This window comes from Staphylococcus caprae, assembly GCF_003966625.1.
In the GTDB taxonomy this organism is placed as follows: domain Bacteria; phylum Bacillota; class Bacilli; order Staphylococcales; family Staphylococcaceae; genus Staphylococcus; species Staphylococcus caprae.
Map to the genome: position 1 here is coordinate 2,363,461 of NZ_AP018587.1, position 57,671 is coordinate 2,421,131.

General features: G+C 35.4%; 51 protein-coding genes, 1 riboswitch and 1 other annotated feature (2 of these 53 only partly in view). Of the genes, 11 read left to right on the top strand and 40 right to left on the bottom strand.

Going from position 1 to position 57,671, the window contains the following annotated elements; genetic code table 11:
• Positions 1-1,479 carry the 3' portion of a glycosyltransferase family 4 protein gene (locus tag JMUB898_RS11430; protein WP_002441144.1) on the top strand. 12 nt of this gene lie to the left of the window's left edge, so 1,479 of the gene's 1,491 nt are visible here — the last part of the coding sequence; the start codon falls outside the window, past its left edge; its stop codon occupies positions 1,477-1,479.
• A 234-nt stretch (positions 1,480-1,713) separates the two neighbouring features.
• Here the strand turns inward: JMUB898_RS11430 and JMUB898_RS11435 are convergent, their stop codons facing one another.
• From JMUB898_RS11435 to tadA, 3 genes are all read right to left on the bottom strand, one after another.
• On the bottom strand, positions 1,714-2,280 hold the full coding sequence (locus JMUB898_RS11435) for an NADPH-dependent FMN reductase (RefSeq protein ID WP_002441143.1): 567 nt from the start codon (positions 2,278-2,280) through the stop codon (positions 1,714-1,716).
• Positions 2,281-2,296: 16 nt separating this feature from the next.
• Positions 2,297-3,172 (bottom strand): Cof-type HAD-IIB family hydrolase, encoded by an 876-nt coding sequence (locus JMUB898_RS11440; RefSeq protein ID WP_126514801.1) that lies wholly within the window; start codon positions 3,170-3,172, stop codon positions 2,297-2,299.
• 344 nt (positions 3,173-3,516) lie between these two features.
• Positions 3,517-4,023 carry a tRNA adenosine(34) deaminase TadA gene (gene tadA, locus JMUB898_RS11445; RefSeq protein WP_002441139.1) on the bottom strand — a complete coding sequence of 169 codons (507 nt, stop codon included), beginning with the start codon at positions 4,021-4,023 and terminating at the stop codon, positions 3,517-3,519.
• Between the two features lie 66 nt (positions 4,024-4,089).
• Between tadA and JMUB898_RS11450 the strand changes: the two genes are divergently transcribed.
• The 4 genes from JMUB898_RS11450 (at position 4,090) to JMUB898_RS11465 (ending at position 7,759) form a co-directional block, all read left to right on the top strand.
• Positions 4,090-4,707 (top strand): deoxynucleoside kinase, encoded by a 618-nt coding sequence (locus tag JMUB898_RS11450; protein WP_044466950.1) that lies wholly within the window; start codon positions 4,090-4,092, stop codon positions 4,705-4,707.
• Positions 4,700-5,365, top strand: a complete 666-nt coding sequence (locus JMUB898_RS11455) for a deoxynucleoside kinase (RefSeq protein ID WP_002441135.1) — start codon at positions 4,700-4,702, stop codon at positions 5,363-5,365. Before JMUB898_RS11450 ends, JMUB898_RS11455 begins: the two co-directional genes overlap by 8 nt.
• 76 nt (positions 5,366-5,441) lie before the next feature.
• A riboswitch (TPP riboswitch) is annotated at positions 5,442-5,541 on the top strand.
• A 106-nt stretch (positions 5,542-5,647) separates the two neighbouring features.
• Positions 5,648-6,400: a 3-oxoacyl-ACP reductase gene (locus JMUB898_RS11460; RefSeq protein WP_002441133.1), complete on the top strand. Its 753-nt coding sequence runs from the start codon at positions 5,648-5,650 to the stop codon at positions 6,398-6,400.
• Between the two features lie 57 nt (positions 6,401-6,457).
• Entirely contained in the window at positions 6,458-7,759 is a 1,302-nt protein-coding gene (locus JMUB898_RS11465) for an LLM class flavin-dependent oxidoreductase (protein ID WP_002441131.1), read from the top strand.
• A 123-nt stretch (positions 7,760-7,882) separates the two neighbouring features.
• Here JMUB898_RS11465 and JMUB898_RS11470 read toward each other — a convergent pair whose 3' ends face one another.
• From JMUB898_RS11470 to JMUB898_RS11480, 3 genes are all read right to left on the bottom strand, one after another.
• On the bottom strand, positions 7,883-8,587 hold the full coding sequence (locus tag JMUB898_RS11470; RefSeq protein ID WP_002441130.1) for an HAD family hydrolase: 705 nt from the start codon (positions 8,585-8,587) through the stop codon (positions 7,883-7,885).
• 159 nt (positions 8,588-8,746) lie between these two features.
• Entirely contained in the window at positions 8,747-9,823 is a 1,077-nt protein-coding gene (locus JMUB898_RS11475; RefSeq protein ID WP_002441129.1) for a branched-chain amino acid aminotransferase, read from the bottom strand.
• A gap of 419 nt (positions 9,824-10,242) precedes the next feature.
• Positions 10,243-11,202, bottom strand: coding sequence for an NAD-dependent epimerase/dehydratase family protein (locus JMUB898_RS11480; protein ID WP_126502007.1), 960 nt, complete (start codon positions 11,200-11,202; stop codon positions 10,243-10,245).
• Between the two features lie 313 nt (positions 11,203-11,515).
• Between JMUB898_RS11480 and JMUB898_RS11485 the strand changes: the two genes are divergently transcribed.
• Positions 11,516-13,243 (top strand): 5'-nucleotidase C-terminal domain-containing protein, encoded by a 1,728-nt coding sequence (locus JMUB898_RS11485; RefSeq protein ID WP_037541127.1) that lies wholly within the window; start codon positions 11,516-11,518, stop codon positions 13,241-13,243.
• Positions 13,244-13,306: 63 nt separating this feature from the next.
• Here JMUB898_RS11485 and JMUB898_RS11490 read toward each other — a convergent pair whose 3' ends face one another.
• A complete protein-coding gene (locus JMUB898_RS11490) occupies positions 13,307-14,941 on the bottom strand; it encodes a ribulokinase (RefSeq protein WP_002441126.1) in 1,635 nt (544 codons plus the stop codon).
• A 228-nt stretch (positions 14,942-15,169) separates the two neighbouring features.
• Here JMUB898_RS11490 and JMUB898_RS11495 point away from each other — a divergent pair, with 228 nt between their 5' ends.
• The 3 genes from JMUB898_RS11495 to JMUB898_RS11505 all read left to right on the top strand — a co-directional run bounded on the left by JMUB898_RS11495 (position 15,170) and on the right by JMUB898_RS11505 (position 18,447).
• Positions 15,170-16,237 carry an alcohol dehydrogenase catalytic domain-containing protein gene (locus JMUB898_RS11495; RefSeq protein WP_002441125.1) on the top strand — a complete coding sequence of 356 codons (1,068 nt, stop codon included), beginning with the start codon at positions 15,170-15,172 and terminating at the stop codon, positions 16,235-16,237.
• Positions 16,238-16,264: 27 nt separating this feature from the next.
• Positions 16,265-17,500 (top strand): MFS transporter, encoded by a 1,236-nt coding sequence (locus JMUB898_RS11500; RefSeq protein ID WP_044466953.1) that lies wholly within the window; start codon positions 16,265-16,267, stop codon positions 17,498-17,500.
• 176 nt (positions 17,501-17,676) lie between these two features.
• Entirely contained in the window at positions 17,677-18,447 is a 771-nt protein-coding gene (locus JMUB898_RS11505) for a DeoR/GlpR family DNA-binding transcription regulator (protein WP_037541126.1), read from the top strand.
• Between the two features lie 528 nt (positions 18,448-18,975).
• Here JMUB898_RS11505 and JMUB898_RS11515 read toward each other — a convergent pair.
• From JMUB898_RS11515 to JMUB898_RS11530, 3 genes are all read right to left on the bottom strand, one after another.
• Positions 18,976-19,935 carry an ornithine cyclodeaminase family protein gene (locus JMUB898_RS11515; protein ID WP_002441122.1) on the bottom strand — a complete coding sequence of 320 codons (960 nt, stop codon included), beginning with the start codon at positions 19,933-19,935 and terminating at the stop codon, positions 18,976-18,978.
• 636 nt (positions 19,936-20,571) lie between these two features.
• Positions 20,572-21,078 carry a GNAT family N-acetyltransferase gene (locus JMUB898_RS11525; RefSeq protein ID WP_044466954.1) on the bottom strand — a complete coding sequence of 169 codons (507 nt, stop codon included), beginning with the start codon at positions 21,076-21,078 and terminating at the stop codon, positions 20,572-20,574.
• A gap of 157 nt (positions 21,079-21,235) precedes the next feature.
• Positions 21,236-22,423 (bottom strand): glycine C-acetyltransferase, encoded by a 1,188-nt coding sequence (locus JMUB898_RS11530; protein ID WP_002441118.1) that lies wholly within the window; start codon positions 22,421-22,423, stop codon positions 21,236-21,238.
• A 185-nt stretch (positions 22,424-22,608) separates the two neighbouring features.
• Here JMUB898_RS11530 and JMUB898_RS11535 point away from each other — a divergent pair, with 185 nt between their 5' ends.
• On the top strand, positions 22,609-23,775 hold the full coding sequence (locus tag JMUB898_RS11535) for a M20 family metallopeptidase (protein WP_037541122.1): 1,167 nt from the start codon (positions 22,609-22,611) through the stop codon (positions 23,773-23,775).
• A 217-nt stretch (positions 23,776-23,992) separates the two neighbouring features.
• Here JMUB898_RS11535 and tuf read toward each other — a convergent pair whose 3' ends face one another.
• The 28 genes from tuf to JMUB898_RS11680 all read right to left on the bottom strand — a co-directional run bounded on the left by tuf (position 23,993) and on the right by JMUB898_RS11680 (position 55,291).
• On the bottom strand, positions 23,993-25,177 hold the full coding sequence (gene tuf / locus JMUB898_RS11540) for an elongation factor Tu (protein WP_002432994.1): 1,185 nt from the start codon (positions 25,175-25,177) through the stop codon (positions 23,993-23,995).
• 218 nt (positions 25,178-25,395) lie between these two features.
• On the bottom strand, positions 25,396-27,477 hold the full coding sequence (gene fusA, locus JMUB898_RS11545; RefSeq protein ID WP_002441110.1) for an elongation factor G: 2,082 nt from the start codon (positions 27,475-27,477) through the stop codon (positions 25,396-25,398).
• A gap of 117 nt (positions 27,478-27,594) precedes the next feature.
• Positions 27,595-28,065, bottom strand: a complete 471-nt coding sequence (rpsG, locus tag JMUB898_RS11550) for a 30S ribosomal protein S7 (RefSeq protein WP_001137495.1) — start codon at positions 28,063-28,065, stop codon at positions 27,595-27,597.
• 70 nt (positions 28,066-28,135) lie between these two features.
• Entirely contained in the window at positions 28,136-28,549 is a 414-nt protein-coding gene (rpsL, locus tag JMUB898_RS11555; protein ID WP_037541120.1) for a 30S ribosomal protein S12, read from the bottom strand.
• Between the two features lie 90 nt (positions 28,550-28,639).
• Positions 28,640-28,900: a ribosomal L7Ae/L30e/S12e/Gadd45 family protein gene (locus JMUB898_RS11560; protein ID WP_002441106.1), complete on the bottom strand. Its 261-nt coding sequence runs from the start codon at positions 28,898-28,900 to the stop codon at positions 28,640-28,642.
• Positions 28,901-29,041: 141 nt separating this feature from the next.
• Positions 29,042-32,638 (bottom strand): DNA-directed RNA polymerase subunit beta', encoded by a 3,597-nt coding sequence (gene rpoC, locus JMUB898_RS11565; RefSeq protein ID WP_002441104.1) that lies wholly within the window; start codon positions 32,636-32,638, stop codon positions 29,042-29,044.
• A 161-nt stretch (positions 32,639-32,799) separates the two neighbouring features.
• Positions 32,800-36,351, bottom strand: coding sequence for a DNA-directed RNA polymerase subunit beta (gene rpoB / locus JMUB898_RS11570; RefSeq protein ID WP_002441102.1), 3,552 nt, complete (start codon positions 36,349-36,351; stop codon positions 32,800-32,802).
• A 216-nt stretch (positions 36,352-36,567) separates the two neighbouring features.
• Positions 36,568-37,176: a class I SAM-dependent methyltransferase gene (locus JMUB898_RS11575; protein WP_037541117.1), complete on the bottom strand. Its 609-nt coding sequence runs from the start codon at positions 37,174-37,176 to the stop codon at positions 36,568-36,570.
• 205 nt (positions 37,177-37,381) lie between these two features.
• The gene (rplL, locus tag JMUB898_RS11580) at positions 37,382-37,750 is read right to left on the bottom strand and encodes a 50S ribosomal protein L7/L12 (RefSeq protein WP_002433406.1); all 369 of its coding nucleotides are present in this window, start codon (positions 37,748-37,750) and stop codon (positions 37,382-37,384) included.
• Between the two features lie 40 nt (positions 37,751-37,790).
• Entirely contained in the window at positions 37,791-38,291 is a 501-nt protein-coding gene (gene rplJ / locus JMUB898_RS11585; protein ID WP_002441098.1) for a 50S ribosomal protein L10, read from the bottom strand.
• Between the two features lie 38 nt (positions 38,292-38,329).
• Positions 38,330-38,476: a sequence feature (ribosomal protein L10 leader region), on the bottom strand.
• Between the two features lie 93 nt (positions 38,477-38,569).
• On the bottom strand, positions 38,570-39,265 hold the full coding sequence (gene rplA / locus JMUB898_RS11595) for a 50S ribosomal protein L1 (RefSeq protein ID WP_002441096.1): 696 nt from the start codon (positions 39,263-39,265) through the stop codon (positions 38,570-38,572).
• A 238-nt stretch (positions 39,266-39,503) separates the two neighbouring features.
• The gene (gene rplK, locus JMUB898_RS11600) at positions 39,504-39,926 is read right to left on the bottom strand and encodes a 50S ribosomal protein L11 (RefSeq protein ID WP_002433084.1); all 423 of its coding nucleotides are present in this window, start codon (positions 39,924-39,926) and stop codon (positions 39,504-39,506) included.
• A 203-nt stretch (positions 39,927-40,129) separates the two neighbouring features.
• Positions 40,130-40,678: a transcription termination/antitermination protein NusG gene (nusG, locus tag JMUB898_RS11605; RefSeq protein WP_002441094.1), complete on the bottom strand. Its 549-nt coding sequence runs from the start codon at positions 40,676-40,678 to the stop codon at positions 40,130-40,132.
• A 10-nt stretch (positions 40,679-40,688) separates the two neighbouring features.
• Positions 40,689-40,871, bottom strand: coding sequence for a preprotein translocase subunit SecE (gene secE / locus JMUB898_RS11610; RefSeq protein WP_037541116.1), 183 nt, complete (start codon positions 40,869-40,871; stop codon positions 40,689-40,691).
• A 58-nt stretch (positions 40,872-40,929) separates the two neighbouring features.
• Positions 40,930-41,073: a 50S ribosomal protein L33 gene (rpmG, locus tag JMUB898_RS11615; protein WP_002441090.1), complete on the bottom strand. Its 144-nt coding sequence runs from the start codon at positions 41,071-41,073 to the stop codon at positions 40,930-40,932.
• A 116-nt stretch (positions 41,074-41,189) separates the two neighbouring features.
• A complete protein-coding gene (locus tag JMUB898_RS11620) occupies positions 41,190-41,768 on the bottom strand; it encodes an RNA polymerase sigma factor (RefSeq protein WP_172594647.1) in 579 nt (192 codons plus the stop codon).
• 69 nt (positions 41,769-41,837) lie between these two features.
• Entirely contained in the window at positions 41,838-42,365 is a 528-nt protein-coding gene (locus JMUB898_RS11625; RefSeq protein WP_002441085.1) for an NYN domain-containing protein, read from the bottom strand.
• Entirely contained in the window at positions 42,362-43,111 is a 750-nt protein-coding gene (rlmB, locus tag JMUB898_RS11630) for a 23S rRNA (guanosine(2251)-2'-O)-methyltransferase RlmB (protein ID WP_037541526.1), read from the bottom strand. The genes JMUB898_RS11625 and rlmB overlap by 4 nt, the downstream gene beginning before the upstream one ends.
• A 7-nt stretch (positions 43,112-43,118) precedes the next feature.
• Positions 43,119-43,505 carry a Mini-ribonuclease 3 gene (locus JMUB898_RS11635; protein ID WP_037541525.1) on the bottom strand — a complete coding sequence of 129 codons (387 nt, stop codon included), beginning with the start codon at positions 43,503-43,505 and terminating at the stop codon, positions 43,119-43,121.
• 3 nt (positions 43,506-43,508) lie between these two features.
• Positions 43,509-44,909, bottom strand: a complete 1,401-nt coding sequence (cysS, locus tag JMUB898_RS11640; protein WP_002441079.1) for a cysteine--tRNA ligase — start codon at positions 44,907-44,909, stop codon at positions 43,509-43,511.
• A complete protein-coding gene (cysE, locus tag JMUB898_RS11645; protein ID WP_002441077.1) occupies positions 44,893-45,522 on the bottom strand; it encodes a serine O-acetyltransferase in 630 nt (209 codons plus the stop codon). The genes cysS and cysE overlap by 17 nt, the downstream gene beginning before the upstream one ends.
• A 417-nt stretch (positions 45,523-45,939) precedes the next feature.
• A complete protein-coding gene (gene gltX, locus JMUB898_RS11650) occupies positions 45,940-47,394 on the bottom strand; it encodes a glutamate--tRNA ligase (RefSeq protein ID WP_002441075.1) in 1,455 nt (484 codons plus the stop codon).
• A gap of 407 nt (positions 47,395-47,801) precedes the next feature.
• Positions 47,802-48,866, bottom strand: a complete 1,065-nt coding sequence (locus JMUB898_RS11655; protein WP_002441071.1) for a PIN/TRAM domain-containing protein — start codon at positions 48,864-48,866, stop codon at positions 47,802-47,804.
• Between the two features lie 202 nt (positions 48,867-49,068).
• Complete coding sequence (radA, locus tag JMUB898_RS11660; protein WP_002441068.1) at positions 49,069-50,436, bottom strand: DNA repair protein RadA; 1,368 nt, start codon at positions 50,434-50,436, stop codon at positions 49,069-49,071.
• Between the two features lie 341 nt (positions 50,437-50,777).
• Positions 50,778-53,234: an ATP-dependent Clp protease ATP-binding subunit gene (locus tag JMUB898_RS11665; RefSeq protein WP_002441066.1), complete on the bottom strand. Its 2,457-nt coding sequence runs from the start codon at positions 53,232-53,234 to the stop codon at positions 50,778-50,780.
• Positions 53,235-53,248: 14 nt separating this feature from the next.
• A complete protein-coding gene (locus JMUB898_RS11670; protein WP_002441063.1) occupies positions 53,249-54,253 on the bottom strand; it encodes a protein arginine kinase in 1,005 nt (334 codons plus the stop codon).
• Entirely contained in the window at positions 54,246-54,809 is a 564-nt protein-coding gene (locus tag JMUB898_RS11675) for a UvrB/UvrC motif-containing protein (protein WP_002441061.1), read from the bottom strand. The genes JMUB898_RS11670 and JMUB898_RS11675 overlap by 8 nt, the downstream gene beginning before the upstream one ends.
• A 20-nt stretch (positions 54,810-54,829) precedes the next feature.
• Entirely contained in the window at positions 54,830-55,291 is a 462-nt protein-coding gene (locus JMUB898_RS11680) for a CtsR family transcriptional regulator (protein WP_037541112.1), read from the bottom strand.
• Positions 55,292-55,445: 154 nt separating this feature from the next.
• On the opposite strand from JMUB898_RS11680, the gene JMUB898_RS11685 reads away from it, so the two are divergent.
• Positions 55,446-56,660, top strand: coding sequence for a NupC/NupG family nucleoside CNT transporter (locus JMUB898_RS11685; RefSeq protein ID WP_002441057.1), 1,215 nt, complete (start codon positions 55,446-55,448; stop codon positions 56,658-56,660).
• A 144-nt stretch (positions 56,661-56,804) separates the two neighbouring features.
• Here the strand turns inward: JMUB898_RS11685 and pdxT are convergent, their stop codons facing one another.
• Both pdxT and pdxS read right to left on the bottom strand, forming a co-directional pair.
• The gene (pdxT, locus tag JMUB898_RS11690) at positions 56,805-57,365 is read right to left on the bottom strand and encodes a pyridoxal 5'-phosphate synthase glutaminase subunit PdxT (protein ID WP_002441056.1); all 561 of its coding nucleotides are present in this window, start codon (positions 57,363-57,365) and stop codon (positions 56,805-56,807) included.
• 3 nt (positions 57,366-57,368) lie between these two features.
• Positions 57,369-57,671: the final stretch of a pyridoxal 5'-phosphate synthase lyase subunit PdxS gene (gene pdxS, locus JMUB898_RS11695; protein WP_002441054.1), read on the bottom strand. Its footprint extends 585 nt past the window's final position; only the last 303 of its 888 coding nucleotides appear in the window; its start codon lies off the right edge, out of view; its stop codon occupies positions 57,369-57,371.

Here is a 57,671-nt window from a genome sequence, read left to right on the forward strand (position 1 = left end):
GTAGGAAATAATATAGGTCAAAAAATAACTGGTATAGAAAAAGCTATTATTAATCGTTTAAATCTTTTTAAAGAATATCATTATTCAGCAAGAATTGTGCTACTAGCATGGAATCGTTATTTAACAGATACGGCTTCAAATTATATAACTAATGAAGATTATATTAATATGTATGATTATTTCCAAGAATCAACAAATGTGATGTCTATATTTAGTAAAAATTGGTTACATTATTGGGAAGAAGAATGTGGCTATACTGTTAGAGATGTGCACCAAGCGAACGATGTGCGGGTGTATGATGGTGAAAACTTTATTATGTACGCTCATTTTAGTGATGACACACTACGAAAAATTGATTATATCAACTATTTTGATACATCTCGTAGAAAAATTAAACGAGAACTCTATGATACGCGCGGATTTTTAAGTTGTACAAGAATTTTATCAACAGATCAAAAAATACAATCAGAGTTTTATTATTCTCCAAGTGGCGAAGTAAAAATTGAAAAGTACTTTGATATTGATTCAAATGAACCTAATGTAGCAAAGAAAATACTATTGAATTACTGTGAAAGAGTCTTATTTTTCAACAATGACAAAGAATTAGGTGCATTTTTCATAGAAAAATTATATCAAAATGGCGATGTATTCTTTAGTGATAGAAATTTAATTACATCACATGTTTTCAATTCAGTATCAAACACTATTCCTGTAGTCGCTGTTTTACATAGTACGCATGTCAAAGATATCAGCGATTTAGAACACTCTCGTATTAAAAATGTGTATAAAGGTGTGTTCGATCATTTAGAGCGTTATCGTGCAATCGTTGTTTCGACACAACAACAAAAAGAAGATGTGAGCCATAGAATTCGTGATGTGATTCCTGTTTATGCGATTCCTGTAGGCTTTTCAGAGGAGGCAACTGAGTCTAACTTCGGTTATCAGAATCAAAAATTAATATCAGTGGCGAGATATTCTCCTGAAAAACAATTAGAACAACAGGTTCGACTTGTAAATAAATTAAAAGAAGAATTCCCTCATATTGAATTACATTTATATGGATTTGGTGCTGAAGAAAGAAAACTAAAAGATTTAATTCAAGAATATCATTTAAATAATCATGTATTCCTAAGAGGTTTTATTAATGATTTGACTGACGAGTTCAAGACAGCATATGTAAGTTTAGTAACAAGTAATATGGAAGGTTTTTCATTAGCGTTATTAGAATCGCAATCACATGGTGTACCTACGATTAGCTATGATATTAAATATGGACCAAGCGAATTAATTATCAATGATTATAACGGATTACTCGTTAATTTTAATGATGAGAATCAGCTATATGAAAAGGTTAGAAATTTACTTTTAAATCCTGAATTACAAAAAATGTATTCCAAAAACAGTATTGAAACGTCACAAAATTATAGTAAAAACGCCATTATAAAAAGATGGGAACAGCTATTAAGTTTATTTAACTAGTTGTATTGGACAGGCGGCTAAGGCATTATTTATTGTCTTAGCCTTTTTTAACATATGGGCAGTAGAGGGCTAAATTATATTTCTATTCCATCCTTTTTTTAGAGGGATAATATCGGGTGATTTATGTTACAAAAAACACTGCCAACAAAAGCCAAAGCTTTGTCGACAGTGTATGAGGGATCTCTAGGAAATGACGATTGTAATAAATAGAGGATCCGTTCGCTATGATACTCTTTATTTCAAATGTTCATATGGACTATTATTTACAAATGAGACGATTTGGTCTACGAATAATTTTGCACGTAATTGGAATTCATTATCCTCTAAATATAATGTACCATCGTCCAATTTAGCATAATCTGAATCATGTGTAGCGATTTGCGTTGGAACGGCAATACCTAATAAACTACGTACAATCACTCTTAAATGAGATAAAGGCTCTGAGCTTACTATGCCTCCACTATTTCCAATTAGACCCACGGGTTTCATTTTAAAGTAATCCATATTGAGATGGTCGAGTGCATTTTTAAGAATTCCAGAATACGAACCATGATAATTAGGCGTTCCTAGAATGAAGAAATCAGCATTCATGGCCTTTTCTTGAAGATCTTTCACATTCTTTTTAATCTCATCAACCGCTTGAGTTGTACCTGAAAAGTCTAATTGATGAATAGGCGTTTCAGCTAAATCGAATATTTCAACATCCACCCCGTGTTCGTCTAATTGACCTGTAAGGTATTTAGCTAACGCGTTCGTATGTGAACCTACTCTAGCACTACCTACTATAATTAATCCTTTCATTATTTACACCTCTTGTTTATGATAATTGATTTTCATCTTTTAAAAATTTCATAATTGCTTTACCGACGCCACTATTTTCATTTGAATCAGTGATATACTTAGCCACAGCTTTCACTTCTGGTGCAGCATTATCCATGGCTACAGGATAACCCACTCTTTCTAGCATCGAAATATCATTTAAGTTATCTCCGAGTGCCATGACATTCTCTAAGTCAATACCAAGTTGTTTAGCAATGGTCGCTAAGGCAATCCCTTTTTGCGCATCTGAATGCGTAATTTCTAAATTACCTCTTGAAGAAGAAGAAACGGCAAGATTAGGTGATTTGGCTAGTTCTTGACCTACAAGGTCAATTTTTCCTAAATCAGAATCGAACGCTAAAATTTTCATAATCAATTCGCCAGGGATCTCTTCAATTTTGTCATAGTTATCTACAATTTTTAAAGTTCCATTATCGATACGTTTTTGAATACTATTTTTAATTTTTTCAACATCTGCTTTTTGACCGGCACGTTCAGCGATATCAATATATATTTCTAAATCTCTTTGAGGAGCTTCTGTATAAATTCCTCTATTTGTATAGACTTGATAATAAATGTCTTCCTTCTTCAACGTAGTTGTAATCTTATTCACTAAGGAATGATTGAGATGAGATGTGCTCATGATATTGAACGTTTCGTCGCGAACTTCCGCTCCGTTCAGGCAGATATATGGTACTTTCAAATCTGTTTCAGCAACGGGCGTATTCGCTTCGTAAAAGGCACGTCCTGTTGCGATAACGACTGTAATACCGTGTTCTTGCGCAAATTTAATAGCTGCTTGATTTTCTGGAGTAATTTCATGTGCTGCATTAAGTAGCGTTCCATCCATATCTGTTGCAATTAACTTTATCATTCATTGACCTCGTTTCTTCCTGTTTGAAGGTAATATTTATGTTTTATTTTTTGAAAAGGCGAACGTGAATAGTCACCTCAAACTGCAGAAAAACTTTTAAAGATTAGGCTGGGGTATTAATACTTCGTATTGCTTTAGCTCCCTTGCCGCGGGCATGGCTTGAGCCTGTAGTCTCAAGACTCATGCTATTCCTGCAGGCGTGTCGCTATCAATACTTCGTTTATTTAGATTATAAATTTGAATCCCAGCCTTATCTTACTACTGTTCGAGTATTCACTCTTCTTCATGCATAACTAATTGATTTACTAGTTTATCTAAAAGCTTGTCACCTTTAATTTACACAGTTATTCTAACAAATTTGTGTCATTTTGTATCTTGGCTTGTTTGAGGGATCTCTTTTGTTGGCGTATGTTTTTGAAAAATTCACGTAGCAGTGTGCTGCATTCATTTTCCAAAATACCAGACTCAACTATCGCTCTGTGATTAAATTGCGGCTGTGCTAATAAGTTCATTAAACTCCCTGTACAGCCACCTTTAGGATCAATAGCACCGTAAACGACGCGTGGAATACGACTCATCACAATTGCACCTGCACACATCACACACGGTTCCAAAGTGACGTACAACGTGCAATCTTCTAAACGCCAACTCCCAATCACTTCTGACGCTCTTTCGATAGCAATGTGTTCAGCGTGAGCCGTGGGTTGTTGTAATGTTTCCCTCAAATTATGAGCGCGAGCAATAACGTGATTATCTTTCACGATGACAGCGCCAATTGGAACTTCCCCTAGTTCTTGAGCCTTTCTTGCTTCTTTAATTGCTAAACGCATGTAATCATTATCAGTTCTCATATGTGTTGCAATACCTCACTTATGGTACAATACTCAATGTCTATTTTAACATTTGGAGAAGTGAATATGAATAAACCATTTATTGCAATTGAAGGACCTATAGGTGTAGGTAAATCCTCACTTGCACACAAGCTCAGTCAGACGCTTAACTATTATGAAGAACGAGAAATTGTTGACGAAAATCCATTTCTCTCAGATTTTTATGACGATATTGAAAAATGGAGTTTCCAAACTGAAATGTTCTTTCTGTGTAATAGATATAAACAAATTAGAGATCTTGAAGCGTTAGATCAAGGTGTTGTAAGTGATTACCACATACATAAGAATAAAATTTTTGCGAGCAATACGTTAGATGAGAAAGAATTTGATAAATTCAGCCGTATTTATGATATTTTAACTGAGGATCTTGAAATGCCTAATATGATTATCTTTTTAGATGCAGATTTAGATATTTTGAAATCTAGAATAGCCAAACGTAATCGTGACTTCGAACATACGATTGAAGATGATTATTTATTAACATTGAAAAAAGATTATAAAGCATATTATGAATCTTTAAAAAAGGAAGGCGCAAACGTGATCCTTATTGATACAACCGAGAAAGATTTTGTGGAAAATGATAACGATTATAAAGAAATTTTAGAATTAATAAAACCCATGATTGGAGATAGCAAAGATGAATAATTTTGGCATTCCTCAAAATGCAGTGATTACGATTGCAGGTACTGTAGGTGTAGGTAAATCTACATTAACGCAAGCACTTGCTGACAAATTAAATTTTAAAACTTCTTTTGAAAATGTTGATCATAATCCTTACTTAGATAAGTTTTATCACGACTTCGAACGTTGGAGTTTTCACCTACAAATATACTTTTTAGCGGAACGTTTCAAGGAACAAAAACGTATGTTTGAATATGGTGGCGGGTTTGTGCAAGACCGCTCTATCTATGAAGATGTTGATATCTTTGCGAAAATGCACGAAGAACAAGGTACAATGAGTCAGGAAGATTACCATACATACGCAGAATTATTTAATGCTATGGTAATGACACCTTATTTTCCAAAACCAGATGTACTGATTTATTTAGAATGTGATTATGACGAGGTCATTGACCGTATTAAGCAACGTGGTCGTGACATGGAAATCAATACAGATCCAGAATATTGGAAGAAGTTATTTAAACGTTATGAAGATTGGATTAACAATTTCAATGCGTGTCCTGTCGTGCGCGTCAATATCAATGAGTATGATATTCATGAAGATTTCGATTCATTAGACCCAATTATTGAGAAAATTGCACACATCATACAGACACATCGAAATGTAGATACAAGATCGTAAAACGACTTGAAACATAGCTCACATCCTATGTTTGACAACCATATAAATTAAATATACGTTAATATTACAAGTTAATTATTTGCACTAGGGGTGTTTTTTAACTGAGATGGAGACAATCCAAACCCTTTGAACCTGAACTAGTTCGAACTAGCGTAGGAAAGTGTGGACATCAATCTTACCATTAAACTGTTTAAATATTTAATCACTAAGATGCACAACTTTTCTTACGGAAGGGTTGTGCATTTTTTTACCTAATTACAATTATTTTATTGGAGGATTATTATGTCAAAAACAGCAATCGTTACAGGAAGCAGTCGTGGTCTAGGCGCTAAAATCGCTCAAACATTAATTGAGAAAGGTTATAATGTCGTCGTCAATTACAAGCAGAGTAAAGAAAAAGCCGAAGCGTTAATTGAACATATAAGTGATGAAAAAGCCATCGCAATTCAAGCAGATGTGACGTGTCGTGATGAAGTTAACCAAATGATTGAAACAGCTACAGCACACTTTGGAAAGATCGATATTGTGATTAATAATGCGTTAGTTAACTTTAAATTTGATCCTAATCAACAAAAAAGTTTCAAAGATTTAACATGGGATGATTACCAACAACAACTGGACGGCACTTTAAAAGCTGCATTCAATGTCACTCAAAGTGTCATCCCGCAATTTATCAACCAGCAAGGTGGCAGAATTATAAATATCGGCACAAATTTATATCAAAACCCTGTAGTTCCTTATCATGAATATACTACTGCAAAGGCTGGCTTGATAGGATTCACACGTAACATTGCAGCAGAGTTAGGACAATATGGGATTACTGCAAATGTCGTTTCTGGAGGATTATTAAAAACAACAAACGCAAGTGCAGTCACGACACCTGAAGTGTTCGATTTAATTGCTCAAACTACACCTTTAAAAAAGGTAACTACACCACAAGATGTAGCAAATATGGTGGTCTATTTGGCATCAGATGAAGCTCGTGGCATCACTGGTCAAAATATTACAGTTGATGGCGGATTAACAATGAATTAATGTCTCAATTTTTCAAGTCATTCTTTATTAAAATAGAGAGACAAAGAGGTGTCATAATTGGAAGAATCACGTGAACTTAACATAGGTGTTTTACTTTATGGATGTGGACATCATCAAGCAGCATGGCAAATGGATGATTCGTTTATAGAACAAATCGGAGACATATCGTACTATCAGCATCTGGCTCAAATTGCTGAAAGAGGAAATTTTGATGTTGTATTTTTTGCAGATAATCAAGCTTTTAATGCAAGTGACGATACAACGTTGCCTGCGTTTTGGTTTGATCCTATCATTAATTTAACCGCAATTGCTCAAGTGACCTCTCATGTTGGTTTGGTACCCACAATCTCTAGCACCTTTTCAAATCCATTTACAGCAGCACGACAATTACTCAGTCTAGATCATATAACTCAAGGTCGAGTGGGATGGAACTTAGTCACATCTATGACCGATGCAGAAGCTCAAAATCACAGTCTTAAAAAGTTACCAGAAAGATCTGAACGTTATAAAAAAGCGGATGAATTTGCGTCAGTCATGAACCAATTATTTACATCATGGTCAACTTCATCTTTCGTTCCTAACAGACAGGACGATAAAATACTAGAATCTAGCGATATTCAACCTTTCAATCATAAAGGTGACAACTTTCAAGTGCGTGGGCCATTAACAACGCCACAAAGTCCTCAAGGAAAACCAGTATCTATGCAGGCCGGTGCCTCTAAAGAAGGTGTCGCACTAGCCGCAAAATATGCTGATGTTGTTTATTCTGTCTCTTGGAATATTGAACAAGCACGTGCTTACCGTGACAAATTGACTGATGCCATTACTAAAAGTGAAACCCCAAATAGAGCCATCAAAATTTTTCCTGGTTTAGTTACGTATGTGGCAGAGACACACGAGCAAGCAATGGCTAAAAAAGCAGAATTAGATCGTTACCTACCTATTGAAGATGCCTTAAAGCAATTGAGCTTTTTCGTTCAACAAGATTGTTCAAATTGGGAACTGGATCAACCTGTGCCAGACTTACCACCTGTTGAAGCGTTTAAAGGTCCCGTTGGCCGTTATGAAACCGTGCTCGCCATTATTGAAGACAAGCAACCTACTGTACGCGAATTACTAGGATATTTGAGTGCGGGAGGTGGCCATCTTACTCTAATAGGTACACCCGAAGAAATTGTAGATACCATGGAGAAATGGATAGATGAAGGTGTCGCTGATGGTTTTAATCTTATGCCACCTTCTTTACCTTATAGTTTAGAAGATTTTGTGGAATTGATTGTACCTGAATTACAAAAACGTGGACGATTCAGAAGTGCTTATCAAGATGAAACTTTCCGTATGCGTTTAGGATTAGAATAAAGCAAAACGTTAAAGCGCAACTAAGATATTTTAAAAAGCGTGGTCTTTTTCTTGAGTCTGTACTGTACCCAAAAGTTGTACTTTGGTTTAGTATAGTGATTCAAGTTCCCACGCTTTTCTATATCAATTTGATTCATTTTTGTACTGGTCTAAAATTTGTTTCACATCTTTAGCACTATCAATAATGACATCCGCTTCATGCAATTCTTCTCTTTTAGCAATCCCAGTGAGTACACCAATGCCTAGACCTAGTTTAGCATTAATTGCCGTTTTCATATCGTTGGCTGTATCACCTATAATCGCCACTTGATTTGGTGAAACATCATATGCATCAAATAAGGGTGCCAACACCTTTGGATTAGGTTTCTCTTCAGCATGTGTTTCTGTAGAGATGATGAGATCGAATAATGATTTCGACTGTGTTTCCTCTAAAAATTGATTCACGCCTTTTTTCGTATCGCTTGTGACAATACCAATTTTATAGCCTTCATTTCTAAGTTCTTGAATCACATCTTGTACGCCTTCAATCCAGTTATTTTCAGGAACTCTCGTATCAACAAGTTCTTGACTTGTATCTCTTGTCCAGTCCGTTGTATCTTGACCCGTCACATCATTAAAAGATTTAATCATATCTCCTAGAGATCCTGAGCCCATCACTGAATCAGGAACAATTTTGTCATCGATAATTCCAAGTTGACGATGCGCAACCTCTTTGTCATGAACCGGAAATGTTTCTAATAGTTTATCAACGAGACGGACACCAATTTTCTCCCAACTTTTATCAAATTCGATGAGCGTGCCATCTTTATCAAATAATATCCATTCCATCTTTACTTCTCTCCTGAAAATGATTTTATTAGTTTATACGTTTATTTATTATTGTAATATAGAGACATCGATAATTATAGAAAAGAGGATTGTTATTGAAAAGATGGTATTTAAAAAAGAGCCCTCTCATATGAGAAAGCTCTTTCTGAAAAAGACAAATTAATATTTAGGGACTTCTACTCTCCAGCCGTATTTATCTTCTAATTTGCCACTTTGGATTCCTGTATAAGTATCGTAAAGTTTTTGTGTAATTTCACCAGGTTCGTTGTTATTGATAACAATTTCTCTGTCTTCATAGCGAAGTGTACCAACAGGTGAAATAACTGCTGCTGTACCTGAACCAAATACTTCTGTAAGTTCACCTTTATCGTAAGCATTGAATAATTCTTCGATAGAAACTTTACGTTCTTCAACTTCATATCCTAAATCTTCAGCTAATTGGATAATTGATTTTCTAGTGATACCTGGTAAAATACTACCATTTAATGCTGGCGTAACTACTTTTCCATTTTCAACGAAGAAGATGTTCATGCTACCCACTTCTTCAACATATTTCTGCTCAACACCATCTAGCCATAAAACTTGGTCATATCCGAGCTTGTTAGCATTGGTTTGTGCAAGTAAGCTAGCAGCATAGTTACCAGCAACTTTAGCGAATCCTACACCACCACGAACGGCACGTACATATTCATCTTCCACATAGATTTTTGTTGCTTTCAATGTGTCTCCACCGTAATAAGCACCGGATGGTGATAAGATAATTAATAATTTATATTGTTGAGACGCACGTACACCAAGTATACCTTCTGTTGCGAAGACGAACGGACGAATGTATAAAGATTGTCCTTCTCCTTCTGGTACCCAATCACGTTCAACATCAATAAGTTGTTTCAATCCTTCTAGTAAAGCCTCTTCATCTACTTCAGGCATTTCTAAACGTGCTAATGAATTATTAATACGTTTGAAATTTTGGTCTGGACGGAATAAAACGACTTCATCATTATGTTTATATGCTTTAAGACCTTCGAAAACTGCTTGACCATAATGTAAACCTTGCGCAGCTGGTGAAACTTCTAATGGTGCGTAAGGCACAATCTTCATATCATGCCAACCTTTATCTGCGTCATAATCCAGACTTAACATGTAGTCTGTGAAATATTGACCGAAGCCTAAATTGGATGGATCTGGCTTCTCTTTTAAGTTATCTCGTTGTTCAAATTTTACTTTTTCTGACATGATTATTGCCTCCTAATAATTTCTCCCAATCGAATAGTTATACTAGATTATATCAATCGTATATTTACTATTCAATAAGTTTTCTAAATATTCAAAATAAATACCCAAATGTACTTATGTATTCTTAATTAGTTAAACATTACCATACTAAAGTTACAAGTTTCGTTATTTATATTATACAAAATACTTGAATAATAAATTAACTTCGCAACAAATTAAAAGAGGTTGGGACATAATCAATTGTCTCAACCTTCTTTAATATATTGGCAGTAGATGTCTGAATTGAAAGTGCGCTTATATCAAGCTTCTTTCAATCCTAGCCATCCTTGCCGGGGTGAGACAACGAAAGTAATTTTGATAAATTATATTTCTGTCTCACTCCCAAAAAATAAGTGAACTTCGTTGTAAATAGTGAGTGGTTATTTAGCAACCTTTTCTTTCTCTTCGATAGCCTCAAGCATTACCTTTGTCATTGAAGCTGAATCATACTTAGGATCAAATCCCCATTCGCCACGAGAACAACTTGTATCAATACTATCTGGCCAAGTTGATGCAATTTGTTGACGGTCTGGATCAACATCATAATCTAATTCAAAGTCTGGATAAAATTCTTGAATCGCATTCTTAACCATTTCAGGTTCAATACTCATTGCACTTAAGTTATATCCATTGCGTGTTTCTAATTTAGCACCATCAGCTTCCATTAATTTAATAATGGCATCGATCGCATCATCCATGTACATCATATCCATGTATGTGTCTTTATCGATATAACTAGTATAACGACCTTCTCTCACTGCTTTAAAGTATATTTCTACTGCATAGTCTGTTGTACCTCCGCCAGGCTCTTTCACATGTGAAATAAGTCCAGGGAATCTTACACTACGAGTGTCTACACCAAACTTAACGAAATAATACTGGCATAATAATTCACCTGCGACTTTATTTACACCATACATCGTTGTAGGCTGTTGAATTGTTACCTGTGGCGTATTGACTTTAGGCGTTGACGCACCAAACGCCCCAATAGAACTTGGTGTAAAGAATTGCAAGTGATATGTACGTGCCGCTTCTAAGGCATTCATTAACCCACCCATATTTAAATCCCATGCAAATAATGGGTTCTTTTCAGCAGTCGCAGATAATAATGCTGCCATATGCATCAATGTATCTGCTTCAAAGTCTTTTACTAATTCAAACATATGATCTTTATCTGTAACATCTAAAATTTCGAACGGTCCATTTTGAACCGGAGAATCGACTTCAGGTTCCCTTATATCAGTAGCCAATACATTTTCAGTACCGTAAATTTCCCTACATTTCACAACTAACTCGGTTCCAATTTGGCCTAATGCGCCTGTAATCATTATCTTTTTCATCACGAAATCTCCCCTTGTTCATTTATAAAAATGCGATGTCCTTCTGATATGTACATATTCTTAATTTACATCTATATTATATTATAAAAGCGCTTTCTTGTATATGTAGTGAGCACATAATTGTATGAAAATAATATTTGGAGTTTTAAAATTTGGAGTTATAACCATATTAGTGACTGTGCTTTATACTCAGTGATTTTACTTTTTGTTAAATAGGTCTAAATTTAAAGTTAAAAATTTTAATAAAATAATTATCTATTCTTTTTATATGGTAATATTACATTGTAAATCCATTTTTATAAAGGAGGAAAATATGAAGAGAATACTTTTTAGTATCATCATTATACTACTCGTTGGCCTAGGTATTGTACCTAACGTAAATGACGCCTTTGCAACCGAACATACTAGTACGAGTCACTCAAATCAAGACCAGTCTCTAAGTAAACATAAGATATTACATACAAATGATATTCACGGTCGCTTTGTAGAAGAAAAAGGTCGTGTGATAGGCATGCCAAAATTAAAAGGATTAAAAAATAAAGAAAATCCTGATTTAGTTCTAGATTCAGGAGATGCCTTTCAAGGATTACCTGTTTCAAACCATTCAAAAGGTGAAGAAATGGCTGAAGCGATGAATACAGTTGGTTATAATGCCATGGCTATCGGTAACCATGAATTCGACTTTGGCTATAACCAATTATTAAAGTTACAAAGTAAAGTGAAATTTCCGATGCTTTCTTCTAATATTTATAAAAACGGCAAAAGAGTTTTCAAACCTTCCACAGTGATTAAAAGAAACGGCGTACGTTATGGAATTATTGGCGTCACAACTCCAGAAACCAAAATTAAAACTTCTCCAGACGCTGTTAAGAATGTAGAGTTTAAAGATCCTTTAAATAGCGTTAGAAATGCTATGAAACACATTGACGGCAAAGTTGATGTTTATATTGTTTTATCTCACCTTGGTATCGATAAAAATACGAAAGAACAGTGGCGAGGTGATTATTTAACAGATCAATTATCGAAGGACAAATCATTTAAACAACCTATTATTGTATTAGACGGTCATTCTCATACAGCTATTAAACATGGTATGAAATTTCATAATGACATTTTAGCTCAGACTGGGACTGCTTTAGAAAATGTTGGTAAAATTGATTTCACTTTTAACCATGGTAAAGTTTCAGATTTAACAGCGAGTCTGATTAATGTTAAAGACACAAACAATGTGAAAGCTGACCCAGCTCTTGAGAAACAAGTCAATAAAGCAAATGATGAATTCAAAAAACAAACTTCCACTGTTGTTATTCCTAATAATAAAGTCGAATTAAACGGCGAAAGAAATATAGCTCGTAAACAAGAAACAAATCTAGGCAATTTAATTACGGATGCAATGGAAGATTATGCAACTAAGAACTTTAAACATAAACCTGATTTCGCTATCACAAATGGTGGCGGTATTCGTGCATCAATTTCCAAAGGGAAGGTTACAAAATATGATATTATATCTGTTCTTCCTTTCGGTAATTTAATATCTCAAATTAAAGTTAAAGGTTCAGATGTGAAGAAAGCTTTTGAACATAGCTTAAGTGCACCAACTGAAACTAAGAATGGCAAGAAACAACTCTCATCAAACGGCGGTTTCTTACAGGTTTCTAAATCCATACGCGTTTATTATGATATCAATCAAAAATCTGGTTCAAGAGTGAAAGACATTCAAGTGGTTAATCACGATACTGGAAAGTTTGAAAAATTAGACCCTAATAAGACATATTATGTAGCTACGAATGACTTCACTGCTAGTAAAGGTGATGGCTATGATATGTTTGGAGGAAAACGTGAAGAAGGTATTTCGTTAGACGAAGTTGTAGGCAGTTATATCCAAAAACATGATCTAAGTAAATATAATACTACTCATCCTGTAAGAGTGATTAATGGTAAACCAAGCTCAGCTAAGAAATCCACAAGTGATTCTAACCAACATACTCACTCTAAAAATTCAACATCAAAAACAGCACAACCTCATAAGAAGTCAGCATAAAAATAAAGTGACTCTGAGTTGAACCTCTATTCTCAGAGTCACTTTCAAAATTTAATGATCGTTCTATACTTCCATTAGTTTACCCACATTGCGCATAATTCTCGCTTTTTTATAACCATGTATGTCATGAAGTTCTTTATACGCACTAAATAACTTTTTGTAACGTTTCACTTTCTCTGGTGTTGGCTCAATTTCATATAGTACAGGTTCTTTCATTGCACCAATTGCCTGATTTAAATTACTATGTGCCCCACCACATAACGCACCTAGTATTGCTGCTCCTATAGCAGGTGCATACTCACTATCAATGATTGTAATTTTTTTATTTAACACGTTAGCGTAAATATCCATCATTAGAGGATTCTTTTTAGGAATACCACCACAAGCGAAGACTTCTTCTACATCCATATTCCAACTTTGATACTGTTGCATAATCATTTTAGTACCGAACGCAGTAGCTTCTAAATAAGCACGATATATTTCTTCATGAGTTGTTTGTAAAGACATTCCAAATATACAACCTTTAAGATTGCTATCACTAAGTACACTTCTATTACCATTGTGCCAATCTAACACAACCAACCCACTCTCACCTGGTAATTGATGTTCAACTTTTTCATTTAATAATTCAAATATTGAAATGTCTCTTTGTTGTGCTTCATCTACATATTCTTTCGGTGCTTGTTTCGCAACGTATTCAAACAAATCTCCAACTGCTGATTGACCAGCTTCGTATGCATACAATTCCGGAATAATTGCGCCTTTTACCGAACCAGAGATACCTGGGACTTTATGTTGTTCCTCATTAAGCATCAAATGACATGTGCTCGTACCGATAACCATCGTCATTTGTTTATCTTTTTGTGAACCAATACCTAATAAACTAGAATGGGCGTCGATAATAAATGGGCTGACCTTTGTTTCTTTACTCAAACCTAATTTCTGAGCCATTTCTTTAGATATTGTACCAACTGTTTCTCCAATTTTTACGATTGGCGCATCGACTTTGTCACGCACGATTGCAGATAATTCATCGTCGACTTTATCAAATAAATCATAATGGAATCCTTCATTTTCTTCCCAAAATGATTTGAAACCAAGCCCACAATTCGATCTCACATTTTGACCAGTAAGTTGGTTAACAATCCAATCACCGGCTTCCATAATATTCTGAGTCACATTCATAACTTCAGGCGCTTTATTTTTCACTTCCATAATTTTTGGAATCATCCATTCACTGCTCACATTAAATCCATAATATCCTAGCCAACGATTTTGGTTATCTAGTGCTGTTTGAAATAGTAAATCTGCTTCAGCTTGAGCTCCATGATGTTTCCATAATTTGACGTATGCGTGCGGATTATTTTCGAACCCCGGCAGGTTATGAATCGGTGTTAAATGTTCATCTGTAAACATGACCGTAGAAGATGTGAAATCTATTCCAATTCCTACGATTTCACTTGCATCGACACCAGATTCTTCAATAATTGCTGGTATCCCTTCTTCTAAAACTTCCATATAGTCATTACTATTTTGTAAAGAAAAACTTTGAGGTAACTTTGTACCATTTAATGATCGTTCTATTGTGCCATGTGTATACGGCTTTACATACTTAGCAACAATGCTCCCATTATCTGTATTCACTAAAAAAGCTCTACCTGAGCCTGTACCATAATCTACACCTATACTATATGTCATTCGTAATACCCCCGATAGTATCTATCTTTAACATCTCTTTATCAATAGCTTAAGAAAGCGTTTTCTTAAATAATAAGCATAAATAAACAATAAATCAATGATAAAGTTTCCAACGAAACATAAATGTGCAGATTTTGAACAAAAGTGATTGGCAATTACAATTGTAAGCGTTTACTATTATTCACATAAACAAAAAAGAGCAATCGAATTAAGGGGAGTTGAACATAAATGAGCATTAATGCAGATGCATATCGTTTAGTAAAACCGGGAGAATTTGAATTCACTACTATCACACATGAATTTAACGATGGAGATGTCATCGTAAATCCTAAAAAAGCAAGTGTGTGTCACGCAGATTTACGTTATTACACAGGTAATCGTCGTAAAGAAGCGTTAGAGAAAAAATTACCTATGGCATTATTCCATGAAGGTATTGGCACAATCGAAGAATCGAAACATCCTAATTTTAATAAAGGCGACAAAGTAGTGATTGTACCAAATATTCCATCTCGTCTTAGAACAGGTGATTTCGCAGAGACAGATTTATTAGATAATTACGATGAAAATGCCGTGTTTATGGGTAGCGGTTATGACGGTATTTGCCAAAATAGAATGGTCGTACCTGGCGAGAATATCGTAAAAATTCCTGATCATTTGGATGAAGACGTCGCATTATTAGCAGAACTTTGTTCTGTATCACTATTTCCAATTAATCAACTAAAAGAAGTCACAACTCAGTCTTCTCCTCAAGTAGCAGTCTTTGGTGACGGACCTGTAGGCTATCTTGCTGCTACTGCACTTCACTACATTTATGGTATCGATAAAGAAAATTTAATTGTCTTCGGTGCGATTGAAGAGAAATTAAAATCATTCGAAAGTTTTGCTACAACGCATCTTGTTTTTGATTATGACTTTAACAGTCATAGAGGTGTACATACTGTGTTTGAATGTTGTGGTGGTAAATTCTCAGAGTCAGCAATTAACCAAGCGATTGATTTAATCGATCGTCAAGGCCAACTCGTATTGATGGGTGTCACTGAAGAACTTGTTGGCATAAATACGAGAGATGTCTTAGAAAAAGGATTAACTCTATCTGGTAGTTCTCGAAGTACAAAAAGAGAATTCGAACAATTAATTCAAGCATTCGAAAACGAGGAATACCAAGAAGCATTAAAAAAATTAATTCCAGAAGATTACTATGATATTTATAGCACTGAGGATCTTAAAAAAGCAATGGATGACACTGCAGCTCATAAAGGTTGGAAGAAAACATATCTTCAATATCACTGGGCTTAGGTTGATTACATCTAAGGAGAGAGTCATATGATAAATCAAAACACTATTTTAGGTATGCCACGCAAAATTGTTTGGGGATATATAGGTATACTTGTCTTTATGATGGGTGATGGCTTAGAAATTGGATGGCTAAGTCCATACTTACAACATAATGGTTTTAATAGTCACGAAGTAAGTTGGTTATTCAGTTGTTACGGTATAACAGTAGCCATTGCAAGTTGGTTCAGTGGTGTACTTGCAGAAGCACTTGGTGGAAAACGTACGATGTTTATTGGGCTCATTTTATATGTGATTGGAACTGTCTGCTTCGTAGGTATTGCCCTACCATCAGAAAGTTTAGCAATTATGTATCCAGCTTATGCATTAAGAGGACTAGGTTATCCGCTATTCGCCTATTCTTTCTTAGTTTGGATTTCTTATCGTTCTGAACAACGTACTTTAGGCGCAGCAGTTGGTTGGTTCTGGCTCGTCTTTACTGGCGGTTTAAATGTGCTAGGTGCGTTATACTCAATTTTCGCGATTAAATATTTCGGACATATTGGAACATTATGGAGCTCACTCTTCTGGGTTATTCTCGGTGCTATTTTAGCGTTAGCGTTGAATCGAGATAAATTACCTACGGATAAAAGTAATGCTAAATCTAAATTATTAGAGATGGGCAAAGGTTTTACAATTGTAGTGGAACAACCTAAAGTTCTTTTAGGCGGTATTGTCCGTGTAATTAACACAACTGCACAATTTGCATTTCCTGTATTCCTACCTCTCTATTTAGAACATTATGGTATTCCTACCTCTAAATGGCTTGCTGTATGGTCAGCTATTTTCTTCGGAAATATCGTCTTTAATCTAATTTGGGGAATAATCGGTGATAAAATTGGTTGGCGTAATACTGTTATGATTTTTGGTGGTATTGGTAGTGGTATTTCATGTCTATTAATGGGCTATGTGCCTATTTGGACTCATGGTAATATTATATTACTTACAGTAGTCGGTGTTGCTTGGGGTATCTTCATCGCAGCTTATGTTCCTTTAACTGCTTTAATCCCTTCACTCGTTAAGAAAGACAAAGGTGCAACACTTTCTATATTAAACTTAGGTGCAGGCTTACCTGTATTCGTAGGTCCTATGATTGTACGATTCTTCTTAGATCCTTTAGGTGATTTAGGAGTCATTTGGATTCTTGGCATATTGTATTTCATTAGTACTATTTTAACGTTCTTTATAAAGATGCCTAAAAGTCAACAATACGGTGAAATAGAATAGGTAATAGGCTGTGGAGAGAATTAGTTCCTTTTCTTTCTACAGCCTTTTCTCTTCGTTTGTTATAATAACGTTGAAGATAACTCTTATTTATTGAAAATTAATATAAAATCTCGAGATACAAATACATATCATACATTATACACAAATCAATGATATCGAAAATGGAGACGACGCCTATGTTACCAGCAGAAAGAGAACAAAATATAATTTCATACTTGAAAAAGCATAAAACTGCAACTGTTCATACCTTAGCTGCAGAGTTCAACGTACATGACGCAACCATACGTCGTGATTTAATTAAACTTGAACAATATAATCAAATTAGACGTACACATGGTGGTGTCGTCTTAAACAGCACTGACGTATCAAGTGAACTTAATTTTGATGATCGAGAAACTACAAACTACTATGAAAAATTAGGAATCGGTCAAAAGGCAGCGGAATTTGTCAATGACGGAGATACACTCATCATTGATTCTGGCTCAACGACATTACAATTTGCAAGAGCGATAGTACATAAACAGAATCTCACTGTCATCACTAACGATATTCATATTGCCTCAGTTTTACGTTCCACGAATCATCGTGTCATCGTAACAGGTGGCGTATTATATCATAATAACTATGTACTCAATGGCTTTATAACAACCCAAACATTACAATCCTTTAATTCTATGAAGGCATTTATAGCGACGCCTGCATTAGACGCTGTCAAAGGTATGACGCATTATAGTGAAGAATTTATTGCTGCAAAAAGACAAATGGTCGAACAAGCGCATGAAGTCTATTTACTTACTGATAGTACGAAGTTAGATAAAGTTGCGTTCTATCAAGTGAGTCCAATTGAAAAGATTGATACACTTATTACAGATAACCAACATGATTTAAGTGCATATCGTGAAGTATGTTCGAACGTTGTAGCAATTGATCCCAAAGATTATGAATAGTTTATCATGTTATTTGAAAGTAGTATTTCTCGGGAAATAACTTAAAGCATTAATCTCTTCTATTCAGTCTGAGGTTTGTCTGAAGTCAGAGTGAACACCCTCTTTTTTGAAAACATTTGAAAATGATAATTGAGAACGGTATCATTTATTATATAATCGTAAAGTACAAGGATGATTGACATGAAAGAGGCACCAAAAACATATAAACAAGAACAATTGGGTTTAATCATTTCTTTAATCGTGTTTATATGTTTTATCTATCAAGATATACATATCCTTTGCACGAAACAAGAATTAACTCGTATTCTTCTTTGTAGCTTTAGTTTAATTGGATTTCTGTTTCTTTGTGTGCTCAACGTTATGCGCATTATTTCAAATTATCGTCGCCGACCATAAGTGATTTTAAATAGGAGATCGGGACATAATTCCATTAAAAAAGTAGTAGCAAGATGACTTCAATGGAAAATCATCTTACTGCTACTTTTTGTTTATCTTTTAAGGATAATGCTTTTGTTTACCCTCATCTGATTATGATTTTTTATTTTCTAGTGACTTTTTATAAAAATACTGTGCAACAACGATATCTACAATTGCTAATCCTACTGATTTAAATAATGTGACCTCTTTTTCGTCTTCACGACCTTCTTTCTTTCCTGATACGATATCACCTAACTCACTGTATAACATATCTTCAGTCAATACACCCTCATCTTGAGGCACTTTTAAGTCACCTGTTTCCTCCATAGCTGCTTCAGTTGATTCTACAACGATCTTATTAGCAACCATCATAGACTCTGAAGGTAACTCTTGCATATCAGGCTTGAATGATCCTACTGCATTAAGATGTACGCCCGGATGTAACGTATGTGAATATACTGGCTTTGAAGCATTTGTAGCTGTTACAACAACATCTGCTCCTTCCATTGCCTCATCAGCTTCATCATAAACTTTTACTTTAACTCCGAATTGTTGTTGAGTTGCTTTAGCAAGTTTTTCAGCCTTTTCCTTTGTCCTACTTGAAAAGTGAATTTCCTCAATATTTCTCACAGCCATTACAGCTTCTATGAGACCTTCAGCTTGTACACCAGCACCAATGACGGTTAATACTTTAGCATCTTCACGAGACAAGTATTTGGTAGCAACACCAGAGATCGCGCCTGTTCTAATTTTAGTTAAATAACCACCATCTAATACTGCTAGCGTTTCCCCTGTTTCATAATCGCTTAATATGACTGAACCAGTAATCGTTGATTTTCCTTTTTTAGGATTGTCAGGAACAAATGAAACTGTTTTTAACCCAACAATTTTTAATTCATCTGATAATGCTGGCATGACTAAATAACGATTCTCTTCATTAAATGGTATGACATGTCGTAGCGGTGTTTCTGTCTTACCTTCTGAAAATGCCTGAAGCGCTTGTCCTACCTCTTCGATAACTTCATTCATATTTAATAACTCTGCTTGAGTTTGTTCGTCTAAATATCGCATTTAACCCCTCCTTATTAATGAAAAAGCCTCTTTTTTAATAACATTCCCTATGAAAAAAGGATGTAACACTTTAATTAATTTTAAAACAAAATCGGTAGTAATATTGGAAGAAGTACAATGACATTAAAGAGATTAATGAAAATACTGACATTAAGAACATTTTTAATCAAATTTTGACGTTGAAGTAGAAATCTCAAGCATAATGAAATGATAAGTAAAGTGATACTAAACAAACCAAAAATTGATATAATATCTAGCCCAAATTTACTTATATTGTTGAAATTGATACAAATCCAAATGATTAAAATAAGATAATTCAATAGGTTCATTCCATAAATTAAATACTTCATTGTTTGCTCCTATTTATGTGACTTTATTTTCATGTGCTATGATACATAAGCATTTAACTTTTCAAGATGATATATTGACTAAATCCGATATTTGAAACAAAAGTGTTGGATTTATTAAATTTATGTTGTGGCAATGTAAATTCCGTGCTATTCTTTTATTTATAAATAAAAGGCAATGTGCACTAACACATTACCTTGCGATTTTGCTTTTATATAAGCAAAACTATTTAACTAACTTTTGACACATATCATTCTTCGTTTTCGAAGGATGATTTTTTTATTTTTATTATTTATTCAAAATTTGATATCGATTAACGACTTTCCCATTCTTTTTAATATAGGGTTCGATTTCATAGCCACCGTACTTTTTTATTACATTTTGTGAAGCATAATTGAATGGATTTGTAGTCATGAGCACTGTTTCAACATTGAGAGATTTTAAATAATTAAGAGCTTGTCCTAATAAGATTGAGGCATACCCTTTACCTCTATATGATGACGCGACACCGTATCCAATATGACCACCAATATTACTTAACCTATGATTAAGTTCATGTCTAATATCTACTGCGCCCACGATATTTCCATCAACAAAATAGAATAGTGTCGTTGAAGGAACACCACCCTCACTCGGCTTTTCTTGATTAAGCTCATCAACCATAGCTTTAAATGATTGATATTCTTTCAAATTTGTATTTCCTGGGACTACTTTCTCATCATTGTCATACCATTCTTGAATATAAACTTTGAATGCTTCTTCGTCTTTATACGTAAGTTGCCTTAATTCTTCCACACCGTCATACCTCTTCTCATCCATTCTTGTCACTTTTTATTGTAAAATGAATGCCCCATCATATTAAAGCATTTTAAATAGAAAAAATTAAGGAAGTGGGTTAGAAATATAATTTAGTAACATTACTTTCATTTCCCACTCCCTATATAATAGCAATTTATATAATATTTAATTCTTTTCCGACCTTTTCATAAGCAGCGAGCGCTTTGTCTAACATGTCTTTCGTGTGCGCAGCTGTAGGCATGTTTCTTACACGGCCAGTGCCTCTAGGAACTGTTGGGAAGACGATTGATTTAACGTAGATGCCTTCTTCTTTAAGACGTTTACTGAACGCTTGTGTATCTTTCTCATCACCAATTATTACAGGAGTAATTGGTGATTCTGATTTTCCAGTATCGAACCCTAATTTAGAAAGTCCATCCTTTAAGTATTGTGCATTCTCCCATAACTGATCGTGTAGTTCTGTAGAAGCCATTAACTTTTTAACAGCTTCAGTAATAGCCTTCGTATCTCCAGGTGCAAGTGATGTTGAGAATAAGAATGGTCTTGATTGTGCTTTCAGCCAGTCGATTAATTGTTGAGATCCGGCAACGTAACCACCTACTACACCGATTGCTTTAGACAATGTGCCAATTTGGAAATCGATTTTATCTTGTAATCCAAAATGTTTAACTGTACCTGCACCTTTGCCCATCACGCCTGAACCGTGCGCATCGTCAACGTATGTTAATAAACCAAATTCTTCAGCAATTTCAACGATTTCTGGTAGTTTGGCAACGTCTCCATCCATACTGAATACGCCATCAGTGATGTACATCACTTTATTATATTGACCTGACTCTACCGCTTCTTTAGCTTTTGCACGTAAATCATCCATATCTGAATGATTTACACGGATAATTTTAGCTTTAGATAAACGACAGCCATCAATAATAGAAGCATGGTTGAGTTCGTCAGATAAAATCGCGTCGTTCTTATTCATGACAGCTGAAATAGCAGCCATATTACAGTTAAATCCTGATTGATATGCGATAGCTGCTTCAGTTCCTTTAAACTTTGCAAGTGTTTCTTCTAATTCATCATGTAAATCTAACGTACCATTAATAGATCGTACAGCACCTGCACCCACACCATGTGTATCGATAGCTTGTTTGGCTGCTGCTTTTAAATCATCGTTTGTTGCTAGTCCTAAGTAGTTGTTTGATGATAAATTAACATATGTTTTTCCATCAATTTTAATTTCAGGTCCGTTGGCACCTTCAATTGAATCAATTTCATTGTATAAGCCATTGTCTTTTAAGTATTGAATATTTTCATCTAAAAACTCATGTAGTGATTGAACCACAATGGAATCCCCCTTGCATTGTCTATTTTCTTTAATGATACCTTAATTTTTGAAATCATGAAAGCCTTATCATTTGAGCGTTATAACTGTTTAACACTCTTGAAAATAATTCATATGAAGGTCTACTGTAGCTATGGCAATAATGATATACTTATAACGATAATATGACGGAAGAAGTGATAAACGTGTTTGATTGGTTCCAATTGGCAAGCAAAAAAGAGAAGAGAATGGTTCAGCTCCGACGATATTTACATCAATATCCTGAACTCTCTTTTGAAGAAAAACGTACACATGACTTTATTGTGAATCAATTAAGCCAGTTATCATGCAATATTGAAACACCAGTTGGACGTAATGGTATTAAGGCGACATTCAAAGGTGCTGAAGACGGTCCTACAATTGCGTTTCGTGCAGATTTTGATGCCTTACCTGTTCAAGAATTAAATGATGTTCCATATCGCTCTAAACATGAAGGCTGTATGCATGCATGTGGTCATGATGGTCACACTGCCATCTTACTTGGCGTTGCTGAGATTGTGAATGAACATCGTCATTTGTTGAAGGGTAATGTGGTGTTCATTTTTCAATATGGTGAGGAAATTATGCCAGGTGGTTCTCAAGAAATGATTGATGCTGGATGTCTTCAAGATGTTGATAAGATTTATGGAACACATTTATGGAGTGGTTATCCATCAGGTACAATTTATTCAAGACCTGGTGCGATTATGGCATCGCCTGATGAATTTAGTATTACGATCCAAGGAAAAGGCGGTCATGGTGCAAAGCCTCATGAAACGATTGACCCTATCGTTATCATGGCTGAATTTATATTGAGTGCACAGAAGATTGTTTCTCGTACGATTGATCCAGTTAAAGAAGCCGTATTAACGTTTGGCATGGTTCAAGCTGGTTCTACAGATAGTGTGATTCCTGATACCGCGTTCTGTAAAGGAACCGTTCGCACCTTTGATACTGCACTACAAAATCATATCCAAGAAAAAATGGATAAACTTTTACAAGGGTTAGCAGTTGCTAACGACATCACATATAAGATGGAGTATATTAAAGGATATCTTCCAGTGCATAATCATCCTCAAGCATATGAAGTCGTTAAACAAGCAGCAAATGATTTACATTTGAGATTTAATGAGTCTGATTTGATGATGATTGGTGAAGACTTCTCACATTATCTTAAAGTACGTCCTGGTGCTTTCTTCTTAACAGGCTGTGGTAATGAGGATAAAGGAATTACAGCACCTCATCATAATCCATATTTCGATATTGATGAGACAGCTTTTAAATATGCAGCAAGTGAATTCTTGAAGATTTTAGAAATTGAACAGATATTTTAGTTTTTAGATACAAAGGTAGTGTATGATTCTTACTTTTAAACAAGTGAGCACTCATATGCTACCTTTTTTATTTTTGAAAAAATATATCAAACGGTTAAATATCGAGTATCGCTTTTTAGAAAAAATAACTCTAGAAGACGATGTGGAACATGATAGGATAAATTGCGCACAAAAAAAGAACCCCCAAAAGGGAGTCCTTTGTATCAAATAATTAATATTATTCGAAGATTTCAGTTACAACGCCTGATCCTACAGTACGTCCACCTTCACGGATTGAGAAACGAGTACCGTCTTCAATTGCGATAGGAGCGATTAATTCAACTGTCATTTCAACGTTGTCGCCAGGCATAACCATTTCAGTACCTTCTGGTAAGTTTACAACACCAGTTACGTCAGTAGTACGGAAATAGAATTGTGGGCGGTAGTTACTGAAGAATGGAGTGTGACGTCCACCTTCGTCTTTAGATAAAACGTATACTTCAGCTTTGAATTTAGTGTGTGGTGTGATTGAACCAGGAGCAGCTAATACTTGACCACGTTGTACGTCTTCACGAGCAACACCACGTAATAATGCACCGATGTTGTCACCAGCTTCAGCGTAGTCTAATAATTTACGGAACATTTCTACACCAGTAACAGTTGTTTTAGAAGTTTCGTGGATACCGATGATTTCAACTTCTTCACCAACTTTGATTTGACCACGTTCAACACGGCCTGTAGCAACAGTACCACGACCAGTGATTGAGAATACGTCCTCAACTGGCATCATGAATGGTTTGTCAGAATCACGTTCTGGAGTTGGAATGTAGTCATCAACTGCTTGCATTAATTCTAAGATTTTTTCTTCGTATTGAGCATCGCCTTCTAAAGCTTTTAATGCTGAACCAGCGATTACAGGTACATCGTCACCTGGGAAGTCATATTCGCTTAATAAGTCACGAACTTCCATTTCAACTAATTCTAATAATTCTTCGTCGTCAACCATGTCAACTTTGTTTAAGAATACAACTAATGCTGGTACACCAACGTTACGTGATAAAAGAATGTGTTCACGAGTTTGTGGCATTGGACCGTCAGCAGCAGATACTACTAAGATACCGCCGTCCATTTGAGCAGCACCAGTGATCATGTTTTTAACATAGTCAGCGTGTCCTGGGCAGTCAACGTGAGCATAGTGACGTTTGTCAGTTTGATACTCGATGTGTGCAGTATTGATTGTAATACCACGTTCTTTTTCTTCTGGAGCGTTGTCAATCATGTCGTATGATTGTGCAACAGTGTCACCATTTTTAGCTAATACAGTTGCGATAGCAGCTGTTAAAGTTGTTTTACCATGGTCAACGTGACCGATAGTACCAATATTGGCATGTTCTTTTGAGCGATCAAATTTTTCTTTTGCCATTATTAAATCTCTCCTATTCTTAGTAAAAGTTATTTCAAATTTATCTCTCATGATAGTTTCTCACCATCATGAGAAGATAATTGATTGAGTTTAGCCTAAAAGAATTTATAATTCTTTTATAATGCATTTACCCCTAAAAATCAAATCATAAAAGTTATAGCTTAACAATAAGCTCAACCTGTATTTTAACCTAGCATGGCTAGTCTTAACAAGTTATATTATTCACCTTTATTTTTCTTGATGATTTCATCAGCGATTGATTTAGGAACTTCTGCATAGTGGTCAAAGTACATAGTGTAAGTACCGCGACCTTGAGTGTTAGAACGTAATGAAGTTGCATAACCGAACATTTCTGAAAGTGGTACAAAGGCATTTACAACTTGTGCATTACCACGAGGTTCCATACCATCTACACGTCCACGACGAGCAGTTACGTCACCCATGATATCGCCCATGTATTCTTCAGGCATTTCGATAGTTACTTTCATCATTGGTTCTAAGATAACTGGATCACATTTTTTAGCAGCTTCTTTAAGTGCTAATGATGCAGCAATTTTGAAGGCCATTTCTGATGAATCGACATCATGGTATGAACCATCAAATAATTTAGCTTTAACATCGATTAATGGATAACCAGCTAAGACACCATTTTCCATAGCATCTTTAAGACCTTGTTCAACTGATGGAATGTATTCACGTGGAACTACACCACCGACGATAGCGTTTTCGAATTCGAAACCGCCACCTGTTTCGTTAGGTGTGAATTCAATGTGAACATCACCGTATTGACCACGACCACCAGATTGACGAGAGAATTTACCTTGAACTTGTGCAGCTTGCTTGAATGTTTCACGGTATGAAACCATTGGCGCACCTACATTACATTCAACGTTAAATTCTTTCTTCATACGGTCAACTAAGATGTCTAAGTGTAATTCACCCATACCACCAATGATAACTTGTCCAGTTTCTTCATCAGTATGTGCATGGAATGTTGGGTCTTCTTCTTGTAATTTAACTAAAGCTTGAGTCATTTTGTCTTGGTCAGCTTTAGATTTTGGTTCAACAGATAAGTGGATAACTGGTTCTGGGAATTCCATTGATTCCAAGATAATGTCGTTTTTCTCTCCACATAAAGTATCACCAGTACCTGTTTCTTTAAGACCTACCGCAGCAGCGATATCGCCTGAGTAAACAGTATCGATTTCTTGACGTGAGTTTGCGTGCATTTGTAATAAACGACCTACACGTTCACGTTTGTCTTTAGTTGAGTTCTTCACGTATGAACCTGAAGTTAATGTACCAGAGTATACACGGAAGAAAGTTAATTTACCAACGTAAGGGTCAGTCATAACTTTGAATGCTAATGCAGCAAATTCAGCTGAATCGTCTGGTTTAGCAATCACTTCTTCTTCAGGGTCATTAGCACGGTGACCAATAATTGGTTTAACGTCTAATGGTGAAGGTAAGTAATCAATTACTGCGTTAAGCATTAATTGAACACCTTTGTTTTTGAATGCTGTACCACAAAGTACTGGGTAGAATTCTACGTCAGTAGTTGCTTTACGGATAGCAGCTTTTAATTCGTCGATTGAAATTTCTTCGTCACCAAGATATTTCTCCATTAATTCGTCATTGTTTTCAGCAACGGCTTCAATTAATTGAGCACGAGCTTCTTCAGCTCTTTCTTTGTGATCGTCTGGAATTTCAATTTCGTCGATTTCTGTACCTAAATCGTTTGTATATTTAAAGCATTTCATTTCAACTAAGTCAATGATTGCTTCGAATTCATCTTCAGCACCAATTGGTAATTGAATAGGTGCAGCGTTTGCTTGTAAACGATCATGTAAAGTGCTTACTGAATAGTCGAAGTTCGCACCTAATTTATCCATTTTGTTTACAAACACGATACGTGGTACACCGTAAGTAGTTGCTTGGCGCCAAACAGTTTCTGTTTGTGGTTCTACACCTGATTGAGCATCAAGTACAGTTACCGCACCATCTAATACACGTAATGAACGTTCAACTTCTACAGTGAAGTCTACGTGTCCAGGTGTATCGATAATGTTTACACGGTGTCCATCCCATTGTGCTGTAGTTGCAGCAGATGTGATTGTGATACCACGGTCTTGTTCTTGTTCCATCCAGTCCATTTGTGAAGCACCTTCGTGTGTTTCACCAATTTTGTGGATACGACCTGTGTAATAAAGAATACGTTCAGTCGTAGTAGTTTTACCAGCATCAATGTGAGCCATGATACCGATGTTACGAGTATTTTTCAAAGAAAAGTCTCTTGCCATGTGTTTTTCTCCTTCCAGTATTTACTGAATAAGTACTATAGATATGGCGATGCCCTAAGCATGAGCCATTATTGGTAAACCATATAACGGAACACACTCAGGGTAAAAGCTTTCATCTTACCAACGGTAGTGAGCAAATGCTTTGTTTGCTTCAGCCATTTTGTGAGTGTCCTCACGTTTTTTGACTGCACCACCTGTATTATTTGCAGCGTCTAAGATTTCGTTAGCTAAACGATCTTCCATAGTTTTCTCACCACGAAGACGAGCATAGTTTACTAACCAACGTAATCCTAAAGTAGTACGACGTTCTGGGCGTACCTCAACTGGTACTTGGTAGTTAGAACCACCCACACGACGAGCTTTAACTTCTAATACTGGCATAATGTTATTGATTGCTTCTTCGAATACTTCTAATGCATCACGACCACTACGTTGTTCAACTAGGTCGAATGCAGAATAAAGAATTCTTTGAGCTGTTCCGCGTTTACCGTCTAACATAATTTTGTTAATTAATTTAGTAACTAACTTAGAGTTATGAATTGGATCCGGTAATACGTCTCTTTTTGGTACTGATCCTTTACGAGGCATAATGTAAATCCTCCCTTCCTATTATAGTATAATCTTTAAAAATGTATTTAAAATTTACGTAATCTTAAACTTAATTTTTAGGTTTTTTAGTTCCGTATAATGAACGTCCTTGTCTACGTCCATCAACACCTGAAGTATCAAGTGCACCACGTACGATATGATAACGCACACCAGGTAAGTCTTTTACACGTCCACCACGTACAAGTACTACACTGTGTTCTTGTAAGTTGTGTCCGATACCAGGGATGTATGCGTTGATTTCAATGTTGTTTGATAAACGCACACGTGCATATTTACGTAACGCTGAGTTAGGTTTTTTAGGTGTCATAGTACCTACACGAGTACAAACACCACGTTTTTGAGGTGAGTTTAAGTGAGTAAATTGTTTCTTTTTACTATTGAAACCTCTGTTTAAAGCTGGTGAATCTGATTTTTTAGATTTGCTTTTTCTTGGTTTACGTACTAATTGGTTAATAGTTGGCATTGAATGTGTCCTCCTCTCTTCATTTTTTAATCCCACACATCCAGGTGGTTCATTTTAAGGTTAAATAAAATTTAGTAAGTAAAATACTTACTAATTCTCATTCAATAACGCAACAATCGTTGCATTAACGTTGATACCTACATATTCTCCTAAAGCACGTTGGCTTCGGAAAAATGTAACTGGTATATTTTCTTGATTGATATAGCTTAACACGCGAGTCAATAGATGAACTTCAACGTCTTTAGCAATAATCAATGATGTAACTTGATCTTTCTTTAACGCTTTAAGCGTTTCTTTAAGACCAACTACATAGTGTTGTTTGTTAAAGCGTGCAACTTTTTCATTAGACATGTACATATCCTCCAAAGTTCTGCTTGCATCAACCTTTAATATATTAACATTTTTTAGTACACATAGTCAACATTATATCTATGCTTTTATAAATTAATATAAGAGAGTGGGAAATGGTCTCTCCCACTCTCAAAGAATATCTTATTCAGTGATTTCTACTTCTTCATCAACTTCTGTTACAGGAGCTGATGTTTTCTCATATTGAATATCACTATAACGTCTCATACCAGTACCAGCTGGAATCAACTTACCGATAATAACGTTTTCTTTAAGTCCGAGTAAGTCATCGCGTTTACCTTTAATAGCCGCATCTGTAAGTACACGTGTTGTTTCTTGGAATGATGCAGCTGATAAGAAGCTTTCAGTTTCAAGAGAAGCTTTAGTAATACCAAGCAATACTGGTTTAGAAGTTGCAGGGCGTTTACGATGTTTGAATGCTTCTCTGTTAGCATCTGTAAAGCTGTGGATGTCTACAAGTGAACCTGGTAATAATTTAGTGTCACCAGCTTCGATTATACGAACTTTACGTAACATTTGTCTTACCATTACTTCAACGTGTTTATCGTCAATTTCAACACCTTGCATACGGTAAACTTTTTGTACTTCTTTAAGTAAGTAACTTTCAGTTGCATTCAAGCCAGCAACGGCTAAGTAGTTCTTAGGTTCAATAGAACCTTCTGTAAGAACTTCACCACGTTCTACAGATTGACCTACTTCTACTTTAAGTCTTGAAGTACCTGAAGCTAGATAAGATCTAGTTTCATTAGCACCTTTAACGATGATTTCTTGTTGACGGTCTTTAGCTAATTTAATATCTTCAACGACACCTTCGATTTCAGTAATAACCGCTTGACCTTTAGGGTTACGCGCTTCGAAGATCTCTTGAATACGTGGAAGACCTTGTGTGATATCGCTTCCTGCTACACCACCTGTGTGGAATGTACGCATTGTAAGCTGTGTACCTGGTTCACCGATTGATTGAGCGGCAATTGTACCAACTGCTTCACCCACTTCAACTTTTTCACCAGTTGCAAGGTTTTTACCGTAACATTTTTCACATACACCGTGACGCGTGTTACAAGTAAATGCTGAGCGGATGTACATTTGTTCGATACCAGCATCTGTGATTTGTTTAGCGATATCTGCTGTGATGAGTTCATCTGGACGGATAATAATTTCATCAGTCTCAGGATGACGAATTGTTTCTTTAGAATAACGACCTTCGATACGTTCAATAAACGGTTCGATCATTTCTGTACCTTCTTTGATATCAGAAACTAATAAACCTCTGTCAGTACCACAGTCTTCTTCACGAACGATAACATCTTGTGCAACGTCAACAAGACGACGAGTAAGGTAACCTGAGTCAGCTGTTTTAAGGGCTGTATCGGCAAGACCTTTACGCGCACCGTGTGTAGAAATGAAGTATTCTAACACTGTTAAACCTTCACGGAATGAAGATGTGATAGGTAACTCGATGATCTTACCTGATGGTGCAGCCATTAATCCACGCATACCTGCTAATTGCGTGAAGTTAGATGCGTTACCACGGGCACCAGAGTCACTCATCATGAAGATTGGGTTTGTTTTCTCAAGTGATTGCATTAATTCGCCTTGAATTTGGTCTTTCGCATCAGTCCAAATTTCAACAACAGCGTTATAACGTTCATCTTCAGTGATTAAACCACGGTTAAATTGCTTAGTAACACGTTCAACTAATTTTTCGTGTTCGTCTAAGATATCTTGTTTATCTGGAAGTACCACGATGTCAGATACACCAACTGTAATACCAGCTTTAGATGAGAATTTGAAACCTAAGTCTTTCATTCTATCTAACATCATAGAAGTATCTGTAATACTGAATCTGTTGAATACTTCTGCAATGATATTTCCTAAGAATTTCTTATTAAATGGCTCAATAAGTTCTTCATTTTCAAAGTATTCTTTTAAGCCACCTTCACCTAATTGTGTAGGGTCTACAAAGTATCTATCAGGTGTTGTACTTTCTAAGTTTGTTTGGCTTGGTTCATTTATATATGCAAACGAATCCGGAATAATTTCATTGAAAATAATTTTACCTACAGACGTAGCTAAAATTTTACTATTTTGTTCATCAGTGAACGTTGGATTGTTGAATGAGCTTGCATGTACACCAATACGAGTGTGTAAATGAACATAGCCATTCGCATATGCTTTTAATACTTCGTTTGTATCATTAAAGATAGCACCAGTATTAACAGCATCTTTACGTTCTAATGTTAAGTAATAGTTACCTAATACCATATCTTGAGATGGTGTAACGACAGGCTTACCATCTTTAGGGTTAAGGATGTTTTGAGCAGCTAACATTAACATACGTGCTTCGGCTTGAGCTTCTTTAGATAGAGGTACGTGAACAGCCATTTGGTCACCATCAAAGTCTGCGTTGTAAGCAGTAGTTACAAGTGGGTGAAGACGGATTGCACGTCCTTCAACTAATGTTGGTTCAAATGCTTGGATACCTAATCTGTGAAGCGTAGGCGCACGGTTAAGTAGTACTGGATGTTCAGTAATAACATCTTCTAATACGTCCCAAACTTCGTCATCCATACGTTCGATTTTACTTTTCGCATTTTTAATGTTTGTTGCGATTTCACGTTGAACTAATTCTTTCATTACAAATGGTTTGAATAGTTCAAGTGCCATTTCTTTCGGTAAACCACATTGATACATTTTCAAGCTAGGTCCTACCGCAATAACTGAACGTCCAGAGTAGTCAACACGTTTACCAAGTAAGTTTTGACGGAAACGACCTTGTTTACCTTTCAACATATGTGAAAGTGATTTCAATGGACGGTTGCCTGGACCAGTTACTGGACGACCACGGCGACCGTTATCAATTAAAGCATCTACTGCTTCTTGTAACATACGTTTTTCGTTTTGAACGATGATGCCAGGAGCACCTAAATCTAATAAACGTTTTAAACGATTGTTACGGTTGATCACACGACGATATAAATCGTTTAAGTCACTTGTTGCAAAACGTCCGCCGTCTAATTGAACCATTGGACGAATTTCTGGTGGAATAATTGGAAGTACATCTAAAATCATCCATGAAGGATTATTACCAGAATTTCTAAATGATTCAACAACTTCTAAACGTTTGATTGCACGAGTTAATCTTTGACCAGTAGCTGATTCTAACTCGTCACGTAACATTTTTAATTCTTCATCTAAATCAATTTCTTCTAATAGGTCTTTAATTCCTTCAGCACCCATTTTAGCTACGAATTGATTTGGATATTTGTCATAGTATTCTCTGAATTCAGCTTCAGATAGTAAAGTTTTCTTTTCTAAACCAGTTGGACCTGGATCAACTACAACATAAGAAGCGAAGTAGATGACTTCTTCTAATGCTCTTGGAGACATATCAAGCAATAGACCCATACGACTTGGAATTCCTTTGAAATACCAAATATGTGATACAGGTGCTGCTAATTCTATGTGTCCCATTCTTTCACGACGCACTTTTGATTTAGTTACTTCAACGCCACATCTATCACATACCATACCTTTGTAGCGTACACGTTTGTACTTACCACAACTACATTCCCAGTCTTTCGTAGGTCCGAAAATTCTTTCACAGAAAAGACCATCTTTTTCTGGTTTTAAAGTACGATAGTTTATTGTTTCAGGTTTCTTAACTTCACCATAAGACCAAGAACGAATTTTTTCAGGTGAAGCTAATCCTATTTTCATATAATGGAAATTATTTACATCAATCAAGGAGCCTACCTCCTTCAATTTAGATTAGCTGTGCTATTTGATTGATTTACATTCATTGAAATCGAATACCTTAAAGAGGTTGAAATGGCAACCATCTCATAACCTCTTTAGGATTCATTTATCTTAAGTGCTTATTAATCAGTTGTTTCTTTTTGTGATTCGGGAGCATTTTTTTGTTGTAAATCTACTTTGCGTTCAGTTGCATCTTCATCATCAACGTCCGCCATTTCAATTTCGTTGTCTTGCTCGTCCATCACTTTAACATCTAATCCTAAACTTTGTAATTCTTTCATCAATACTCTGAATGATTCTGGAACACTTGGTCTAGAGATATTTTCACCTTTAACGATAGATTCGTAAGTTTTAACACGACCTACTGTATCGTCAGATTTATAAGTTAAGATTTCTTGTAATGTGTATGCAGCACCATATGCTTCAAGTGCCCATACCTCCATCTCACCGAAACGTTGACCACCGAATTGTGCTTTACCACCAAGTGGTTGTTGTGTAACAAGTGAGTATGGTCCAGTTGAACGTGCGTGTAATTTATCGTCAACCATGTGAGCAAGTTTAAGCATGTACATGACACCTACAGAAATACGGTTATCGAATGGTTCACCTGTACGTCCATCGTATAATACAGTTTTACCATCACGAGCCATACCTGCTTCTTCAATTGTTGACCATACATCATCATCGTTTGCACCATCGAATACTGGAGATGCTACATGGATGCCTAAGTTCTTAGCAGCCATACCTAAATGCAACTCAAGTACTTGTCCGATGTTCATACGTGATGGTACACCAAGTGGGTTTAACATGATGTCGATTGGACGACCATCTGGTAAGTATGGCATATCTTCTTCAGGAACAATTTTAGAGATAACACCTTTGTTACCGTGACGACCACACATTTTGTCCCCTACATGAATTTTACGTTTTTGAACGATATAAACACGTACCAATTGGTTTACACCTGGAGATAACGTATCATCGCCTTCTTCACGATTGAATACTTTAACATCTAGAACGATACCGCCTGCACCATGTGGTACACGTAATGATGTATCGCGGACTTCACGAGCCTTTTCACCGAAGATAGCATGTAATAATCTTTCTTCAGCTGTTAATTCAGTTACACCTTTAGGCGTTACTTTACCTACTAAGATGTCACCGTCTTTAACTTCAGCACCAACATAAACGATACCGCGATCGTCTAAGTTTTTAAGTGCACTTTCAGATACGTTAGGAATGTCACGAGTAATTTCTTCAGGTCCTAACTTAGTATCACGAGCTTCAGATTCATATTCTTCAATGTGAATAGAAGTATAAACGTCATCTTTAACTAAACGTTCACTCATGATAACAGCATCCTCGTAGTTATAACCGTCCCAAGTCATGAAACCAACTACAACGTTACGTCCTAATGCCATTTCACCTAATTCCATTGAAGGACCGTCAGCTAAAATTTCATTGTATTCTACTACATCACCAACAGAAACAATTGGACGTTGGTTATAACATGTACCAGAGTTTGAACGTTTGAATTTAGCTAATGGGTAACGATCTAATTCACCTTCATGTTCAGTGCCGTTTTCTTCTACTAAGCGACGTACTAATACTTCGTTAGATTCAACGTGTTCAACGCGTCCTCTATGTTTAGCAGTAATCGCTGCACCTGAATCACGTGCGGCTACATGTTCCATACCTGTACCAACAAATGGCGCTTCTGGATTCATCAATGGTACTGCTTGACGTTGCATGTTCGCACCCATTAATGCACGGTTAGAGTCATCATTTTCTAAGAATGGAATACAAGCTGTCGCTGCAGATACTACTTGTTTAGGAGATACATCCATGTAGTCCATTTTCTCTTTAGCCATAACTGTGTTATTACCACGGAAACGACAAACAACTTCGTCATCTAAGAAACGACCATTTTCGTCTAAACGAGAGTTCGCTTGGGCAACAACGTAACTATCTTCTTCATCAGCAGTTAAGTAATCAATTTGGTCAGTGATAGAGTTCGTATCTAAATCTACTTTACGATAAGGTGTTTCAATAAAACCAAATTCATTTACTCGTGCATAACTTGATAATGAGTTGATTAAACCAATGTTTGGACCCTCAGGTGTTTCGATTGGACACATACGGCCATAGTGAGAATAGTGAACGTCACGCACTTCCATTTGAGCACGTTCACGTGTTAAACCACCAGGTCCTAGTGCTGATAGACGACGTTTATGAGTCAACTCAGCTAATGGGTTAGCTTGGTCCATGAATTGCGATAATTGTGAACTTCCGAAGAATTCTTTAATAGACGCAATAACCGGTCGAATGTTGATTAATTGTTGTGGTGTGATTGAATCAGTGTCTTGAATAGACATTCTTTCACGAACAACACGTTCCATTCTTGATAAACCGATACGGAATTGGTTCTGTAAAAGTTCACCAACTGAACGTAAACGACGGTTACCTAAGTGGTCGATATCATCTGTATAACCAATACCATTTAATAAGTTGAAGAAATAACTCATTGACGCAATGATATCAGCTGGAGTAATACATTTAACTTCTGAATCTGGTAATGCATTACCAATTACAGTAGTTGTGCGACCTTCTTCATCATTAGGTACATAGACTTTAATTGATTGAATTTCAACAGGTTCGTCAATAACGCTACCTTCTAATTCGAAAACTTCACTGTTAGCGTTTGTTTCTAAAACGTCCATGATTTCGTCAATTTTACGACGATCTAATACAGTACCTTCTTCAGCTACAATCTCACCTGTTTCACTATTAACAATAGGTTCTGCTAATTTTTGATTAAATAAACGGTGTTTTAAATGTAACTTTTTGTTAGCTTTGTAACGACCAACACTTGCTAAATCATAACGTTTAGGGTCGAAGAAGCGTGAGTATAATAAGCTTTTAGCATTTTCAACTGTTGGTGGTTCGCCAGGACGTAAACGTTCATAAATTTCTAATAAAGCTTGTTCAGTATTTTCAGTACCATCTTTTTCTAATGTATTACGTAAATATTCACTCTCACCTAGTAAATCAACAATTTCTTGATCAGTTGAGAAACCTAGTGCACGTAATAATACTGTCAATGGTAATTTACGAGTTCTATCGATACGAACGTATACTACATCTTTCGCATCTGTTTCATATTCTAACCAAGCACCACGGTTAGGAATGATAGTTGCATCGTAGTTTTCGCGTCCATTTTTATCAATTTTCTCGTTGAAATAAACGGATGGTGAACGTACTAATTGAGAAACGATAACACGTTCAGCACCATTGATAACGAATGTACCTGTGTCAGTCATTAATGGGAAATCACCCATGAAGACTTCTTGTTCCTTCACTTCGCCTGTTTCTTTAATAATGAGACGTACTTTCACACGAAGAGGTGCAGCATAAGTAGCGTCACGGTTTTTAGATTCTTCTAAATCGTATTTCGGATCACCTAATCTATAATCTACAAATTCTAAAGATAGGTTACCTGTGAAATCTTCAATTGGAGAAATGTCTCTAAACATTTCTAATAAACCTTCTTTAAGGAACCAATCGTAAGATTTAGTTTGAATTTCTATTAAGTTTGGTAATTCTAATACTTCTGAAATTCTCGCGTAATTTCTACGTTTACGATGTCTTCCATATTGGACAACTTGACCTGCCAAACAGATTCACCCCTCAAAAATTGTGTGTTTTACTGATACTTTTTAAAAGGAAACAATAACGAATATAAAAGACAAAAAGAAAACGGCAACACTTATGATGACACCATTTTCGATTTATATTTATACTTAATTTATTTATCCTTTTTACGTAAAAGTACACACTTATTGAACATAAATTTTTACATTTTATAACTATATCAGAATACGATTTTGAAATCAACCTTTTGAACTTTTCAAAATATAATATCCCTTACTCTTATTAACAACTTCTACGTTATTAAAAAGAGCTTCCATCTTTTTCTTCGCAGATGGCATACCTTGTTTCTTTTGAATCACAACGTAAAGTTCGCCCTGTGCTTTAAGCTTTTCATAAGCTTCTTCAAAAATACGATGCACAATATCTTTACCTGCACGAATGGGTGGATTAGTTAAAACATAATCAAATCGTTGATTATCTACAGCTGATAAACAATCACTTTCAATAATTTCAGCGTTTTCAATTTGATTTTTTGTTTTATTTATTTCCGCAAGCGCTAGAGCCCTGTTATTAACGTCTAGTAATGACAGCTGATGATGCGGAGAAATCTTTGCAATTGTTAAACCAATTGGCCCATATCCACACCCTACATCTGCAATATGTTTACTAGGACCTGGAGGATGCTCTTTCAAAAAGGTTTGAATCAGTAAGTCTGAACCAAAATCTACTTTATCTTTCGAGAATACTCCTGCATCCGTAGTGAACTCTAGACGTGTTTTATCGAAATGATAGCTAATTTTCTTTTGATTACTTTTCACTTCTGGATTTTCATCATAATAGTGACCCATTTCTCCACCTCGAATCAAATTTATCAAATACGCATGTGCGTGATTACAAAATACGATATATTACCATAAACTAACTAAAAACCCCGTTATCGCAATAACGGGGTTTTAATTTCTCAAAGAATTCAGGTTGTATGCATGTTGACTAGACTAAAGAAGTTGGTCGAACATGACGTTTCAACCTAACTATTTAATTAGAAAGTAGAAACTATTTTAATTCTACAGTAGCTCCAACTTCTTCTAATTGTTCTTTAAGTTTTTCAGCGTCTTCTTTAGGCATAGCTTCTTTAATTACTTTAGGAGCTCCGTCTACTAATTCTTTAGCATCTTTTAAGCCTAAGCCAGTTGCTTCTTTAACTGCTTTAACAACTTTGATTTTTGAAGATCCAGCTGAAGTTAATTCAACATCAAATTCAGTTTTTTCAGCTGCTGCGTCGCCGCCACCAGCTGCGCCTGCTGCTGCTACTGGAGCTGCTGCAGTTACACCAAATTCTTCTTCAATTGCTTTTACTAAATCGTTTAATTCTAATACTGACATTTCTTTAATTGCTTCAATGATTTGTTCTTGATTAGCCATTTTATAATTCCTCCATTAATTTTAATTTTATTATGCGCAATTATTCAGCGCTTTCTTCTTTTTGTTCACCAACGGCTTTAACTGCATAAGCGAAGTTGCGTACTGGAGCTTGTAATACTGATAAAAGCATTGATACAAGACCATCGTGTGAAGGTAATGAACCAACAGTTTTAACTTCTTCAGCTGAGATTACGCTACCTTCCATAACGCCTGTTTTAACTTCTAAAGCTTCGTGTTCTTTAGCAAATCCTGCGATAACTTTCGCTGGAGCTACAACATCTTCAGTTGAAGTTGCGATAGCTGTTGGACCTGTTAAGAATTCATCTAAGCCTTCGATACCTGCTTGTTCAGCTGCACGACGAACCATAGTGTTTTTGTAAACTTTGTACTCAACACCAGCTTCACGTAATTGTGAACGTAATTCAGTAACTTCTGCTACTGTTAAACCACGGTAGTCAACGATAACTGTTGATACTGAATTTTTAAGTTGTTCAGCAATTGCATCTACTTGTTGTTTTTTTGCTTCAATGATAGCAGACATTCAGACACCTCCATTTATATTTTTTGGTGCTTTTTTTAATTGCAATAAAAAAAGCACTTTCTACCCACGGCAAAAAGTGCTTGAAAGATCATTAATCATCACGTTCAAGTCAATTTTAGCCTCGGTAGGATAAGTTTTAAGTTATAAATAACTCCTACTGTCTTAGGTAAAATAATCACAATTAATAATATAACTGCTTTGATGTAATAAGTCAACAAAAAATTTACAGACCGAAAGATTGCTTCCTTCAGTCTGTAATCGTGTTGACTATTTTAAATTTATAGTTTGAAAGATGAAGTATCAACTTTAACTCCAGGACCCATTGTTGTAGTAACAGCAACAGATTTGAAGTAAGTACCTTTAGCAGAAGATGGTTTAGCTTTTGCTAAAACGTCTTGTAAAGCTTTGAAGTTTTCAACTAATTTTTCATCGTCAAATGAAACTTTACCGATAGAAGCATGTACGATACCAGCTTTTTCAGCACGGTATTCTACTTTACCAGCTTTGATTTCTTCAACTGCTTTTTTAACGTCCATCGTTACTGTACCAGTTTTAGGGTTTGGCATTAAACCTTTAGGTCCTAATACACGACCTAATTTACCAACTTCGCCCATCATGTCTGGAGTAGCTACAACTACGTCAAAGTCAAACCAACCTTGTTGGATTTTTTGTACGTAATCTGCTTCGCCTACGTAATCTGCACCTGCTTCTTCAGCTTCAGTGATTTTATCGCCTTTAGCGAATACTAATACACGTTGAGATTTACCAGTTCCGTTTGGTAAAACAACTGCACCACGGATTTGTTGGTCATTCTTACGTGTATCAATTCCTAAACGGAATGCTACTTCAACAGATGCGTCAAAGTTAGCAATGCTAGTTTCTTTAGCTAATTTAATTGCTTCTTCAACACTGTAGTGTTGCGTACGGTCAACTTTACTAGCTGCTTCTTGATACTTTTTACCTTTTTTAGCCATTTATTGTTCCTCCTTTAGTGGTTTTAGCGGAATTTCCTCCCACATTTACTTGCCTCTTGCAAGTTAAGAGCAGATAACAGTGGAAATTGAGCGAGATAATCATCTTATCTTTAACGAATGATTGCATTATCTCAACCTCATATGAATAGACAATATCAATTGTTTACCTTCTCTGTTACCTGCTTTTATCGTCTAAATTAAGTTCGTTTTAAAAAATTAATTTATAGTTTAACTTCAATTATTCTACAGTGATACCCATGCTACGTGCAGTACCTTCGATAATACGCATAGCTGCTTCTTCGTCTGCAGCGTTTAAGTCTTGCATTTTAGTTTGAGCAATTTCGCGTACTTGATCTTTAGTTACTGATGCAACTTTTGTTTTATTAGGTTCACCTGAACCTTTTTCTACGCCAGCTGCTTTTTTAAGTAGTACTGGAGCCGGTGGTGTTTTAGTAATGAATGTGAATGAACGGTCTTCATAAACACTAATTTCTACCGGAATGATTAAACCTGCTTGTTCTTGAGTACGTGCATTGAACTCTTTACAGAATCCCATGATGTTCACACCTGCTTGACCTAATGCTGGACCAACTGGTGGTGCTGGGTTCGCTTTACCTGCAGGAATTTGCAATTTAACTACTTTTTCTACTTTTTTAGCCACGATGTGCACCTCCTTGATATCGTGATGTGGTCACAGGGCTCAGTTTTGCCCTCCCACTCTTAAACATTTCGTGACGAAATGAACGCTCTAAAAGCGCGACCACATTATTTTAACACTCGCCCTATTGAAAAATCAATAGTAAAATTTCATCTTTTAATTGAAAGTTTTTTATTGTTTTTCAAATGAGCCTTTATAAATTCAGATTAAAGCTTTTCTATTTGATCGAATTCAACTTCTACTGGTGTTTCACGACCAAACATATCTACAAGTACAGTTAATTTAAATTTATCAGCTTCAATTTCTTGTACTTCGCCAACTTGATTTGCAAAAGGTCCTGATTTAATGCGAACTTGTTCACCTACGTCAAGTTCAACATCAATTGTTTTTTCTTTAAGTCCCATTTGCTTAAGAATGAAGCGCACTTCTTCAGGAAGTAGCGGGTTCGGTTTTGAACCTGCTCCTGCTGAACCTACGAACCCTGTAACACCAGGTGTATTTCTAACTACATACCATGATTCATCAGTCATTACTAATTCTACAAGTACGTAGCCAGGGAATGTTTTTTTAACAAGTTTCTTCGCTTTACCGTCTTTAACTTGTGTTTCTTCCTCTTCTGGTATGACAACTCTGAAAATCTGTTCTGTCATATTCATAGATTCTACTCTTTTTTCTAAATTCTTTTTAACTTTGTTTTCATATCCAGAATAGGTATGCACAGCATACCAACGCTTTGCGCCCACTTCTTCAGACATGTCTTCACTCCTAACCTAATAATAATTGTTTCAATGCATTAATTCCTATATCTAACGCATAGAAAAAGACTAAGAAGAAAATAACTGTAGATACAACGATTACAGTATATTTGAACAATTCTTCTTTTGTTGGCCAACTTGTCTTTTCCATTTCTGACTTAACGCCTTTAAAGAAGTTCTCTTTTTTAGCCATTAGTAAGACCTCCACATTTTCAGACTCGATTCTAAGTCACATTCAACTTAATATTACTCTATTTTGATTCTTTATGAACTGTATGCGCATTACACTTTGGGCAATACTTTTTTAAAGTTAATCTTGTTGCTGAACCTTCCTTTTTAGGGACATTATAATTTCGATTGCCGCAAACTTCACAATTTAAAGGTACTTTCTTCACGTTTATTCACCTTTACTCATTATAATACCAATATACTATACATAAATGTCGTTATAAATGTCAAACTTCCTTTTCTGGTTGAAATTGCTTAGATAATAAGAATTATCTTACATATATTACTTCTTTAATTGCCGTTTCATTTTAATTTTACAACGTTGTATAGCATTGTAAACGTCTTTATCTCTTAATCTTAATATATGTGCTATTTCTCTCGGTTTATACTCTCTTCTTACTAAATGTATAATCTCCTTTTCCATTCTGCTTAATGTAAATACTTGTTTGTTGAATTCCTTCGACAATTCTTTTCTGAAAAATGACCGCTCAACTTCATCAATTGCTAAAGCACAATTGTAATCCACTACACACTCATTTATAAGTAATGGCTCACGGTGGCGTTCAGCTTTCAACTTTCTCAAATAGTCATATTTAACAGAACGGATAAGAAAATATAAATACCTTTTGAATGGTATAGACCTACTAAAATCAAAATTTTGAAGAGCTAGATACATTTTTATGAGAATATCTTGATACATATCTTCAATATCAAATTGATTTGATGTTAAGTAACCAATCTTTCTAAAAATAAATGGCCTTAATTCTTCAAGTAACGTTATAAATAATTGATCAATGTCTTCATTTGCATCAGTAAAATAACACTTTGATGTTTGCTCGTGATGTTTATTATTCAAACTGATTTACCTAACCTTCCGTATAAATTTAGGTTAGTTTAAATGAAGAAAGGTCAAATTCGCAATAGTACCAAATCAGTCTTTATGATGGTTTCCGCGTCTTATTTTTTCAAATTCTTCTAGTATTTCATTTGATAGCTGAATTCGAGTTCTTGGCTTCTTTTCACTAAAATCATCAATGGATTTACTCACTGTTATTTCATTTTCTTTTAAATCGCGCCACATTTCTCTTGAGGAAATACGGTAGGCACCTGAGCCAAATATTGCATGTTGTTCACTCATATCGCTCGTTACAACAGTAATATGCGTTGTATGTTTGTCATATAGCTCATAGACATAGCGCTCAATAAAGCTATCTGCAGTTTCCTTTTCTTTAGTGAACACTGTTTTTACACCGTGATACACATATTCGCGTTCGATACCTGATTGTTCATACGCATCAAAAACACAAACAATTTCATCTGCAATCAGTGCATTGTAATTCGCAATAGCGTCTAAAAGTTGTTCTCGTGCTTCTTCTAAACTTTCTTTAGCTACCGCACTGAGTGTCGGCGATTGACCTATCATGTTATAGCCATCGATAATTAAATATCTTTCTTTCATGAGGATGCCTCAGTTTCATTTCTTTTACGGAAAACTTCATACATCATCAAACTCGCTGCTACAGAAGCGTTAAGACTATTTACATGACCGACCATAGGTATTTTAATGTAAAAGTCGCATTTATCACTGACTAAGCGACTCATACCTTGACCTTCACTGCCAATAACGATAGCTAAAGACATATCCGCTTGTAAGTCTCTATAATCTGTAGCATTATTCGCTGCAGTGCCTGCAACCCAAAAACCATTATCCTTTAATTCGTCAATCGTTTTAGAAAGGTTAGTTACACGAATAACTGGAACATGTTGTATTGCTCCTGTTGAAGCTTTAGCAACAGTTTGTGTTAAGGCTACTGAACGTCTTTTAGGTATGATAACGCCATCGACACCTGAAGCATCAGCAGTTCTTAATATTGAACCCAGATTATGCGGATCTTCTAAACCATCCAAAATCATTACAGTAGAAAAACCATCTTTATCTTTTTGACTTTGTAAAAATTGGTCAAAATCTGCATATTCATATGGGGCGACTAATGCAGCAACGCCTTGGTGAGGTGCATTTGATAAAAAATCTAATTTAGATTTCGGTACTGTTTGAACAATCAGTTTTTGAGCTTTTGCATTTTTTAAAATTTCGTTGATTTGTTGTTTTTTTATACCATCTTGAATCAAAATTTTATTAATGGCATGGCCTGAAATAATTGCCTCTTTAACTGCATGTCTGCCTACTATGACGATATCTTCCACATCCACACTACCTTTCATTTACTATTTCAACAATGTTATGAAGTAATTCTTCTAAACGCGTTTGTTGATGATCTAAATATAAAAAACCTATAACAGCTTCTAATGCTGAACTTTTTCGATATGTTTGAATATCTGTATTTTTAGCTTTTGTGTAACTTTTAGCGTTGCGCCCTCTTTTCAAGACATTCAACTCTTCTTCAGTGAACCAATCATCTGAGATTAATCGTTCTAATGTCTGTGCTTGACTTTTAGCAGAAACATATTGTTTTGATACTTGGTGTAAACGATTGGGTTTACTTTGCAACTTAAGAACAATGTATTCTCGAATATGTTGATCCAAAACAGCATCGCCCATGTATGCAAGTGTAAGCGGATTTAACAATTTAACATTCATCATTTAACCACGCTTAAATCTTACACCTTGTGGTGTATCTTCTAAAATAATGTTGCGTTCTTTAAGCATATCTCTAATTTCATCCGCACGAGCGAAATCTTTATTTTTACGGGCTTCATTACGCTCTTCTATTAATTTCTCAATCTCTTCATCTAATAACTCATCAGCTTCTTTTCCTTTAAGAGGAACGCCAAGAACATCACTAAAGATTTGATATACTTCTTTAAATTTATTGAATACCTTTGTGGAAGTTGTATTTTCAAGAACATATTTATTAGCGAGTTTAGCTAAATCATACCATGCAGTTACAGCATTGGCAGTGTTGAAGTCGTCATCCATTACAGTTTCGAATTGTTTAAGAATTTCATCAATTTGATTCATATATTCTGTGTGTTCTTCTAAATCTGTAGCAATCGCTTCACGTTCTTCTATAAGTTTATAGCTGTTACGTATACGTTCTAAACCGCTTCGAGCTGCACCCACAAGTTCTAAATTATAATTGATAGGACTACGATAATGTACACTAATCATGAAGAATCGAAGTACATCAGGATCTATTTCTTTAATAATGTCATGCACTAAAATAAAGTTACCTAATGATTTACTCATTTTTTCATTGTCGATATTAATAAAACCATTATGCATCCAATAGTTAGCGAATGGTGCGTGATTGTGTGCTTCTGATTGGGCAATTTCATTTTCATGGTGTGGGAATTGTAAATCGGAACCACCAGCATGAATATCTATCGTTGGTCCTAACTCGTGGTAAGCCATTACAGAGCATTCAATATGCCAACCTGGACGGCCTTCACCGAATGGACTATCCCAGCTAATTTCTCCAGGTTTCGCTTTCTTCCATAACGTAAAGTCTAGGGCGTCTTCCTTTTGCTCACCAGCTTCAATTCGTGCACCTACTTTGAGGTCATCTAACGATTGATGGCTGAGTTTACCATATCCATTAAACTGACGTGTTCTAAAATAAACATCGCCATCACTTTCATAAGCATATCCTTCATCTACGAGTTCTTTGATGAAATCAATAATTTCTTGCATATGATTCATCACGCGTGGATTTGATGTTGCTTTTTTGACGTTTAAAGCACCAACATCTTCGTAAAATGCTTTGATATATTTCTCAGCAATTTCTGGGACACTTTCATTTAATTCCTTAGAGCGGTTGATTAATTTATCATCTACGTCTGTAAAATTTGAAACGTAAATAACTTCATATCCTTTGTATTCAAAGTATCTTCTGACTACATCATAATTAATTGCAGGTCGTGCATTCCCGATGTGAATATAATTGTAAACCGTCGGACCACATACATACATTTTCACCTTACCTGGTTCAATCGGCTCAAATGTTTCTTTCCGACGTGTTAACGTATTATATAATGTAATCATCTTGAATCTCTCCATTCTTAGCTTTTTCAAGTTGTCGTTCTAAATGTTTGATTTGTTCGAAAAGTGGATCCGGTAAATTACGATGGTCAAATGTTTTACCAATTCGTTTGCCTTCTTGCTTAACAATGTGACCTGGAATACCGACAACAGTTGTATAACTTGGTACAGATTGTAGTACAACAGAATTCGCACCAATATTTACATTTGAATCAATTTGTATATTACCTAAAACTTTAGAACCTGCGGCGATTAAAACATTATCTCCAATATCAGGATGACGTTTCCCTTTTTCTTTTCCTGTACCGCCTAGTGTCACACCTTGGTAAATTGTGACATTATCCCCGATTGTACATGTTTCACCAATAACGACACCCATACCATGGTCAATAAATAAACGTTTGCCTATTTTAGCACCAGGATGAATTTCTATTCCTGTGAAAAATCGTGACACTTGTGAAATAACTCTCGCTGCAACATAGCGCTTTTTATTATAAAGTTTATGCGCTACTAAATGACTCCATACTGCATGTAATCCCGCGTAAGTAGTAACAACTTCTAAAGTTGAGCGTGCTGCTGGATCCTGTTCAAACACCATTTTTATATCGTCTCTCATTCTTTTTAACAAGACCTTCTCCCCCTTAGCCTAATCAAATTGATTTTTATTTCATCAATGCTTTTTTAATACATGTGCCTGATTTAAAAATTCATGATATCAAAATAGCACCTCTAACAATTCAGTTGCTAGAGGCGCTATCGCACGGTTCCACTCTTCATTCAGCAATGATACTTATAATCGTATTCATTACTCTCATTATCATTATTTATTTAAAGTAGCAAAGGTGCATTCATTAATCTATATGGTATGCTCGCAGCTACCGCACACTCTCTGAGTCATATAATGATTAATTACTAATCCTTTGATTCATTTTATAGTTATAATAATAGGTCGTTAGTAGTGAAATTTCAAGTCGTAACATACGCTTTTTAGAAAAATGAATTCAGCGTATGTAAATGACAATCTTGAAAGCTCTTATACATATTTTTGTAAACGAGATAATACTTTTTCTTTACCTAATACTTCAATTGTATTTGGTAATTCTGGTCCGTGCATTTGTCCTGTTACAGCTACACGAATAGGCATAAACAATTGTTTACCTTTGATTCCAGTTTCTTTTTGAACTTCTTTAATTGTTTTCTTGATTTCAGCAGCTTCAAATGGTTCTAAAGCTTCTAATTTACCATACAAGTGGTTCATTAATTCTGGAACTTGTTCACCATTGACAACTTCTTGTTCTTCTTCATTAAGTTCAGGCATTTCATGGAAGAACATTTCTGATAATGGAACGATTTCACCTGCATAACTCATTTCTTTTTGATAAAGTGCAACAAGTTTACGTCCCCAATCTTTATCTTCTTCAGAAGGATTTTCAGGGATGAGGTTTGCTTTAATTAGATGCGGTAAAGCCAATTCAAATACTGTTTCAGTGTCTTTCGTTTTCATGTATTGGTTGTTTACCCAAGCTAATTTTTGTCTATCAAACATTGCAGGTGATTTAGATAAACGTTTTTCATCAAAGATTTTAATAAATTCTTCTTTAGAAAAGATTTCTTCTTCGCCTTCAGGTGACCAACCCAATAATGTAATAAAGTTGAATAGTGCTTCTGGTAAATAGCCTAAGTCACGATATTGTTCAATAAACTGTAGGATTTGACCGTCACGTTTACTTAACTTCTTACGTTCTTCGTTAACAATAAGGGCCATATGTCCAAAACGTGGTGGTTCCCAACCAAACGCTTCATAAATCATTAATTGTTTTGGTGTGTTAGAAACATGGTCGTCGCCACGAATAACATCTGAAATTTTCATATAATGATCATCTACAGCAACTGCAAAGTTATATGTTGGTACACCGTCTTTTTTCACGATAACCCAGTCGCCTATATTATTAGAGTCGAATGAAATTTCACCTTTAACCATATCGTTAAATGTATAAGTCTTATCTTTAGGCACACGGAAACGAATAGAAGGTTTACGGCCTTCTGCCTCGAATTGTTGACGTTGTTCTTCTGTTAAGTGTGCATGCTGACCACCGTAACGAGGCATTTCACCACGAGCAATTTGTCCTTCACGTTCTTCTTCTAATTCTTCTTCTGTCATATAACATTTATATGCTTTATCTTCGTCAAGTAATTGTTGAATTAGTGGGTTATAAATGTCCGCACGTTCAGATTGGCGGTATGGACCATAACCTTTATCTTTATCGATAGATTCATCCCAATCTAAGCCTAACCATTTTAAGTTATCAAATTGAGAAGATTCTCCGTCTTCGAGGTTACGTTTGCTATCTGTATCTTCAATACGAACAACAAAATCTCCATCATAATGTTTCGCAAATAAATAGTTAAATAATGCTGTTCGAGCATTACCAATATGCAAGTATCCAGTTGGACTCGGTGCATATCTTACTCTAATGCGTTCACTCATTATATTCACTCCTATGATTATTAATTATGGGCTGATGTAATGGCAGAAGTTGATTAAAAGAAATCATTACATTTTAAAAGCAATTGTAATTTCTTTATTTTTTAGCCACTTTTCAAACCAATTTAAGCATGTAAGCTGCCAAGTTTTTGATGGTTTAATTCAATTTTAAAAAAGTTATTCAAAAGTTAATGATGTGTTGGACCATTCCTTTGTGAATAACTTCCCTCAATAATTGATTATTCATTCTTACATAACATTCAGTAATATTGTAGCACTTAAATGCGTCTTTGATAAGTCTATTGTTTACGTAAGTCTTCTTCAAACTTCCCTTTATATATAAAAAGGTTTCATGTAAAATTCATATTTCAGTTCAAAATATACCGTTTCACATGAAACCTGCTTTTGATTTAATTTTCAGAATTGGGAGTGTCTTCTTCATGATGTTTCGCAAAAACAATCCTACCTGAAGAAGTTTGTAATAGACTCACTACTTCTAAATTAACCTGTTGACCAATTAATTTCTTCGCGTTGTCAACAACTACCATCGTACCATCATCTAGATAACCTACACCTTGACCAGGTTCTTTCCCCATCTTAGTTAAAAGTATATTTAAGCGGTCACCCTGATGAACATTTGGCTTAATCGCCTCTGATAAATCATTGACATTTAATGCTGTAATGCCTTGCACGTGACACACTTTATTTAAATTATAGTCAGTGGTAATGACATGGGCATGATGCTGTTGCGCTAACTTAATGAGTAATGTATCGATATCACTATGAGACTTCGTCGGATGTATCACACGTGTAGGGTAATTCAAATCATAGAGTTGATTAAGGATATCTAAACCACGCTGTCCTTTCTCACGCTTTACACTATCATTTGCATCTGCTACAACTTGTAATTCATTGATGACTCCTTGAGGAATAAGGATATCGCCATCGATAAAACCGCAACGAATGACATCTAATATACGACCATCAATAATCGCGCTTGTATCTATAATCTTTGGTATAGCTTTACGTGTATTATAAGACATGGATCTTGCCATATTTTCCGGCAAAAACATTAACATCTCATCGCGTTTCTTTAAACCAAATTGGAAACCTAGATAACATAAAATAATCGTAATGATAATAGGAATAAAATGATTAAGTATCGAATTTCCTATAAGTTCTAAAATAAAAGAAACCATAACTGAGATAAAGAGTCCTATAATCAGACCAATTGTTGCAAATAAAATTTCCACTGCACTTCGTCGCATAATGACTTGTTCAAGTTCTTTAAAAGCATGGGTCACTCTTTTAATAAAAAATCCAAATATAGCAAAAAATAAAATAATGCCTACAAATCCATCTACATAGTGATTCGTAATAATCGGTGGAACTTTCATACCTATATCAGCTACGACTTCTGGAATAATAATAATTCCTAATGCAGCGCCGATAATAATATAAATAACTAACACCATTAATCTAATGATACTCAACCTTATCCTCCTCTCACGGATGTCTATTCTCTGTATGTATACTTATTTCAGTATTATTGAATCGAGATTTCATACGCGTAAATTTATTGTAGTAAAAAACGACATGCGTTGAATGAAAACATCAAATACATATATACTTCTTTGATACATGATGAACATTTTCATTCTTTTCATAAAATACTTTCTATGAAGAACGGAGCGCATATTTTAAAGCTTCATGGACAGAAGATACACCAATCACTTGGATACCTTCTGGGAAAGTCCACCCTCCTATATTTGTTTGAGGGATAATCGCACGTTTGAAACCAAGTTTAGCCGCTTCTTGAATCCGTTGTTCTATACGAGAGACTCGACGAACTTCGCCCGTTAGACCTACCTCACCTACAAAACAGTCTAAGCCGTCTACAGCTTGATCTTTAAAGCTTGAGGCAGTGGCTACTATAATACTTAGGTCTACAGCCGGTTCTGTTAACTTCACTCCACCTGCAACTTTGATATATGCATCTTGTTGCTGAAGCAAGTAATTTTCTTTCTTTTCTAATACTGCCATAAGTAAGCTTAACCGATTATGGTCAATACCTGTAGCCATACGTCTAGGATTATTAAACGTAGTAGGTGTAACTAATGCTTGTACCTCAATCAGCAAAGGACGTGTGCCTTCCATGGTTGGCACAATGGTCGATCCTGGTACATTAGTTGATCGTTCTTCTAGAAACATTTCAGAAGGATTTAAGACACCTTTCAAACCACTCTGCTTCATTTCGAAAATGCCCATCTCATTTGTAGATCCAAAACGGTTTTTAACCGCTCTTAAAATTCGGTATGCATGATGTTCATCGCCTTCAAAGTAAAGCACCGTATCTACCATATGTTCTAGCAATCTCGGCCCTGCTATCTGACCTTCTTTCGTCACATGCCCAACAATAAATGTCGCAATATCCATTTGCTTCGCGATATTCATCAGACTTTGTGTACTTTCTCTTACTTGAGACACTGATCCTGGCGCTGAACTTATTTCTGGATGATAAATGGTTTGGATGGAATCCACGACGAGTAGATCTGGACGTTCATCTTTAACGGTTTGGTGGATAACTTCTAAATCCGTTTCAGCTAAAACGTTGAGTTGACTAGAATCTTCTTCTAAACGCTCAGCACGTAGTTTAGTTTGATTTATCGATTCCTCACCAGTGATATATAAAACATTTTTACTTTGAGATAACGCAGCACAGATTTGCAACAGTAATGTAGATTTACCAATACCTGGGTCTCCTCCGATAAGCACAAGTGACCCACTTACAATACCTCCACCAAGTACTCGGTTAAATTCTTTTGAATCTGTGAGAATTCTTGGCGTCGTCTCATGTTTAACACTATTTAATTTCTGTACTTTTCCTGCTGCTTCTTTAGTTTTTACACCATGTTTAGGGTTCGCAGCTTTCTCTACAATTTCTTCCATTTGGTTCCATGCACCGCAATTAGGACACTTCCCCATCCATTTAGGAGATTGATAGCCACACGCCATACATTCAAATATTACTTTTTTCTTGGCCACTTTTGCACCTCCAAATTGTTATGAACAAATCTATTTTAAACTGACAATTTGATTATGACAAATTAAATGTGAATGATTTTGATAACGATTAATATTATTATGAATTTATGCTTATGCGAGTTGAGAATTATTGATTTTTCGAGAAATTTAATTTCCTTAAGTTTATTTTAATTCTTATACATCGCACTGCATTCTATGAAAAATAAAGATAAATTAGTTTATCTGAACATACAGAAAAATTTATGAATAAAAAAAGGTACCCCTCCATTAAAGAGGAATACCAATCATTGTCATAGATTACTATCGTTGATTCAATTTTGCTTTCTATGCGTTATATCAATTTAAGCTTCTGTCTTTTCTTTTTCTGAAGACGTTTTCTCGTGAATATCATATTTAAACTCTTCGCCATTATGATCAATAGTAACTTCTTTACCTTCAATCTTGTTACCATCTAAGATTAATTCACTTAAGTTATCTTCTACAGTTTTTTGAATTGCTCTAATTAATGGACGCGCACCGTATTCTGGATCGTAACCTTCTTCAGCAATTTTTTCTTTCGCTTTATCAGTTACAACAATATTAATATTTTGTTCAGAAAGACGAGCAGTAAGTTTATTTACCATCATAGTAACGATTTCTTTCAATTCTTCTTTAGAAAGTTTGTGGAATACAATGATATCGTCTACACGGTTTAAGAATTCTGGACGGAATGAATTTTTAAGTTCTTTCATCATTGTTTTACGAATTGTTTCATAGTCGTTACCTTCAGAAGCGCCACCAAATCCTGCAAATCGTTGGTCTTGTAATTCTTGTGCGCCAACGTTTGAAGTCATGATGATGACTGTATTACGGAAATCTACAGTACGACCTTTCGTATCAGTTAAATGGCCATCATCTAAGACTTGTAAAAGGATGTTAAATACATCAGGGTGGGCTTTTTCAATTTCATCAAATAGTATAACTGAGTATGGTTTACGTCTTACCTTTTCAGTTAATTGACCACCATCGTCATGGCCTACATAGCCTGGAGGCGCACCTACTAAACGACTCACTGCATGTTTCTCCATAAACTCACTCATATCAACACGAATCATTGCATCATCTTCACCAAACATAGATTCAGCTAATGCACGTGCTAATTCAGTTTTACCTACACCTGTAGGTCCTAGGAAGATAAAGCTACCGATTGGACGTTTAGGATCTTTAAGTCCCGCACGAGCACGTCTCACAGCTTTACTGATTGAATTCACTGCGTCATTTTGACCAATTACACGTTCGTGGAGTGTATCTTCAAGATTGAGTAAACGTTCAGATTCAGTTTCGTTAATTTTAGTTAATGGAATACCTGTCCATCCTGCAATTACTTCTGCTATATCTTCTTCAGATAATGACGTACTTACGCCACCTTGAGAATTTTTCCATTCATTTTTAGCGTCTTCATATTGTTTTTCAAGTTTAGATTGTTTGTCTCTTAAATTAGCTGCATTTTCAAATTCTTGTGCATGAACAGCAGCATCTTTTTCATTTTTAACATTTTCAATTTCTTGTTCAATTTCTTTAAGATTGTTAGGTGTTGTATGACTTTTAAGTCTAACTTTAGAACTTGCTTCATCAATAAGATCGATTGCTTTATCTGGTAAGAAACGATCAGATACATAACGGTTACTTAATTTTGCAGCTGCTTCTAAAGCTTCATCAGAAATATTAATTCTATGATGTGCTTCATAACGATCGCGTAAGCCTTTCAAGATTTCAATTGTGTCTTCTACTGTTGGTTCATCAACTTGAACGGGTTGGAAACGACGTTCTAATGCTGCATCTTTTTCAATGTTTTTACGATATTCATCTAAAGTTGTAGCACCTATACATTGTAATTCTCCTCTAGCTAAGGCTGGTTTAAGGATGTTAGATGCATCAATAGCACCTTCAGCACCACCAGCGCCAACTAATGTGTGTAACTCATCAATAAATAGAATGACGTTACCTGCTTGATGAATTTCTTCCATAACTTTTTTCAAGCGTTCTTCGAATTCACCACGGTATTTCGTACCAGCAACTACAGTACCCATATCAAGTGACATGACGCGCTTTTCTTTTAATGTTTCTGGTACTTCATTATTAACAATTGCTTGTGCTAAACCTTCAGCAATTGCTGTTTTACCTACACCTGGTTCACCGATAAGTACTGGATTATTTTTAGTACGACGGCTTAACACTTCAATGACACGAGTGATTTCTTTATTACGTCCTACTACGGGGTCTAAAGTACCATCTTTCGCTATAACAGTTAGGTCTCTAGCTAAACTATCTAATGTTGGTGTATTATTTGATTTATTTGCTTGAGCATTTTTATTACTCATTTCTGGGCTACCTAAAGCTTTAACAACTTGCGCACGTGCTTTTGTGATATTTAAATCTAAGTTGGCAAACACGCGTGCTGCGACACCTTCATTTTCACGGATTAAACCTAAAAGAATGTGTTCTGTACCTACGAAATTATGATGTAACTTTCTTGCTTCATCCATTGAAAGTTCAATCACTTTCTTAGCTCTAGGTGTATAATGTAACGTGCCCATTTGTTCTTGACCGTGACCAATCAACTTCTCAACTTCTTCAATCACTTTGTCTTCAGTAATATTAAAACTTTCTAATACTTTAGCAGCAATACCTTCCGGTTCTTTCATTAAACCTAATAAAAGGTGTTCTGTACCAATATTTGAATGGTTCAAACGAATTGCTTCTTCTTGTGCATGCGCTAAAACTCGCTGCGCACGTTCTGTTAATCTACCAAATAGCATATATAAAATACCTCCTATTTTATATGTTCTCTTAATAAATCGGCTCTTTTTTCATTTACTGTTTTATCATCATCTTCATCTATTAAAAATGGTGACTGTATACCTACCATTAATTCATTAAATTTAAAATCATTAAGCGTTATATAATTCAAATCGATACCGAGTTTGACTTCACTTAAGCGATAGGATGCTTCTTCCATTGAGATAATTCTACTATTTTGTAGAATCCCTAGCGAACGATAAACTCTATCAAGCGTTTCTACTGGATTATGCTTATCAAGTCTTTCTCTAATTTGTTTCTCTTCATTGATGATTTGGTTAACGACTTCAGTTAAATTATCAATGATTTCTTCTTCAGTTTTCCCTAAAGTGAGTTGGTTTGAAACTTGATAAATGTGACCATATACTTGCGAACCTTCTCCATAAATACCTCGAATCGTAAATCCAAAACGGTTAATCGTCTGTGCAATGCGGTTCATTCTCTTCATGATGGAAAGTCCAGGCAAATGTAACATGACACTCGCACGCATACCTGTGCCTATATTTGTTGGACAGGTTGTAAGATAGCCTAAATGTTCGTCATAGCTAATATCTAGTTCTTGGTCCAAGTCATCATCAATCTTTGAAGCTCTTTGATATAAATCATTGAGCGACAAGTCAGTTCCTAACGCTTGGATACGAATGTGGTCTTCTTCGTTAATCATCACACTTAGAGATTCATCTTCGTTAAGCAATACTGCAGAGGCTGGTTGTTTAATAAGTTCAGGACTTACAAGATGTTTCGCAACTAATTTCATTTTACTTTGTTGATCCATTGTATCTAAACGTTGTAACTGTAAGTCTGGAAGCGCATCTTGAACTTCATTTATTACTCGAAATCCTTCTTGCTCGGACGGGAACATCAAAGGATGAACATGATTCTCAAGATTTCTTGCTAATCTTATTCTAGAAGAAATGACTACAGGTGCCTCTTCAGTCATTTTCATCCATTGACTAATGTTAGTATGAATGTCACTCATGACGAGACACCTCACTTTCATCTTTTAATGCTTTAATTTCGTCACGAATCACTGCAGCTTCTTCAAAGTTTTGTTCTTCTATTAATTTATTTAGATATTTCGTTTTTTCTTCGATTTGCTTTTTAATTGCAAGTTTCTTATGTGAAGATTGAGGCGTTTTACCTACATGTTCAAATTGTCCACCTTGTACGCGTCGAACGATATCTATAATATCGTCTTTAAACGTTGCGTAGCAGTTAGCACAACCAAATTTACCAACATGCGCGATATCTTTCAGTGTCATATGACATGTCGGACATTGCTTCTCCTCTTTAAACGCCATTTCTTGAAAATTAATACCATGTTTCGTAGCGAGATGTTGTAATATTTGTTTGACCACAAATGCTTCTTCTATATCGTCTTGATGCGAATGGTAAGACGTGTCGTCATGGGATTGATGCCAAGGATTATCGCCTTGAGCACATATTGAGCATACCCATTTTTCATGCGTACCGTCTTTACTTTTAACTGTTAATTTTACTTCCGCTTCATTTAAATGGCAATTTTCGCAAAGCACGTTTAAACACCTCACTTCATTTAATAATAGTTAATCACTGGTAATAATCGTTTTAAAATATTAGCTCTTATAATATCTCTTGCAACGACATCCATTTTTAGTGTTTCTCGATCAATAACTGCTTGTATCATTTTAGCTTCTCTGTCATTAATCAATCCTTTGTCTAATAAACCATCTATTATATAATAAGCTTGTTGTTGTGAAATAGAAGGTCCAATCAATTGAAGTAAGTGATTAATATAACCTGTTGCATCTTTGTTTTCAATTTTAGTGATTCGGATATAACCTCCACCACCGCGTTTACTTTCTATTTCATAACCATGTTCGTTTGTAAAACGAGTCTTAATAACATAATTTAATTGGGAAGGAACACAATCGAATCGTTGTGCAATATTTGCACGTTGGATTTCTACCACATCTTCGTTAGTTTCCTCGAATAAATGTTTAATGTATTGTTCTATGATGTCGGACATGTTATGCATGGATATCACCTCTTTTTGACCTTCTTTGACTTTATTATATGACCACCTTTGACCTTTTTCAACCAATTTGATTTTAAAATTTAAATTTTATGATGTTAGCGCGTTCAATTTATTGTATGATAGAGAATAGAAAAAATTAAAGGAATGAAAAAATATGCATATTGTGATTGGGATTATAGGAATTATTTTCTTTTTAGCACTCGCATTCTTATTTAGTTCAGACAGAAAAAATATACGCTGGAAGTATGTTGGTTTACTATTAGTAATTCAACTTATATTCGCATTTATTTTATTAAAAACACATATCGGAATCAGTGTCATCGGTAGTATTTCGTACGGCTTTAGTTACCTATTAAAGCAAGCAGCTGAAGGTGTCAATTTCGTATTCGGTGGTTTTAAATTTGTAGATCCAAAGAACCCACCATTCTTCTTTAGCGTATTGTTACCTATTGTATTTATTTCAGCACTTATCGGTATATTACAATATACGCGAATCTTACCGCTTATTATTAATTTTTTAGGTTTCTTAATTTCTAAAATTAATGGCATGGGACGTTTAGAATCATATAACGCTGTAGCAGCAGCAATCTTGGGACAATCAGAGGTATTTATTTCATTAAAACAACAACTGCCATACATACCTAAACAACGTTTATATACGTTAACAGCATCAGCTATGTCTACAGTATCGGCATCAATTATCGGTGCATACTTCACGTTAATTGAACCTAAATATGTTGTAACAGCTGTTGTTCTTAATTTATTTGGTGGTTTCATCATCGCGTCAATCATCAATCCTTATAAAGTGAATGAAGAAGATGATAAATTATTAGTTGATGAAAGTGAAACTAAGAACCAATCATTCTTCGAAATGCTCGGGGAATACATTTTAGACGGATTTAAAGTTGCGGTCATCGTAGGCGCAATGTTAATTGGTTATATAGCTATCATCGCTTTATTAAATGGAATCGTCAGCGGTATCTTTAGTTTATTCTCACACGGTGCAATTACATGGAATTTCCAAACATTGATTGGATTTGTCTTTGCTCCATTTGCATTCTTAGCAGGTGTACCATGGCATGACGCTGTTCAATCTGGTTCTATTATGGCGACTAAATTATTATCAAATGAATTCGTTGCAATGCAAGCACTTGGTAAAACACATGGTTTATCTGAACACGCTAAAGGTGTCACTTCAGTATTCTTAGTATCATTTGCTAACTTTAGTTCGATTGGAATTATTTCAGGTGCAATTAAATCATTAAATGATAAAAAAGGTGACGTCGTCGCACGTTTCGGATTAAAACTATTATTTGGCGCAACACTTGTATCATTTATTTCAGCAGCCATCGCAGGATTCTTTATTTAATTCATACTTAATTATTGCAGGAGTAACTTGGGGAGTTACTCTTGCTTTTTTATTTTTTAATTTAGAATTTATACTTTTTTGAAATGCATTTTCCTCAAAATTAAAAACGGCCATCTTCAAGATGACCGCTTTATTAGAAAATGTTCAATCCTTCTTAATCATATGATTAATGAAATATTCAGTTACTCGATAATCATCGGTTAATTCTGGATGGAATGAGACTCCAAGATATTTACCTTGTTTCACTGCCACAATTTTATCGCCTACTCGGCTTAGCACATCAACGCCTTCTTCAACCTGAGCAATATGAGGTGCTCTAATGAATACACCTTCAATATCTTCTGCAATTCCTTTAATATCAAGCTCAGATTCAAAGCTATCGACTTGTCGACCAAATGAATTACGCTCGACGGTGATATCCAACTTCTTCAGATAGCCTGACTCTCCCTCTACATCTTTGGCAAGTACAATTAAACCTGCACAGGTGCCAAACATTGGTAGATCAGAATTCTGTAATACTTCTTTGAATCCGTATAAATCCATTAATCGTCTTAATGTTGTGGACTCTCCACCCGGTAAAATCAATCCATCAATCTCTTCAAGTTGTTCTACTCTTTTCACTGCAATGCCTTCATGACCACTTAATTCTATATGACGAATGTGTTCACGAACCGCACCTTGCAACGCTAATACACCTATTTTCATAAATTACCAACCACGCTCTTGCATACGTTCTTCTAATGAAATTTGGTTAATATCTAAACCTTTCATAGCTGTGCCAAGCTCACTTGCTAATTTACCAATCAGTTCATAATCTTGATAATGTGTTGTAGCTTGTACAATTGCTTTAGCAAATTTTTCAGGATCTTCTGATTTGAAAATACCTGATCCTACGAATACACCGTCGGCACCTAATTCCATCATTAAAGCAGCATCTTGGGGCGTTGCTACACCACCTGCTGCAAAGTTAACTACTGGAAGACGACCTTTATCCTTAATTTGCTTTAATAT

Excerpts from the sequence above, each read along its gene's own strand:
- JMUB898_RS11435 (WP_002441143.1), bottom strand. The coding sequence starts at position 2,280 with ATGAAAGGATTAATTATAGTAGGTAGTGCTAGAGTAGGTTCACATACG.
- JMUB898_RS11440 (WP_126514801.1), bottom strand. The coding sequence starts at position 3,172 with ATGATAAAGTTAATTGCAACAGATATGGATGGAACGCTACTTAATGCA.
- tadA (WP_002441139.1), bottom strand. The coding sequence starts at position 4,023 with ATGAGAACTGATAATGATTACATGCGTTTAGCAATTAAAGAAGCAAGA.
- JMUB898_RS11450 (WP_044466950.1), top strand. The coding sequence starts at position 4,090 with ATGAATAAACCATTTATTGCAATTGAAGGACCTATAGGTGTAGGTAAA.
- JMUB898_RS11455 (WP_002441135.1), top strand. The coding sequence starts at position 4,700 with ATGAATAATTTTGGCATTCCTCAAAATGCAGTGATTACGATTGCAGGT.
- JMUB898_RS11460 (WP_002441133.1), top strand. The coding sequence starts at position 5,648 with ATGTCAAAAACAGCAATCGTTACAGGAAGCAGTCGTGGTCTAGGCGCT.
- JMUB898_RS11470 (WP_002441130.1), bottom strand. The coding sequence starts at position 8,587 with ATGGAATGGATATTATTTGATAAAGATGGCACGCTCATCGAATTTGAT.
- JMUB898_RS11475 (WP_002441129.1), bottom strand. The coding sequence starts at position 9,823 with ATGTCAGAAAAAGTAAAATTTGAACAACGAGATAACTTAAAAGAGAAG.
- JMUB898_RS11480 (WP_126502007.1), bottom strand. The coding sequence starts at position 11,202 with ATGAAAAAGATAATGATTACAGGCGCATTAGGCCAAATTGGAACCGAG.
- JMUB898_RS11485 (WP_037541127.1), top strand. The coding sequence starts at position 11,516 with ATGAAGAGAATACTTTTTAGTATCATCATTATACTACTCGTTGGCCTA.
- JMUB898_RS11490 (WP_002441126.1), bottom strand. The coding sequence starts at position 14,941 with ATGACATATAGTATAGGTGTAGATTATGGTACAGGCTCAGGTAGAGCT.
- JMUB898_RS11495 (WP_002441125.1), top strand. The coding sequence starts at position 15,170 with ATGAGCATTAATGCAGATGCATATCGTTTAGTAAAACCGGGAGAATTT.
- JMUB898_RS11500 (WP_044466953.1), top strand. The coding sequence starts at position 16,265 with ATGATAAATCAAAACACTATTTTAGGTATGCCACGCAAAATTGTTTGG.
- JMUB898_RS11505 (WP_037541126.1), top strand. The coding sequence starts at position 17,677 with ATGTTACCAGCAGAAAGAGAACAAAATATAATTTCATACTTGAAAAAG.
- JMUB898_RS11515 (WP_002441122.1), bottom strand. The coding sequence starts at position 19,935 with ATGCGATATTTAGACGAACAAACTCAAGCAGAGTTATTAAATATGAAT.
- tuf (WP_002432994.1), bottom strand. The coding sequence starts at position 25,177 with ATGGCAAAAGAAAAATTTGATCGCTCAAAAGAACATGCCAATATTGGT.
- fusA (WP_002441110.1), bottom strand. The coding sequence starts at position 27,477 with ATGGCAAGAGACTTTTCTTTGAAAAATACTCGTAACATCGGTATCATG.
- rpsG (WP_001137495.1), bottom strand. The coding sequence starts at position 28,065 with ATGCCTCGTAAAGGATCAGTACCAAAAAGAGACGTATTACCGGATCCA.
- rpsL (WP_037541120.1), bottom strand. The coding sequence starts at position 28,549 with ATGCCAACTATTAACCAATTAGTACGTAAACCAAGAAAAAGCAAATCT.
- JMUB898_RS11560 (WP_002441106.1), bottom strand. The coding sequence starts at position 28,900 with ATGTCTAATGAAAAAGTTGCACGCTTTAACAAACAACACTATGTAGTT.
- rpoC (WP_002441104.1), bottom strand. The coding sequence starts at position 32,638 with ATGAAAATAGGATTAGCTTCACCTGAAAAAATTCGTTCTTGGTCTTAT.
- JMUB898_RS11575 (WP_037541117.1), bottom strand. The coding sequence starts at position 37,176 with ATGGGTCACTATTATGATGAAAATCCAGAAGTGAAAAGTAATCAAAAG.
- rplL (WP_002433406.1), bottom strand. The coding sequence starts at position 37,750 with ATGGCTAATCAAGAACAAATCATTGAAGCAATTAAAGAAATGTCAGTA.
- rplJ (WP_002441098.1), bottom strand. The coding sequence starts at position 38,291 with ATGTCTGCTATCATTGAAGCAAAAAAACAACAAGTAGATGCAATTGCT.
- rplA (WP_002441096.1), bottom strand. The coding sequence starts at position 39,265 with ATGGCTAAAAAAGGTAAAAAGTATCAAGAAGCAGCTAGTAAAGTTGAC.
- nusG (WP_002441094.1), bottom strand. The coding sequence starts at position 40,678 with ATGTCTGAAGAAGTGGGCGCAAAGCGTTGGTATGCTGTGCATACCTAT.
- secE (WP_037541116.1), bottom strand. The coding sequence starts at position 40,871 with ATGGCTAAAAAAGAGAACTTCTTTAAAGGCGTTAAGTCAGAAATGGAA.
- JMUB898_RS11625 (WP_002441085.1), bottom strand. The coding sequence starts at position 42,365 with ATGAAAGAAAGATATTTAATTATCGATGGCTATAACATGATAGGTCAA.
- JMUB898_RS11635 (WP_037541525.1), bottom strand. The coding sequence starts at position 43,505 with ATGAATGTTAAATTGTTAAATCCGCTTACACTTGCATACATGGGCGAT.
- cysS (WP_002441079.1), bottom strand. The coding sequence starts at position 44,909 with ATGATTACATTATATAATACGTTAACACGTCGGAAAGAAACATTTGAG.
- cysE (WP_002441077.1), bottom strand. The coding sequence starts at position 45,522 with ATGAGAGACGATATAAAAATGGTGTTTGAACAGGATCCAGCAGCACGC.
- gltX (WP_002441075.1), bottom strand. The coding sequence starts at position 47,394 with ATGAGTGAACGCATTAGAGTAAGATATGCACCGAGTCCAACTGGATAC.
- JMUB898_RS11655 (WP_002441071.1), bottom strand. The coding sequence starts at position 48,866 with ATGGTGTTAGTTATTTATATTATTATCGGCGCTGCATTAGGAATTATT.
- JMUB898_RS11665 (WP_002441066.1), bottom strand. The coding sequence starts at position 53,234 with ATGCTATTTGGTAGATTAACAGAACGTGCGCAGCGAGTTTTAGCGCAT.
- JMUB898_RS11670 (WP_002441063.1), bottom strand. The coding sequence starts at position 54,253 with ATGAGTGACATTCATACTAACATTAGTCAATGGATGAAAATGACTGAA.
- JMUB898_RS11680 (WP_037541112.1), bottom strand. The coding sequence starts at position 55,291 with ATGCATAACATGTCCGACATCATAGAACAATACATTAAACATTTATTC.
- JMUB898_RS11685 (WP_002441057.1), top strand. The coding sequence starts at position 55,446 with ATGCATATTGTGATTGGGATTATAGGAATTATTTTCTTTTTAGCACTC.
- pdxT (WP_002441056.1), bottom strand. The coding sequence starts at position 57,365 with ATGAAAATAGGTGTATTAGCGTTGCAAGGTGCGGTTCGTGAACACATT.